This is a genomic window from Actinacidiphila yanglinensis (genome assembly GCF_900107965.1).
In the GTDB taxonomy this organism is placed as follows: domain Bacteria; phylum Actinomycetota; class Actinomycetes; order Streptomycetales; family Streptomycetaceae; genus Actinacidiphila; species Actinacidiphila yanglinensis.
This window is the reverse complement of record NZ_FNVU01000031.1, coordinates 57,356-97,820: the sequence shown is the minus strand read 5'-3', so window position 1 is coordinate 97,820 and position 40,465 is coordinate 57,356. Positions and strand designations below refer to the sequence as shown.

36 protein-coding genes and 5 pseudogenes (1 of these 41 only partly in view) are annotated in these 40,465 nt (G+C 69.0%); 27 read left to right on the top strand and 14 right to left on the bottom strand.

Features of this window, described 5'->3' with window-relative positions:
* Together C4U44_RS39295 and C4U44_RS39290 are read left to right on the top strand one after the other, a co-directional pair.
* On the top strand, nt 1–710 hold a 710-nt coding region (locus C4U44_RS39295), incomplete at its 5' end, for an Ig-like domain-containing protein (RefSeq protein WP_146088461.1).
* A 537-nt stretch (nt 711–1,247) separates the two neighbouring features.
* On the top strand, nt 1,248–2,417 hold the full coding sequence (locus C4U44_RS39290; protein WP_160145207.1) for a beta-propeller fold lactonase family protein: 1,170 nt from the start codon (nt 1,248–1,250) through the stop codon (nt 2,415–2,417).
* 817 nt (nt 2,418–3,234) lie between these two features.
* Here the strand turns inward: C4U44_RS39290 and C4U44_RS39285 are convergent.
* Nucleotides 3,235–3,684 carry a MarR family winged helix-turn-helix transcriptional regulator gene (locus C4U44_RS39285; RefSeq protein WP_103890912.1) on the bottom strand — a complete coding sequence of 150 codons (450 nt, stop codon included), beginning with the start codon at nt 3,682–3,684 and terminating at the stop codon, nt 3,235–3,237.
* Between the two features lie 140 nt (nt 3,685–3,824).
* Here C4U44_RS39285 and C4U44_RS39280 point away from each other — a divergent pair, with 140 nt between their 5' ends.
* Nucleotides 3,825–5,918, top strand: a complete 2,094-nt coding sequence (locus tag C4U44_RS39280) for an MFS transporter (protein ID WP_103890911.1) — start codon at nt 3,825–3,827, stop codon at nt 5,916–5,918.
* A gap of 413 nt (nt 5,919–6,331) precedes the next feature.
* Here the strand turns inward: C4U44_RS39280 and C4U44_RS39275 are convergent, their stop codons facing one another.
* Nucleotides 6,332–7,186, bottom strand: a complete 855-nt coding sequence (locus C4U44_RS39275; protein WP_103890910.1) for an oxidoreductase — start codon at nt 7,184–7,186, stop codon at nt 6,332–6,334.
* Between the two features lie 360 nt (nt 7,187–7,546).
* On the opposite strand from C4U44_RS39275, the gene C4U44_RS39270 reads away from it, so the two are divergent.
* The 12 genes from C4U44_RS39270 (at nt 7,547) to C4U44_RS39215 (ending at nt 23,589) form a co-directional block, all read left to right on the top strand.
* On the top strand, nt 7,547–9,034 hold the full coding sequence (locus C4U44_RS39270) for a GMC family oxidoreductase (protein ID WP_103890923.1): 1,488 nt from the start codon (nt 7,547–7,549) through the stop codon (nt 9,032–9,034).
* An 837-nt stretch (nt 9,035–9,871) separates the two neighbouring features.
* Nucleotides 9,872–11,263, top strand: coding sequence for a ricin-type beta-trefoil lectin domain protein (locus C4U44_RS39265; protein ID WP_200823559.1), 1,392 nt, complete (start codon nt 9,872–9,874; stop codon nt 11,261–11,263).
* Between the two features lie 341 nt (nt 11,264–11,604).
* Nucleotides 11,605–13,128: a UxaA family hydrolase gene (locus tag C4U44_RS39260; RefSeq protein ID WP_103890908.1), complete on the top strand. Its 1,524-nt coding sequence runs from the start codon at nt 11,605–11,607 to the stop codon at nt 13,126–13,128.
* Nucleotides 13,129–13,654: 526 nt separating this feature from the next.
* The gene (locus tag C4U44_RS39255) at nt 13,655–15,271 is read left to right on the top strand and encodes a sugar ABC transporter ATP-binding protein (protein WP_103890907.1); all 1,617 of its coding nucleotides are present in this window, start codon (nt 13,655–13,657) and stop codon (nt 15,269–15,271) included.
* Nucleotides 15,268–16,293 (top strand): ABC transporter permease, encoded by a 1,026-nt coding sequence (locus tag C4U44_RS39250; RefSeq protein WP_160145206.1) that lies wholly within the window; start codon nt 15,268–15,270, stop codon nt 16,291–16,293. Before C4U44_RS39255 ends, C4U44_RS39250 begins: the two co-directional genes overlap by 4 nt.
* A gap of 10 nt (nt 16,294–16,303) precedes the next feature.
* Nucleotides 16,304–17,308 carry a sugar ABC transporter substrate-binding protein gene (locus tag C4U44_RS39245; protein ID WP_103890905.1) on the top strand — a complete coding sequence of 335 codons (1,005 nt, stop codon included), beginning with the start codon at nt 16,304–16,306 and terminating at the stop codon, nt 17,306–17,308.
* A 124-nt stretch (nt 17,309–17,432) separates the two neighbouring features.
* Nucleotides 17,433–18,350, top strand: coding sequence for an ABC transporter permease (locus C4U44_RS39240; protein WP_103890904.1), 918 nt, complete (start codon nt 17,433–17,435; stop codon nt 18,348–18,350).
* Between the two features lie 207 nt (nt 18,351–18,557).
* Complete coding sequence (locus tag C4U44_RS39235; RefSeq protein WP_235032681.1) at nt 18,558–20,087, top strand: UxaA family hydrolase; 1,530 nt, start codon at nt 18,558–18,560, stop codon at nt 20,085–20,087.
* A complete protein-coding gene (locus C4U44_RS41800) occupies nt 20,084–20,983 on the top strand; it encodes an SMP-30/gluconolactonase/LRE family protein (RefSeq protein ID WP_160145205.1) in 900 nt (299 codons plus the stop codon). The genes C4U44_RS39235 and C4U44_RS41800 overlap by 4 nt, the downstream gene beginning before the upstream one ends.
* On the top strand, nt 20,980–21,738 hold the full coding sequence (locus tag C4U44_RS39225; protein ID WP_103890903.1) for an SDR family NAD(P)-dependent oxidoreductase: 759 nt from the start codon (nt 20,980–20,982) through the stop codon (nt 21,736–21,738). Before C4U44_RS41800 ends, C4U44_RS39225 begins: the two co-directional genes overlap by 4 nt.
* Complete coding sequence (locus tag C4U44_RS39220) at nt 21,735–22,499, top strand: SDR family NAD(P)-dependent oxidoreductase (protein ID WP_160145204.1); 765 nt, start codon at nt 21,735–21,737, stop codon at nt 22,497–22,499. The genes C4U44_RS39225 and C4U44_RS39220 overlap by 4 nt, the downstream gene beginning before the upstream one ends.
* Nucleotides 22,500–22,653: 154 nt before the next feature.
* Nucleotides 22,654–23,589, top strand: coding sequence for a LysR family transcriptional regulator (locus C4U44_RS39215; protein ID WP_146088459.1), 936 nt, complete (start codon nt 22,654–22,656; stop codon nt 23,587–23,589).
* 523 nt (nt 23,590–24,112) lie between these two features.
* Here C4U44_RS39215 and C4U44_RS39210 read toward each other — a convergent pair.
* Nucleotides 24,113–24,442, bottom strand: coding sequence for an antibiotic biosynthesis monooxygenase family protein (locus C4U44_RS39210; RefSeq protein WP_103890900.1), 330 nt, complete (start codon nt 24,440–24,442; stop codon nt 24,113–24,115).
* A 69-nt stretch (nt 24,443–24,511) separates the two neighbouring features.
* Between C4U44_RS39210 and C4U44_RS39205 the strand changes: the two genes are divergently transcribed.
* The 3 genes from C4U44_RS39205 (at nt 24,512) to C4U44_RS39195 (ending at nt 27,970) form a co-directional block, all read left to right on the top strand.
* Nucleotides 24,512–25,108, top strand: coding sequence for a TetR/AcrR family transcriptional regulator (locus tag C4U44_RS39205; RefSeq protein ID WP_103890899.1), 597 nt, complete (start codon nt 24,512–24,514; stop codon nt 25,106–25,108).
* Nucleotides 25,109–25,347: 239 nt separating this feature from the next.
* Nucleotides 25,348–26,538, top strand: coding sequence for an IS110 family RNA-guided transposase (locus C4U44_RS39200; protein ID WP_103890920.1), 1,191 nt, complete (start codon nt 25,348–25,350; stop codon nt 26,536–26,538).
* 199 nt (nt 26,539–26,737) lie between these two features.
* Complete coding sequence (locus C4U44_RS39195) at nt 26,738–27,970, top strand: IS4 family transposase (protein ID WP_103890898.1); 1,233 nt, start codon at nt 26,738–26,740, stop codon at nt 27,968–27,970.
* A 200-nt stretch (nt 27,971–28,170) separates the two neighbouring features.
* Here C4U44_RS39195 and C4U44_RS39190 read toward each other — a convergent pair whose 3' ends face one another.
* Complete coding sequence (locus C4U44_RS39190) at nt 28,171–29,094, bottom strand: NADP-dependent oxidoreductase (RefSeq protein ID WP_103890897.1); 924 nt, start codon at nt 29,092–29,094, stop codon at nt 28,171–28,173.
* A 260-nt stretch (nt 29,095–29,354) separates the two neighbouring features.
* Here C4U44_RS39190 and C4U44_RS39185 point away from each other — a divergent pair, with 260 nt between their 5' ends.
* The 6 genes from C4U44_RS39185 to C4U44_RS39155 all read left to right on the top strand — a co-directional run bounded on the left by C4U44_RS39185 (nt 29,355) and on the right by C4U44_RS39155 (nt 31,846).
* The gene (locus C4U44_RS39185; protein WP_103890896.1) at nt 29,355–29,783 is read left to right on the top strand and encodes a nitroreductase family deazaflavin-dependent oxidoreductase; all 429 of its coding nucleotides are present in this window, start codon (nt 29,355–29,357) and stop codon (nt 29,781–29,783) included.
* Nucleotides 29,784–30,055: 272 nt separating this feature from the next.
* Nucleotides 30,056–30,517 (top strand): hypothetical protein, encoded by a 462-nt coding sequence (locus C4U44_RS39175; RefSeq protein WP_103890894.1) that lies wholly within the window; start codon nt 30,056–30,058, stop codon nt 30,515–30,517.
* 95 nt (nt 30,518–30,612) lie between these two features.
* Nucleotides 30,613–30,870, top strand: coding sequence for a hypothetical protein (locus C4U44_RS39170; protein WP_103890893.1), 258 nt, complete (start codon nt 30,613–30,615; stop codon nt 30,868–30,870).
* 44 nt (nt 30,871–30,914) lie between these two features.
* Entirely contained in the window at nt 30,915–31,256 is a 342-nt protein-coding gene (locus tag C4U44_RS39165; protein ID WP_200823561.1) for a PIN domain-containing protein, read from the top strand.
* A 105-nt stretch (nt 31,257–31,361) separates the two neighbouring features.
* On the top strand, nt 31,362–31,553 hold the full coding sequence (locus tag C4U44_RS39160) for a toxin-antitoxin system HicB family antitoxin (protein ID WP_235032679.1): 192 nt from the start codon (nt 31,362–31,364) through the stop codon (nt 31,551–31,553).
* A complete protein-coding gene (locus C4U44_RS39155) occupies nt 31,550–31,846 on the top strand; it encodes a hypothetical protein (RefSeq protein ID WP_103890892.1) in 297 nt (98 codons plus the stop codon). The genes C4U44_RS39160 and C4U44_RS39155 overlap by 4 nt, the downstream gene beginning before the upstream one ends.
* 61 nt (nt 31,847–31,907) lie before the next feature.
* Here the strand turns inward: C4U44_RS39155 and C4U44_RS39150 are convergent, their stop codons facing one another.
* The 3 genes from C4U44_RS39150 to C4U44_RS39135 form a co-directional block, all read right to left on the bottom strand.
* Nucleotides 31,908–32,261 (bottom strand): hypothetical protein, encoded by a 354-nt coding sequence (locus C4U44_RS39150; RefSeq protein WP_103890891.1) that lies wholly within the window; start codon nt 32,259–32,261, stop codon nt 31,908–31,910.
* Complete coding sequence (locus tag C4U44_RS39145) at nt 32,261–32,653, bottom strand: hypothetical protein (RefSeq protein ID WP_103890890.1); 393 nt, start codon at nt 32,651–32,653, stop codon at nt 32,261–32,263. The genes C4U44_RS39150 and C4U44_RS39145 overlap by 1 nt, the downstream gene beginning before the upstream one ends.
* Before the next feature lie 400 nt (nt 32,654–33,053).
* On the bottom strand, nt 33,054–33,482 hold the full coding sequence (locus C4U44_RS39135) for a hypothetical protein (RefSeq protein WP_103890888.1): 429 nt from the start codon (nt 33,480–33,482) through the stop codon (nt 33,054–33,056).
* Between the two features lie 419 nt (nt 33,483–33,901).
* Between C4U44_RS39135 and C4U44_RS39130 the strand changes: the two genes are divergently transcribed.
* From C4U44_RS39130 to C4U44_RS39120, 3 genes and pseudogenes are all read left to right on the top strand, one after another.
* Nucleotides 33,902–34,270: a hypothetical protein gene (locus C4U44_RS39130; protein ID WP_103890887.1), complete on the top strand. Its 369-nt coding sequence runs from the start codon at nt 33,902–33,904 to the stop codon at nt 34,268–34,270.
* 834 nt (nt 34,271–35,104) lie between these two features.
* Nucleotides 35,105–36,475: pseudogene (locus tag C4U44_RS39125) on the top strand (IS1380 family transposase); the annotation flags it as partial.
* Between the two features lie 401 nt (nt 36,476–36,876).
* Nucleotides 36,877–37,506, top strand: a pseudogene (locus C4U44_RS39120) (IS110 family RNA-guided transposase); the annotation flags it as partial.
* Nucleotides 37,507–37,512: 6 nt separating this feature from the next.
* Here C4U44_RS39120 and C4U44_RS39115 read toward each other — a convergent pair.
* From C4U44_RS39115 to C4U44_RS39090, 7 genes and pseudogenes are all read right to left on the bottom strand, one after another.
* Nucleotides 37,513–37,833, bottom strand: a pseudogene (locus C4U44_RS39115) (TSUP family transporter); the annotation flags it as partial.
* A 123-nt stretch (nt 37,834–37,956) separates the two neighbouring features.
* Nucleotides 37,957–38,052 (bottom strand): annotated as a pseudogene (locus C4U44_RS43810) (TetR/AcrR family transcriptional regulator); the annotation flags it as partial.
* A gap of 43 nt (nt 38,053–38,095) precedes the next feature.
* A pseudogene (locus tag C4U44_RS43805) lies at nt 38,096–38,389 on the bottom strand (hypothetical protein); the annotation flags it as partial.
* Between the two features lie 97 nt (nt 38,390–38,486).
* Nucleotides 38,487–38,873, bottom strand: coding sequence for a hypothetical protein (locus C4U44_RS39105; protein ID WP_103890886.1), 387 nt, complete (start codon nt 38,871–38,873; stop codon nt 38,487–38,489).
* A gap of 100 nt (nt 38,874–38,973) precedes the next feature.
* Nucleotides 38,974–39,471, bottom strand: a complete 498-nt coding sequence (locus C4U44_RS39100) for a hypothetical protein (protein ID WP_146088458.1) — start codon at nt 39,469–39,471, stop codon at nt 38,974–38,976.
* Nucleotides 39,472–39,750: 279 nt separating this feature from the next.
* Nucleotides 39,751–40,149: a PPOX class F420-dependent oxidoreductase gene (locus tag C4U44_RS39095; protein WP_103890884.1), complete on the bottom strand. Its 399-nt coding sequence runs from the start codon at nt 40,147–40,149 to the stop codon at nt 39,751–39,753.
* 41 nt (nt 40,150–40,190) lie between these two features.
* Nucleotides 40,191–40,465 carry the final stretch of a nuclear transport factor 2-like protein gene (locus tag C4U44_RS39090; RefSeq protein WP_103890883.1) on the bottom strand. Its footprint extends 691 nt past the window's final position, so 275 of the gene's 966 nt are visible here — the last part of the coding sequence; its start codon lies beyond the right edge, outside the window; the stop codon is at nt 40,191–40,193.

The following is a 40,465-nucleotide window of genomic DNA, read 5'->3' as shown; positions in this document are numbered from 1 at the left end:
TGACCGTCGGCTCGCACAACCTCACCGCCGTCTACAGCGGCAGCGCCCAGTTCACCGGCTCCACCTCACCCATCGACACCCAGACCGTCACCAAGGCGAACACGGCCGCGAACCTGGCCTCGGCGCCCAACCCCTCAACCTTCGGACAACTCGTCACGTTCACCGCGATGGTGACTGCGGTGCCGCCGGGCGCCGGTACCCCGACGGGTACGGTGAGCTTCTTCGACGGGGCTACGTTGTTGGGCACCGCGACCCTTAGCGGCGGCACCGCCATCCTCACCACCAGCACCCTGGCGGTCGGCGCCCACAGCCTCACTGCCGTTTACAGCGGCAGCGCCCAATTCAACGGCTCGACCTCTGCGCCGGTCATCCAGACGGTGACGAGTGGGGCCCCTGCGGCAACGCATCTCACTGCGAGCCCGGGGACCGCCACCATCGGCGGTGACGGACTGGCCCACATCTCGCCGCTCTCGGCAACCCTTACAGTGCTGAGTTCCGGCCTGCCGGTACCCGGCCAGACGATCACCTACAAGGTCGGCACCACCACCCTGGGCACCGCCGTCACCAACGCGAGTGGAGTCGCTGTCCTCAGCAACGCAACCGTGAGCCCGCAGACGATCATCCGGTCCGGAAGTCGCTACACGGCGACCTTCGCCGGAACAGCCGCCTTCGGCTCCTCAACGGCCACGGCATCACTCGTCCTCGCGTGAGGCCCGGAGCCCATCCGATCGCTGGGCTCTGAACGCTCCTCAGCCGTTCTCGTTATCCGGAGGCGAGGGAAAGGACCATCAAGAATGGCCGGCATGAACGGACCGGTCAGAGGCGGGGCACCCAGGAAGGGGCCGCCCCGCCTCACCAGGATGGCACCCCGCTCATAGAGTGAACCCTCGGAGACCTGGGCGGCTCCGTTTGTAGGGAATGGTTGCATTCGCGGACGCATCGATGAATTCGCGCCCTCCCGATGCGCCGCTTCGGTGGGAGTGAAGCGCCACTGTTCAGGAATCCCAATTTCCTTCCCCCCAGGGATGGTTGGCCGATCGGCAGATGTCCCCACCCTGCCCGAACCCTGTTCCTCCTCGCACCGCCCGTCACTGAGTGTGTCCTTTCCTCCGGGCGAGCCTGCCTGGCGGGCAGTGAAAGCCCATAGCAGGATCCTCACTGGCGAACGGACGCACGAAACACATATGGCGACCCTCGCTCCCGGTCTTTGTTCTCGCCTCATCAGCGAGCTCATCCCGTCAGGAGAGATGATGGATTTCTTCCACGCAATGTCGGAGAAACGCGCGGTGCCGCATCACCGTAGGTTCAGCGTCATCGAAGGGCAACGCAAGCGGTGGGCTCTGGGCTCGGCGGCAGTGTTGTGTTCGCTGCTGGTTCCGGCGACCGCAGCTCAGGCTTCGGCGGGCCACGCGGAAGTTCGGGCCTCGGCCAGGACCGGCTCGACCGGGACGGGAACGGTGGGCACGAATGCGGGCTCGGCCGCCGGTGGGGCGCAGTCGCAAGTTGCGGACACCGCGGGCAGCGGATACCCCCGCCCCGCGCCGCGCGCCTACGTCGTGAACCAGAGCTCGAACGATGTGTCAGTCATCGACACCGCCACCAACCGAGTGACGGCGACCATCCCGGTTGGCACTTCTCCGTTCGGCATCGCCATCGACCCCAGGCACCGCCGTGCCTACGTGACCAACCACGGCTCCGACGACGTATCGGTCATCGACACGCTCACCAACAGGGTGACCAGCACGGTAGCGGTGGGCACCGGGCCATTCGGTGTCGCCGTCGACGAGCGCCGCGGGCGGGTCTATGTGGCGGACGACGTCGGTGGCACGGTCTCGGTGATCAACACCGCCAACCAGACCCTCGCCGAAACAGTCAACGTGGGCGGTAACCCGTTCGGGGTTGCGGTCGACGAGTCTCGCGGGCGCGCCTACGTCACCAACATCGCCACCAATGCCGTCTCCGTCATCAACACCCTTACTGACCAGGTGAGTTCGACCATCCCGGTCGGGAGTACTCCGGTCGGAGTGGCCGTGGACCCGTCCGGCCGCAAAGCCTTCGTCACCAACTTGGCCTCGAATACGGTGTCCGTGATCAACACGACGGGTAACACGGTGAGTTCGACCATCACTGTCGGCGCCAGCCCCTACGGGATCGGGCTTGACCCCTCTCGCGACCGGGCCTACGTCGCCAATCAGGGGGAGAACACGGTCTCGGTCATCAACACATCGAGGAACACAGTCATCGCGTCCGTCCCGGTCGGTGACGCTCCGCTCGGCGTGGCGACGCTTCCGGCCCGCGGGCGGGTCTACGTGACGGACCTCCTTTCCGACGACGTGTCCGTCATCGACGCAAGCCGCAACCGCAAGCTGACCACCGTCCCTGTGGGCGCCGGCCCGGCCGGAGTCGCCATCGGCTAGCAGGGCGCGCCCATGGAGACTTGTGACGCACATACTCCGGCGCTCGACCGATCCTGATCTGTGTGAGGGCCCCTTGGCCTGGTCATCAATGCGGCGTCGCAGCCGGCGGCCAGGGGGCCCTCACGCGCTCCTCAACGCGTACCTGCCTGCACAGGACGGGCTGGTGCGGTGACTGATTACTCCGTTTCCAGGCTCGGCCGCTTCATACCGTGCGGGCGTTCTTCACGCTCGGCTGTTCGACATCGGGCACCTTTCGCCGCGTGCGGAAGCCCTGGGGGCTTTCGCGGTGGGGCCCGTTGGCCCCACTTCCCACGCGGTGGTCCATCAGGTGCAGTGGTTCAGGTCGTTGAAGACGGCGATGTGATACATCCGATAGGCGCGCAATACGTCGGTACAGCGGCGTTGTGCTGGGTGTACAGGTGATGGGGGACCCAGTCCTTGGCGCCCCGCCCGTTCCGGATGAGCGATCAGCGCGTCGACGACGTCGTCCAGTTCGCGGTACCGGTCGAGCAGCGCATCAAAAGTTCGTCCAACACTGGCTGAAGCCGGCCGCCGGCGCTGGCCGCTACCTGCCTCTCCCGGTTGCGCTGCTGAGCCGGACCCGGGCTGGCGGACTCGCGTGCGAGCTCGAGAGCTGGAGCGTCAGCAGGCCGCCGTTGAAGGCCCGATAGCGCACCAGATCGATTCGGCTGCGGTTCTTGAAAACCGACACCCGCTCATGCTGGGGAAGTTGCTGGCGATACGCACTGCCCAGGTGTTCCGTCTATGTGGTTCTGGCTACGACGCCTCCGGTTGTTCGGCGGTCAGCACTCGGCACTCAGCTCTCGGCATCGGCGACCCTGATCATGATTGCGGCCGCTTGCAGTAGCACCTGCTGCTCGCCGGGCTGCAGCAGCCGCCGTAGTGCGCCGGCCAGCCACGCTTCCCGGGCCGCTGGGATCGTCGCTATCAGCGCGCGTCCCTCAGGTGTGGCGCTGATCAGCACTTTGCGTCCGTCGCTCGGGTCCTGCTCGGATGTGATCAGGTTATGGGCGCGCAACGCGGAGAGTGTCTCCGCCATCGACTGCCGGCGCACGTGCTCGGCCTGCGCGAGTGCGCTTGTCGTCGTCGGCTCCAGTTCGACGACACGGCCCAGGGTGGTGAGCTGCGACCACGTCCAGGGCATCTCGTCCGGCGCGCTCTCGCTGCGCAGCCGTGCTCGCAGCCGCATCATCGCCGTCGTCAGCTCGACCGCGGTCTCGTTCACCAGCTCTTCGTCGGCGCCCATGAATCGACGGTAGCAGATAGGCAGGCAGCCTGCTATATTAGTTGTCAGGGAGCCTGACAATCTCATCGCGGCGCCGGAGCTCTCGGGCCCGGCGACGGTCTCACCGTCCGATCCACTCGAGTACGAAAGGGGGTTTCGTCATGGGTTCGACCAGCCGTACCGGTGCCAGATCCGACGGGCGCATTCCGGATGGCGACGTCCGGGCCAGCACTGACGCGGACACGCCGGACGCGGAGTCGTGGCGTCGGCGACCTTTCGGTCCGCGGTTCGTCGCACCGCTGCTCATGGGCGCGACACTCAATCCCGTGAACAGCTCGGTGATCGCTACCGCCCTGGTCGCCATCGCCGCCTCGGTGGGCGTGAGCGTCAGCCAAACGGCGATCCTGATCTCATGTCTGTACCTGACCAGCGCAATCGCCCAGCCGACCGCGGGACGCCTGTCCGAGGAGTTCGGCCCCCGCCGGGTGTTCCTCGTCGGAATCGTCGTCGTCTTCCTGGGCGGCATGCTCGGAGGCGTCGCGACCGACTTGCGGGTGCTTGTCGTCGCGCGCGTCCTGATCGGACTGGGCACTTCCGCTGGTTACCCCTCCGCGATGCTGCTGATCCGTCGGCGCGCCACCGCGATCGGGCTCAACGTGCCTCCCAGTAAAGTGCTCGGCAGCCTGGCCATCGCGGGCGCCGTTACCGTGGCGGTCGGCCCGGCGATCGGCGGCATGCTCGTCGGCTGGTTCGGCTGGCGCGCCGCATTCCTGGTCAACGTGCCCTTCACGATCCTCACCTTCGCGATGGCACTGGCCTGGATCGCCAAGGACTCCGACGTCATCAGGGGCCGCGCGCCGCGCGAGGTCCTCGCACGCATCGACGCGCCCGGCATCGTGGGCTTCGGGGCCACCATGACATCGCTACTCGTTTTCCTGCTCTCACTGCCCGACCCGCAGTGGGGGGCGCTTGCCCTTACCGTCGTGTTCGCTGCCGCGCTTGTCCGATGGTCGCTGCGCGCGACGAACCCATTCCTCGACGTGCGGCTGCTCGCCTCGAACGGTGCGCTGACCCGCACCTATCTGCGGAGCGGGCTGAGCCTGCTGGGCGTCTACACCATGCTTTATGGCCTGACCCAGTGGCTCGAGGCCGCACACGGACTGTCTGCATACGCCGCAGGGCTCGCACTGCTCCCGATGGGCCTGCTCTCGGCGGTCGCGGCCCGGCTCGTCACGAACCGCGTCAGCGTCCGCACGCCGCTGATCGCGGCGGCGGTGCTGCTTGTGCTCGGCTCGACGGCGGCGCTGTTCCTGACCAGTTCCACACCGGTCATCGCCGTCATCGGCGTCACCGCGGTGTTCGGCATCATGTCGGGCATCAGCAACCTGTCCAACCAGACCGCCCTGTACCGCGAAGCGCCCCCCGAGAAGCTCGGCACCGCCTCCGGCCTGCTGCGCACCTTCGGCTACGTGGGCTCGATCGCCTCGGCGACGCTCACTGGCATCGCGTTCCGCTCCCACGTGAGCGATTCGGGTCTGCACCACGTGTCGCTCATTCTCATCGCCATTGGCGCCGTCGTACTGCTGATGACCGTGTTCGACCGGCGCCTGAAGCCGGCGTCGGACGAAATCCCTTCACCTCGCAAGGAGAGCATCCCCATGCCTGTGTCCAGCGCCGCCCCGACCATCGTCCCGTCTCGGACCGCATTGCTGCTGATGGACTATCAGGGCGTGGTCCTGGACGCCATTCCCGACGCCGAGCCGGTACTCGACCACGCGCGGCAGGCGCTGGGTTGGGCACGGGACAACGAGGTCCAGGTCGTATACGTACGCGTCGCCTTCACCCCGCAGGACTTTGCCCAGGTTCCCGCGCACAACAAGGCCTTCGCGGCGGTCGCCGACAACGGGTTTCTGCTCGACGGCAGTCCGGAGACCGAAGTGCACGGCTCGCTCGACGTGCACGACGACGACATCGTCGTGCGCAAGACGCGCTTCGGCGCCTTCAGCAGCACCGACCTCCACGGCGAACTGCACGCCAAGGGTGTCGACACACTCATCGTCGCCGGCATATCGACCTCAGGCGTCGTACTCTCCACCCTGCGGGATGCGGCTGATCAGGACTACCGCCTTTTCGTCCTCGCGGACGCCACCTCCGACCCGGACCCCGAGGTCCACCGCATACTGATCGACAAGGTCTTCCCGCACCAAGCCGACATCCTCAACACCGGTGACCTCAAGACCCTCTGCGCCGCCTGACGCCAGCACGGACCGGCATCGGGCTCGGCGAGTCCAGAGCCGGCGGTGAGCCAACGAGGGAGGCTTGTCTGCGGTGTCGGTGGTAGGTCCTCTCGATCCACACCACGACAGCGATCCGGGGTTCCAGACCTCCTCCTCCTGCTCGCGCAGGCAGGCGCGGCGCTGGTGACAGGTCTTCTCCACCGCGGCGGAGCCGGGCACCAACCCGGTCGACACGTGGACACCGCCTCCACCGCCAACCCGTCGAGCGTCTTGCTGCCCTGTGCAACACGCACACCGATCCCCTGAAAACAGCACATCTTCAACCGACTTGAGCGCCACGAGACGAAAGAACGCGAAGAAACGATCGTCCGTTCCACCGGCTGACACGGGGATTCGCGGAAATCCGAACGGACCGCTTTCAATGAGCACCATCAGCGGGTGATGGCGTCGAGGGCGGCGACCGCGTCCGCCGGCAGGGCCAGGTCGGCCGCGGCGATGTTCTCGCGCAGGTGGCCGACGGAGGAGGTGCCGGGGATCACCACCATCGTGGGCGAGCGCTGCAGCAGCCAGGCCAGTGCCACCTGCTGGGGGGTGGCACCGAGCCGGTCGGCGATATCGGTCAGCTCCTGGGACTGCAGCGGGCTGTATCCGCCGAGCGGGAAGAATCCGGCATACGCGATGTTCTCGGCTGCGCACCGGTCCACAAGCCTGTCGTCCTCGCGCTTCGCCAGGTTGTAGAGGTTCTGTACGGTCACGACCGGCGCGATGGCCTGGGCCTCGGTCAGCTGCGCGTCGGACACACCGCTCAGACCCAGGTGGCGGATCAGTCCCCGCTCCCGCAACTCGTTCAGCGCGCTGAACGGCTCGGCGATCGAGTCGTCATTGGGGACATCGAGCGCCCACGTGCGCAGGTTGACCACGTCCAGGGTCTCGAGGCCCAGGTGCTGGAGGTTCTCGCGGACCTGTGCCTTCAGGTCCTTCGGGTCGTGCGCGGGGACCCAGCCGCCCGTATCGTCGCGGCGGCCCCCGACCTTGGTGACGATGTGCAGGCCCTCGGGGTACGGGTGCAGAGCCTCCTTGATCAGTTCATTGACCACGGCCGGACCGTAGAAGTCGCTGGTGTCGATGTGCGTGATGCCGGCTTCCACCGCGGCGACCGCCTGATCGCGGTCCTTGGGTTGCCCGAACACGTTGGGGCCGGCCAGTTGCATGGCCCCGTATCCCATGCGGGTGATGGTCAGGTCGTCCGCGAGTGTGATGGTCCGCAGCGGGGTTGTGGCTGCCATGGGGGTTCTCCCGTTCCTGTCGTGTGCCTGTCTGCAAGAGATGCACCGCGGGCACCGCCCGGCGGGCGACCGCGCACCCGCGGGATGGGGCCGCGACGGTCATGCGGCGGGTGACTCACCCCCGCCGCGGTGTTGCGCTGTGCCAAGGGCTACAGGCAGGTACCCGCCCCGGCCACAGCGCCTCGGACAACCACCCGGACGGCGCCCCCGACGAGGCGGTCGCGCGGCCGCCGCGACGCTTACGGTGGTTTCCTGATCTTCCCCGGCGGTCCGCGAGGCTGACGCCGGATCGACCGACGCGAGAGCCTAGGAGACGAAATGTCCAGCTCGTCCAGCGAAGGGGCAGGTCCGCGGTACGACGTGCTGATCGTGGGCGGCGGATCTGCCGGCGCAGTGCTCGCCGCGCGGTTGAGTGAGGACCCTCAGCGTCGTGTGCTGCTGCTTGAGGCGGGCCCGGCCTATCCGCCCGACGGCTACCCGGACAAGGTCGCCGACAGCGACGTGGTCGGGGGCTTCACCGGGCATGACTGGGGCTACATGACCGAGCCCGGTGTCATCGGCCGTCCCGTCGCCGCCTTCCGCGGAAAGGTCCTCGGCGGGAGTTCCGCGGTCAACGGCGGCGCCGCGGTGCGGGCCCTGCCCGCGGACTTCGCCCGGTGGGCCGACCGGGGGCTCGGGGGCTGGACGTTCGAGGAGGTGCTCCCCGATTACCGCACCCTGGAGAACACCCCCAGCGGCGAGGACCGTTGGCACGGGCGCAGCGGGCCGCTGCCGGTGCGCCAGCTCGGGTATGACGAGCTGACCCCCGTTCAGCAGGCGTTCATCGACGCGGCCGCGGCCAACGGGATCGTGAAGACCAGCGACGTGAACGGCGCGTCACCGGAGGGCGCGGCCGCGTTCACGAAGAACGTCGTGGACGGCATCCGGATCAACACCGGGATGGCCTATCTCGACAGTGGGGTGCGTCGGCGGCCCAACCTGGAGATCCGCGGTGACGTCCTGGTCGACCGTGTCGCGTTCACCGGATCGCGGGCGACGGGCGTGGTACTCGCCGACGGCACGGTCGTGCAGGCGGCCGAAGTGGTACTTTCGGCTGGCACCTACGGCAGTGCGGCCCTCTTGCTGCGTTCCGGTGTCGGGCCTTCGGCGGACCTGCAAGCGCTGGGGATTCCGGTTGTGGCCGATCTGCCCGTCGGCAAGAGCCTGGTCGACCAACTGTTCTACTACGTCGCCTACGCAGCCCGCCCGGAGCTGATCGGGGCGGTCGCCCCGGCGGTCGGTTCCCTCGTGTGGACTGCCAGTTCGCATGCCGATCCGGGCGAGCTCGACCTCCACCTCATCGCGCAGCACACGTTCGATCCGTCGCAGAGCCCGACCGGCGCCGGATTCGTGATCGCGGTCGGCATGATGCACCCGAGTTCGACCGGAACGCTGACGTTGGCCGGTCGCGATCCGGACCTGGCCCCACGCATCGATCTCAACATGCTGGCCACTGCTGAGGACCGCGCGCGGCTGATCGAGGGCATCCGGCTGGCCCGGCGTATCGCCGCCACCTCTCCGCTGGCCGAGATCATCGACAACGAGCTCAGCCCCGGCGCGACGGCGACGAGCGACGCCGATCTCGAAGGCGCGGTGAAGGCCACGATCGAATCCTACGGACACCCGATCGCCAGCGCGCCGATGGGCCCCGACGACGACCCGCGTGCGGTCGTGGACCGGCTCGGCAATGTCCGCGGGCTCACCGGGCTGCGCGTAGTGGACGCCTCGATCCTCCCGGACCCGATCAGCGCGGCACCCAACCTCACGGTGATCATGGCTGCCGAACACATCGCCCGGCTCGCCTACTGACGGCGGACCGTCGCAGTCGCCGGCCGCTGTCCGGCATCTCCCACGCGCCCTTGGCGCAGCCCGGCGGGTGCCGCGGCGGCGCGGCAGGCGACGGCGGACCCGCACACGTCGCCCAGGAGGAGACCACCGGACTCGCGCCGGAGGCGATCCGCCAGTAACGCACTTTCCGCACGTCGAGCTCCGCACTTCCGCAAGTCGAGCCGCGCACTTCCGGAGGTGACGCAGCGGCGCCCGCCACACGTCACCGTCCGCCCCGCCGGTCCGCCCGGCGGGGCGATCCAGCGCCTCAGCGGGTCGAATCGGGGCGGCAGAACCCCGGGCGGTGCAGGGGCGGCGTGCGCCCGGCGCGACCCACACCCTTGCCCCCGGCATCCAACTCCCCGACGGCTGCCGCGTCCAGGGCAACGGCGCCACGGTCCCGATCGCCGACGACCACACCGGCGCGCTCACCGCCCCCGGCGTGCTCTCCCTGACGCCGCTCCGACGCCTTGCTCCACCCCTCCTTCTTCGGACGGCTCCACCAGCCCCTCCGCAATATGGCATGACTGCTATTCGTCACACGGATCCGAGTGTTCCGAAAGACGCGATCGACGCAAAGGGCAAGCGCGGATAACTTCGTTTCCACCTTGTCAACGGCGCGTTGCGGCGAATTCACGGCCACGTTGGGCCACTCTCGCGCGCCAAGCCGGAGAGGAAGTCATGCCACCCCCCACCCCCCTTGCCGTCCACCCCGCCGCCGCCTCCGCCACCGCACCCGTCTCCACGCGCACCAGCCTCCATCGCCGGGCCTTGACGTGGATGCTCTGCGCCCTGGCCATGCTGACTACGGTGCCGCTCATGACGCTGTCCACCGCATCCCCCGCCGCCGCCGACAGCGGCCTCGACCCCAGCCAGTTCCACGGCGTGCACTGGTCGCGCCTCGGCGACAACTTCACCCCCGACCGGCTCGTGCTGCAGGGGCTGTCCGCCAACGACGACTACAACTCGGCCAGGACCAAGGCGGACGCGATGTTCGCGACATTCCAGAGCACGCTGGGCGCGAACACCGTCCGACTGCCGATGAACCCGGCCACCGCCAACTGGCACACCTACGACGCCGTGATCGACGCCGCGACGGCCAAGGGCTTCAAGGTCATCCTGTGCTACTGGTCCGAGGACGGCAGCAATAAGATCGCCGACAGCTACCTGCCCACCTGGAACCAGATGTGGGACACGGAGGTCGCCAAGTACCTGTCCAACCCGCTGGTCTACTTCGACCCGATGAACGAGCCGGTCGGCTTCACCACGACCCAGTGGCTGGACTTCGCGTCGAACTGGATCACCCGCGAGAGCGCGAACGGCCTGCCCAGGAACCGGATGTTCATCGAGGGCGCAGAGGCCGACTCGGGCGGCTGGGGCAGCGACCTGCGACCGCTGTGCGGTGACTCCCGGTTCGACGGCGTCTACCTTGCGATGCACCGCTACGCCTTCCCCTACGGCGCGCGGAGCTACGACGACTGGGTCAACGACATCAAGACCTACATGGGGAACTGCCCCTCCCGCACCGTCATCGAGGAGTTCGGAGCCGACGCGGACAACGGCATCAATTACGACGCCTCCCCAAGTGCCACCACTCCCAAGGAAGTCGCGTTCCTGAGGGCCATCACCGACGTCATACGCGAGTACAACCTCGGTGCCATCTGGTGCCACGGCATCGGCGGCAGGACCACGAGCCCGGACCACGACTCGCTGAACATCCTCCGGCTCTTCAGCGGCTTCGACAGCGGCAGCGCCGAGAACCTGCCGCTGTGGGTGCCGAATCCCACCGCCGTGGGCCGGCTCGAGTACGCCTGGGGCACGCCCACTTCGGACACGAGCCGGCTGCGGAACGTCGGCTACGACGCCTGCCTCGACGTGCCCGGCGCGTCCCCGGCCAACGGCGTCCAGCTCCAGGTCACGGGCTGCGGCAGCGGCGACAACCAGCAGTGGACGAGGCAGTCCGACGGGACGATCACCGTCTACAACGGGGCGAAGTGCCTGACCGCGGCAGGTTCCGGCACAACCAACGGCACCCACGTCGTCATCAATGACTGTCAGGGCGGCGCCGGGCAGCAGTGGTACCAGTTCTCCGACGGGACGATCCGCAACGCCGGCTCCAAGCTCTGCCTGGACGCTGACCTGTACAGCGAGCAGAACGTCCAGCTCTGGTCCTGCGGGAACGGCGACAACCAGAAGTGGCAGACCCTGTAGCCGAGGATCGTCACCGTGCACGCGCGCCGCCGGTCACGGGAACGTCCACCGCGACCGGCGGCGCGTATTCCCGCGAACCGCCGACCGCGTACCGGGAACGGCCTCCCGCGTACCGGGAACGGCCTCCCGCGAGCCGCCGACTCCCGACCGTCGATGCCGTTTCCGAAGACATCCCGTTTCCCGGAGAACGTATCCGTAATCCGGATGGATGCCTGCCGGTTCTCGCACTTGGGATTTCCGGAACGGGAATTTACGGTCAGTGACATGACGACTCGCTCTCCAGGGCCCCCTCCGGGCCCCAATCCCTTCCGGAACGACCGCTTCGCAGGGGGAATGCGCGCATGAACCGGGAAGTCGTCGCGCCGGTCCGGCCGCTGGTCCTCTGCCCGGACGTCGACGACGTCGGACTGGTCCTCGGTGAGGCGCCGGGCAGGGCTCCGGTCGTGGTCGGGGACGGGGCGATGCCGGCCGCCGCGGACATCCCGGCAGGACACAAGGTGGCAGTGCGCGCGGTCGCCGCCGGACAGCCGGTCCGTAAACACGGCGAGGTCATCGGGGTGGCGCTGACCGACATCGGGCCTGGCGATCACGTCCACCTGCACAACCTCGGGCCGGCCCCGGACTACGCCGGTGAGGGCGCGTGGCCTGCCCGGTCAGCCTGGGCCCCGCCGGTCGCCCCGACCCGCGACCACTTCCTCGGCTATCGCCGCCCCGACGGTCGGGGTGCCACCCGGAACTACATCGCGATCGTGCCCACCGTGAACTGCTCGGCCACCGTGGCCCGGATGGTCGCGCAGGCCGCCCACCGCGAACACGCCGGGGTGCCCGGCCTGGACGGCGTCATCGCGCTCTCCCACGACCTGGGCTGTGGGATGGCCGAAGGGACGCCGGGCGATGGCCTGTTGCGCCGCACGCTCCACGGATACGCCATGCATCCCAACGTGATGGGGGCCGTTGTGATCAGCCTCGGCTGCGAGATCAACCAGCCGGGGAACGCGCTCGCCGACGCGGCGGACACCACCGTGACCATCCAGGACGTCGGCGGCACGGCAGCGGCGGTGCGGGCGGCCCTCGCCCAGGTCGCCGAACTCGTCGCCGACATAAGGACGTTGCGCAGGGCGCCGGTTCCTTTGACCGAACTCACCATCGGACTGCTGTGCGGCGACGGCGACGCCTGGTCCGGGACCACCGCGAACCCCGCGGTGGGGGTCGCCGCCGATCTGCTGGTGGCCGCGGGCGGGCGGGTGGTCCTCGGCGGGATCCCGCAACTCCATGGCGCGGCGCACCTCCTGCGCCGCCGAGCTGCGGACTCCCGCGTCGCCGCCCGTATCGACGAACTCCTCGCGTGGTGGCGGGAATACGCCTCCTGCGACGGCGCCGGCCCGGACGTCGAGCCCTCGTGGGAGGACCGGGCCGGCGGCATCACCACGCTTCGGGAGAAGTCACTGGCCGCCGTACTGAAGGCCGGCACCGCCCCGGTTGAGCGCGTCGTCAGGTACGCCGATCCGGTGACTCGCGCCGGACTGACCCTCATGGACACCCCCGGGCACGACCCGGTCTCCGCGACGGGCATGGTCGCCGGAGGAGCGACGCTGCTCGCCTCCGTCACCGGCACCGGCTCGCTGTTCGGCTCCCGCCCGACCCCGTGCGTGCGAGTCAGCACCACCACCGGGCTGTACCAGGCCATGAGCGGGGACATCGACTTCGACGGCGGCCGGGCGACGACCTCCCGGCAACACCTGACGGCCGGCCGACTGCTGTTCGAGGCAATCGTGGACACGGCGTCCGGACTCCCGACCAAGGCCGAGCAACTCGGGTTCGGCACAGAGGAGATCACGCCCTGGCGGATGGGCGCGGTGCTGTGATCGGCATCCGCTGACCGTACCCGGCCCGCCCCCGCACGTGCGAACTCGTCATGGCCCGGGCTACGGCCAAGCCCTACCGGTACGTGCACGAGGTCCTGGACGAGATGACCGGCTGGCAACTCCCCACGCGCGCCACCGACTGACCTCCCGTCACCGGCCCTCCGATCGCCTCACAGCGAACGCACGGGACTCGCCGACGGTCCGCGTGAATCGCCGGGACAGGGCACTTTGCACCGCACTCGCGGCGCGGTGCAGAGCCATGCCCTCTCCCACGGCACCGACCGTGGACGGAAGGTCGATCTGGTTAACGGATCGACGCCTGCTGAAACACGAACTTCACACACACGACACCGGGGGCCTAGCGTCGATGCATCTTGACGAGCGGGAATTCGGTGCCGGGAGAAGAGCGGTACCGAGGACCGACCCCTGTCATTCCATTCGGCGTGTACAAGGGCGCGACGGCCGAAGGCGGCGAGCCCGTCGACGTACGAGGACCGGAACTCCACGGAGGAAGCATGACTGAGCAATGGGGGCGGATCGCCAGATCGGCGCCGGGCACCTCTTGCCCGGCTGCCGCGACAGCACGATGCGCGTCGCCGGCGCGGGTCGGCCCGATCGCTCGGATTGCGAGCCGAGGATGACAAGCCAGGCGCCGGCGATCGCGGTGCGCAACGTGTCGAAGTCGTTCAGCGGCGTCGTGGCGGTCCAGGACGTGTCGTTCACCGTCGCTGGCGGTGAGGTCGTCGCCCTGGCAGGCGAGAACGGCGCGGGCAAGTCCACGGTGAAGAACATCATCGGCGGCATCCTGCGGCCCGACGCCGGACGGGTCGAGTTCGGCGGGACCGTGCCCGCCGCCGGCACGCGCGGCGCCAAGCACTCCGGTGTGGCCACCGTGCACCAGGAGACCAGCCTCTTCCCGGACCTGACGGTTGCCGAGAACATCCTCATCGAGCGGCTTCGCACCGGGCGGTCGCCGGTCGTACGGCCCAGGCGGCTGCGGCGGATCGTGGCCCCCCTCCTTCAGCGTGTCGGAGCCCGCTTTGGCCCCGACACGGCGGTGCGGGACCTGGCCGCCGGGCAACGCCAACTCGTCGAGATCGCCAAGGCGCTGGCCGCCGACCCGCGCGCGGTCGTCTTCGATGAGCCAACCGCCTCGCTGAACCTCGACGAGCGCGAGCTGGTCATGCAGATCGTCGAGCAGTTGCGTGACGACGGAGTAGCGGTGCTCTACATCTCCCACTACCTGGAGGAGATCGCCAGACTCGGCGGGCGCGTGGTGGTGATGCGGGACGGGCACGTCGTCGGCGACCGGCCGACGGGCGAACTGGACCGCGCGGCAATCGAATTGCTCATGGTGGGCCATGAACTGGCCCAGGGATATCCTGCCCTTCCCCAACCCCGCCCCGACGTCATGCTGTCGGTGCGCAATCTGGACGACAACGCGCGGGTTCACGGGATCTCGTTCGACATCGCCCAAGGGGAGATCTTCGGACTGGCGGGGCTCATGGGTTCCGGCCGCACCGAAGTCGCCCGGGCGGTATTCGGACTCGGCGGAAACGCAGGGCAGATCGAGGTCGACGGGAAATCGCTGCGCCGTGGCGATGTGCGTGCTGCGATAGCGGCTGGAATGGCGTTCGTCACCGAGGACCGTGCACACGAGGGGTTGTTCCTCGACCGCCCCATCCGGGAGAGCCTGTCGAATGTCGTCCTCGGCTCGGTATCCGTTTCGCGATGGGGCGGTTGGCTCAGGAGGGGCGCGGAACGCCGCCTCACCCGGGAGCTCGCCGCCAAGGTGCGGCTGGTTGCCCGCGGTGGGCTCGAGTCGGGCGGCCGTTCGCTGAGCGGAGGGAACCAGCAGAAGATTGTGATCGGCAAATGGCTGGCCGGCAGACCCAGGCTGATCATCCTGGACGAGCCGACCCGGGGCATCGACGTGGGTGCGAAGGCGGAGATCCACCGCCTGCTCATCGACCTGGCCCAGGCAGGTTCCGCGATCTTGCTGATCAGTTCGGAGATGGAGGAGGTGCTCGGCCTCAGCCATCGCGTCGGGGTCATGCACGACGGCAGGCTGGCAGGGGTCCTGGACCGCTCGCAGGCCACCCAGGAAGCGGTCATACGGCTCGCCACGGGCGGCGGGCGATGAAGCCGGCTACCCGGGTCCGCGACGCTCTCCTCGCTGGTGCGCGGCAGCCGCTGCTGCTCGTCCTCCTGGTCCTGCTGCTCGCGCTGTCCGTGTCCTACGGCGACTTCGCCAGCACCGCGAACTTCCGCAACATCGCCGTCCAGGCAAGCCCGTTGACCATTGCCGCCGTAGGTGCCACCTACGTGATCATCACGGCGGGCATCGATCTGTCCGTCGGCTCGATGCTCTTCCTGGCGGCCGCGATCGAGTCCAGCCACGCCCTGGCCGGCGTACCGGCCGGCCTGGTCTTCCTCACGGTCACGGCGGCCGGCGTCGGCATGGGGCTGGTCAACGGCATCGCGGTCACGGCGACCCGGGTGCCGGCTCTGGTCGTCACGCTCGCCACGCTCCAGGTCTTCCGCGGCGCGGGCGGGCACATCACCGGCCAGCAGAACATCACCCTGGCGGCGAACCTGCGCGGCATCGGCACGGCAGCCGCGCTCGGTGTCCCCGCGCCTGTATGGCTGGCGGCCGGCGCGGCCGTCGGCGGGGGCCTGCTCTTCAGCCGCACCGTGTTCGGCCGGTATCTGCAGGCGGTGGGCTCCCACCGGGACGCCGCCGTGCATGCGGGCCTTCCGGTGCGACGGGTGACCGCCGGGGCGTACGCGCTGGCCGGGCTACTGACGGCGCTCGCCTCCCTCACCCAGACCGGCCGGCTCGGCGCGGTGCAGCCGTCCATCGGCCAGGGCTACGAACTGACGGTCGTCACCGCCGTGGTCCTCGGCGGCACCAGCCTGTTCGGCGGCCGGGGGAGCATCACCGGCACCGTTCTGGGCGCGCTCGTCCTCACCACCGCGCAGACCGGCCTGGTGTTCTCGGGAGCCTCGCCCTACGTCTTCGACATCGTCCGGGGCGCGGTGCTGCTCGTCGCCGTTCTGGCGGCCGCGATGCGGTGGCGGGATCTGGCCCGGGCGGTCGGGCCGACTGTACTCCGTCCGGCGAGGTCCAGATCAAGCCGGCGGAAGCCGGCGAAAAAATGGTGAAGGAGTTCACATGAGACGGTACCCCGTTGCCCGATGCGTGGCCGTGGCCGCCATGGCAACCCTGGCGCTCGCGGCCTGCGGGCCGACCTCCGAGTCCGGCTCGGGAGTAGGGTCGGGGAAGGGCCACGGCACGATCGGGGTCAGCTTCGACTTGCTCAACGCGGTCCGCACGTCTGAGAAGTCGGCCATCGAGAGGGCGGCCGCCTCGGCCGGCTACAAGGTGGTCTTCGACGTCGCCGACCAGGACGCACAGAAGCAGGCGTCGCAGATCCAGGACCTGATCCAGACCCGGCGTGTCGACGCCCTGATCGTCATCGCCCAGGACGGCAAGCAGATCGCGTCCTCGATCAGCCTGGCCAAAGCCCGCCACGTCCCCTTCGTCACCATCGACCGGGCGGTCGCCGACGAGCAGGACGTCTCCTTCCAGATCACCGGCGACCCCCATGCCGATGGCGAGTTGGCGGCGGACGAGTTCATCGCGGCGGCCAGGACCAAGCCGCTGAAGGTCCTGGAACTGGTCGGCGCGCTGACCGACCAGAACGCGATCGGCCGCCGGGACGGGTTCGGCAACACCCTCAAGGGGCACGCCGACCTGACTGTGGTGAGCCAGGTGCCCACCGACTGGGACCCGTCCCAGGCGCTGGACGGCACCTCGAACGCGCTGCAGAAGAACCCCGGTATCAACGCGATCTTCGTCCCCTCGGACTTCCTCCTGCCGTCTGTGCAGTCGGCACTGAGCACGGCCAAGCGACTGGCGCCGGTCGGTGATACCAAGCACGTGTTCCTCGTGACGATCGACGGCGACCAGAATGGTTGCAAGGCCATCCGCGGCAAGACCCTGGACGCCGACATCGCCACCCGCGTCGACCAGTTCGGCACGGAAGCCGTCCAGGCGATCACCACGACGCTCGCCGCCGAGGTGGTTGTGCCCAAGACGGTCCGCAGCGCCGGTGTGACCCTGGACCAGGCCAACTTCGCGACCGTCAAGGCCCGAGTCTGGGGTTGCGGTGACTAGTTCCAGCCACGGTACGGACCAGACACATGAGCCCGCCCACGCACCCCCGGAACCGGGCACCGGCGCTGCCCTGGCCTGGCTGCGTGATCCGGGTCGCCGGCCCGCATGGTTCGCGGACCTCTCGATGCTGCCGGCCCTCGTCGTGCTCATCGTCGTGCTCAGCGTGACCACCGACGGGCTGCTGACGTCGTCGAACATCGTCAATGTGTTGAGCCAGTCGACCGTGGTCGCGATCGCGGCCATCGGGGCGACGTTCGTCATCCTCACCGGGGGCATCGACCTGTCCATCGGGAGCGTGATCGGGGCCAGCGGTGTCGCGGGCGCCTGGCTCATCACCAGCGTCCACAGTGTCGCGGCGGGGATCGTGTTCGCTCTCCTGGTCGGGGCCGGCATCGGCGTGGCGGTGGGCCTGCTCGTCGCCAAGCTGCCCGTCGTCCCCTTCGCGGTAACCCTCGCGGGGCTGTACGTCGTCAGTGGCGGCAGCACGCTGCTCAGCCACGGGAGGACGATCGCACCCGTGCCGGCCGGATTCATCAATTTCAGCATCGACGGTCCCGGCGGCGTGCCGTATGCGGTCTGGATGACGCTTGGGCTGTACGTGATCGCACAGATCGCATTGACCCGTACGGCCTGGGGGCGCCGGGTCCTGCTGCTTGGCGCCAAAGAGGAAGTGGCGCGGATCAACGGCGTCAGTATCGGCCGGGTGAAAACCAGCGTCTACGCGGTGGCGGGCCTGTTCTCGGGGCTGGCGGGTGTGGTCCTGACCTCCGAACTGGCCGGGGCCGGCGCGAGCATGGGCAGCCCCCTGCTGCTCAACGTCGTGGGCGGCGTCGTGCTGGGCGGGACCAGCCTGTTCGGCGGCCGGGGGAGCCTGCTGCGCACTGCGATAGGCGTGCTCTTCCTCGGGTTCCTCTCCAACGGGATGAGCCTGCTGGGGCTGGCCTCCTACGACCAGCAGATGGTGACCGGCGCGCTCATCCTCCTCGCCGCGAGCGCCGACGGCCTTGTCCGGTGGGTGCGGCCGCGAACCGCCACTGCCTGATCCGAGGGACGGTGGCCGGACTCTCCCGCGGCTGCCTTCGGCCGGCCGATTCGCCTACCGGGCGGTTTCCCGCTGGACGCGATCTCGGGCGAAGAGCCGCTGCCTAAGATCGGTCGCACGGCCGCGGCCGTATTCCGGTCCTTCTTTGTTCCTTATCCGCATCCGGTCGGTTAGAAGCCGACCCGGAGGTGTGCGATTGGATTCCGGGTGATTGACGATTCACGCCAGCAGTTGGTCACTCCGCTGGTCGCCCGTCCTGGTCCCGACAACGTGGGACTGGTCCTGGCGGACATCGCCGCGGGCACGAAAGTCGCCGTCGAGGGCTGCGCCGTGCCGGCGCGCGGCGACGTCCCGGCCGGCCACAAGATCGCGCTGAGGGCGATCCCGCGTGGCGCCCTGGTGCGCAAGTACGCCGAGACGATCGGATACGCGACGGCGGACATCGCGCCTGGGGATCATGTGCACCTGCACAACATGGGTGTGGGCCAGGAGCCGGCCGCCTCTTTCACGCGCGGTACGGGGACGGCCCGGTGGCAGCCGCCCGCGGCTCCCACCCGCGAGCACTTCCTCGGCTTCCGGCGCGAGGACGGGCGGGCCGCCACCCGCAACTACGTCGCCGTCCTCCCGGCCACCGGGTCGTCGGCGACGGTGGCCCGGCTGATCGCCGAGGCGGCGGGCACCGCGCACGCGGGCCGCGCCGGCCTCGACGGAGTCGTGGCGCTCACCCACGACCTGGGCCGCGGCACGCCGGACGGCGGCCCAGGGCAAGACATCCTGCGCCGGACGCTGCACGGCTACGCCGCCCACGCCAACATCGCTGGCGTCCTGGTGGTCAGGATGGGCGGAGAGGCATGCCCGGTGGAGAGCATGCTCGGCGCCACCGCCGTCGAGGAGCTGACGATCCAGGACCTCGGCGGCACTGCCGCCGCGTTGGCCGAGGGGCTGCGCCGGATCGCCCGCCTGGCGGACCGGTCGGCACAGCAGCGCCGGGAGCCGATCCCGGTCTCCGAGCTGGTGCTCGGCCTGCAGTGCGGCGGCAGCGACGCCTACTCGGGCCTGACCGCCAACCCAACCCTGGGTGTCGCCGCCGACCTGCTGGTGGTCGCCGGCGGCCGGGTCGTGCTCGGCGAGACACCCGAGATCCACGGCGCCGAACACCTGCTGAAAGGCCGCGCGGCCGCGCCGGAGCTGGCCGAGCGGATAGACGAACTGCTGTGCTGGTGGCAGGAGTACACCCGCCGCAACGGCGCCGCGCTGGACGACAACCCGTCCGCCGGCAACCGCGTCGGCGGCATCACCACCATCTGGGAGAAGTCGCTCGGCGCGGTGCTGAAGGCCGGCACCAGCCCGCTCAACGCGGTGGTGGAGTACGCCGAGCCGGTCACGGCACCCGGCCTCACCTTCATGGACACCCCCGGATACGACCCGGTGTCGGCGACCGGCATGGTCGCCGGCGGTGCCAACATGCTGGCGTTCACCACCGGTCGGGGCTCGCTGTTCGGGTCCCGCCCGGTGCCCTGCGTGAAGATCAGCACCACTACCCGGCTGTTCCGGCACATGACGGGCGACGTCGACTTCGACGCCGGCGCCGCCATGTCGCACACGGAGCAGGTCCGCCACGGCACCCGCCTTTTCGAGCTGCTGGTGGACACCGCGTCGGGACGGTCGAGCAAGTCCGAGGAACTCGGTTTCGGCGCGGAGGAGATCGCGCCCTGGCGGATCGGAGCCGTACTGTGACAGATATTTTCTCACCCGGTCGACACCGGTTGGGGGAGGGGCCGCTGTGGGACGGCCGGACTCGTACGCTGCACTGGGTGGACATCGTGGCCGGGGAGATCTTCACCCAGGCGGAGGGCGGCGACGCCCCGCACGTCGTGCGGCTGGGCGTGCAGGTCGGTTGCCTCGGGCTCACCGAGGACCCAGGCGTCCTGGTGGCGGGCCTGCGCGACGGCTGGCACCTCGTCGACGTGCGCACCGGACGGCGGCGATTGCTGGCGGACCCGGAGGCGGACCGAGCGTCGTGCCGCTTCAACGACGGCGCCGTGGACCCGGCCGGCGGCTTCTGGACCGGGTCGCTGGAGGACAGCGAGTCCCGCCCGGACGGCCGGCTCTACCGGCTCGACGGCGACGGCACCTACCGCACGGCCGATCAGGGCTTCTACTGCTCCAACGGCCTCGACTGGTCGCCCGACGGCCGGCGCATGTATTTCGTCGACTCCCGGCAGAACCGCATCCACACCTACCGCTTCGACCCCGCTGACGGCTCGCTCGGCGAGCGCGAGGTCTTCGCGGACACGACCGGACTGGACGGCGTCCCCGACGGGTTGCGGGTCGACGCGGCCGGTGACGTGTGGTGCGCGTTCTGGGACGGCGCCCACCTCACCCGCTTCACCCCCGACGGATCTGTCCGCGAGCAGGTTGCGGTGCCGGTGCTGCGGCCCACCAGCGTGGCCTTCGGCGGCCCCGGCCTGCGGACGATGTACATCACCTCCGCGTCGCACGGCCTCACCGGTGACCAGCTCCGGCAGTGGCCGCTGTCCGGTGCCGTGCTGCAACGCGAGGCTGCCGAACCCGGGCTGCCCGGACACGTCTTCACCACCGCCATCACGATCGAAGAAGCAGGCGATCAATGAGATTCACCGACAAAGTCGCAGTCGTCACCGGCGCCAACTCCGGCATAGGCCGGGCAACCGCCGTCCGGCTGCTGGCCGAAGGAGCCCGTGTGCTCGCCGTGGACCTGCGCCATGACGAGCCGTGGCCCGACCCCGACACCGACCGGTTGCGCACCCTCGACCTGGACATCGCCGACGTGGACGCCGCCGACGCGCTGACCGCCACCTTGCGGGAGGGCTATGAACGGGTCGACGTGCTCGCCAACGTGGCCGGTGTCCTGCACATCGCACCGTTCCTCGACGTACGCCGCTCCGACTGGGACCGCGTCGTGGCGGTTAATCTGACCGGTACGTTCTTCCTCGCCCAGGCCGTCGCCCGGCGGATGGTCGAGGGGAACGTGCGCGGCCGCATCGTCAACGTCTCGTCGGTGCACGCGGTGGTCTCCGAACCGAGCGCCGCGCCGTACACCGCGACCAAGGGAGGCGTCGAAGCGATGACGCGCACGATGGCCTCCGAGCTCGCGCCGCACGGCGTCACCGTCAACTGCGTGCGGCCCGGGCCGGTGCGCACCGGCATGAGTGCCCCGATCTACACGCCCGACGTGGAGCGGGCACTCAACTCCAGGGTGCCCCTAGGCATCGCACCGCCCGAGTGGATCGCGGCGGCCATCTGCTTCCTGGCGTCCGGCGAGGCCTGCTTCACCACGGGCGCGTGCCTCGACGTCGACGGCGGCTACGCCATGGACGGCGCGCTGCCTGGATTGGCGTACACGTGAGCGCCCCCCAGCTGCGGGTCGCAGTGGTCACCGGCGCGGCCTCGGGCATCGGCCGGGTTACCGCGCTCCGACTAGCGGACGCTGGATACGACCTGGCACTGATGGACGTAGACCGGGACGGCCTTACCCGGACCTGCGCGCAGATCGAGGACGCGGGCGGCGTGGCGCGGGCGTTCCCCGCTGACCTGCGCAACCCGGACGAGATCGGCTCGGTCACCCGTGAAGTCGCCGTCACCCGCGGGGCGCCCGCACTGCTGGTCAACGTGGCGGGCACCGGCCTGGTCGCCACGGTGCTGGAGACCAGCGACGAGGACTGGGACCGCGTGCTGTCGGTCAATCTCACCGGGTCGTTCCTGACCGCCCGCGCGATGCTCCCGCTCATGCTCGACAACGGCGGCGGCGTAATCATCAACGTGGCCTCGGTCGCCGGTCAGGTGGGCCTGCCGCGGCGGGCCGCGTACTGCGCCTCCAAGGCGGGCCTGGTCGGCCTCACCCGGGCCATCGCGGTCGACCACGCCAAAGACGGCATCCGGTGCGTGGCGATCTGCCCGGGCACGGTGGCGACGGAGTGGGTCGACAAGATGGTGGCGGACGCACCCGACCCGGCCGTGGCCCGGCAGGCGATGGCCGCCCGGCAGTTGGACGGGCGGCTCGGCTCCCCGGAGGAGGTCGCGGCCACCATCGCGTTCGTTGCGGGACCCGAAGGCCGCTTCATCAACGGGACGGCACTGATCATCGACGGCGGCCTCACCGCGGCCTGACGGCTCCACCGTGGGCCATCCACGGGCACGTCCCTAGAGGCATCGGCGCTGGCGGGGGTATTTTCAGCCGCACACGAAAGGAGCTCCAGTGACCCTCTTCACCGGCGACGATGACCTCCCGTCAGAACAGGAAACCACGGTGACGCGGGATGCGATGTCGCTTCAGACCGCGTGGCTGCGCAGCTTCCTCGCGGTCGCCGACCGGGGGGGATTCGGTACCGCGACGCACACCCTGCACCTGTCGCAGTCACGGGTGAGCGCGCACATAGCGGCGCTGGAACACGCTCTCGGTGTATCACTCTTCGACCGCAAGGCCCGCCCGATCCGCACCACCCCGGCCGGCGAGCTCTTCTACGGGCACGCCCAGGCGGCGCTGCAGGAGTTGCAGCGTGCTGTGGACGCCGCCCGCAGCACGCAGGACCAGTTCGTCGCGCACCTTACCGTCGCCAGTTACCCGTCGGTCAGCTCCACCTACCTGCCGGCGCTCCTGCAGGTACTGAAGTCCGACTACCCCGGGCTCACCGTCGAACTCTGGGAGGGAACGGCGGCCACCTTGGAGGAAGCTGTCGCCACCGGTGTCGTGGACATCGCGTTCCGGCCCACGCTGCCGAAGATGCGCGAACCCACGCTGTGCCACCGGACGATCTGGCGGGAGGACATCGTCGCGGTCATGCGCGACAGCGATCCGCTCGCGACCGAACCGATGATCGGCATCGATGACATCCTGTCCCGGCCGCTGATCGGCAACCCGGCCGGCTCGGAGGAGGAGGGCGGCGGCTTCGACCTGCGGCACATGCTCGGGGAGTGCGAATCGAAGGCGGACATCGCCTACCTCACCGACCACCCCGCCACTCTGATCGCCCTGGTCCGCTCCGCGTTCGGGATCGGCGTCATCAACCAGCTGGCCGTGCAGACCACCCCGATCGACGGGCTCGCGGTCCGCCGGATCAAGTCGCCCACCGCGCACCGCGACGTCGCCCTGTTCTGGACCCGGCGACGTTCCAGCAACGCGGCCGTCTGCGCTTTCCTGCACGCCCAGGAGCACGCACCGCTGCCCGCGGGTGTACGGCCGCTCCACGCCGAGGCGTGAGTCCTCCGCACGATCCCCGATGACCCGCGTCCGCCTGCCCGAATCCGCTCACACAGCCGGCACAGCGGTACCGTCCGGCCGTGGTCCCCGCAGGACCGCGTGGACGAACGCCCGGGTGGCGGCGCCCATCGGAGCTTCGGAACCCACCGCACGGTGAGGTCGGTGACGTCCGTACGCGCGGCCGGCCCGCTGTTGGTCTACCACGGGCGTGTTGACAGTAGGGAGACACAATCGTGCGCGCGCATCAACACGTGTTCGGGGCCGGTAAACAAGGGCCTTCGGTCGGCAACCCACGCCTTCTGAGCGGCGGCCGGTGGGCTGAGCACATCCGCCGTACCAGTGTGCGGGTGCGCTCCAAGCGAGGAAGCAGCGGCTGACGCGCCACGACCCTCAGGTCGCGACCGGCGTGCGTCCTGCCCTCGGGCAGGACGCACGCCGCGGACTTGCCGGGCGCCGTAGGCAGACATTGCCGACCGGCCGGCGCCCGGCGCGACAGTTGCCCGGGGATGCCCCGAGCGGGCGGTCAGATGGTCCAGTCGATCGGGTAGTTGACGATGGGGATGAAGACGACGCCGACCTTGTCGGTTATCGCCCGGGCATCCACGATCATCTCCTTGAGCCGGCTCATCTGCTCTGCGTGCTCCTCGGACTCCCAGACGCTGACGTTGACCATGGAACCTTCGGGTGAGGTGGCCCAGTAGTAGCTGATCAAGCCGGGTAGTTTCTTGACGACCGGAATCAGGAAGCTGCTGATCGCTGCGGTCGCCTCCTGGACTTCCGGGAACCGGGCGGGATCAAAGTTGCCGCGTGAGACGCGGACGACCGCGGCCGCAGGGATCGGGTCGGTGGTCACAGTAAGCCCCCTGGTGGAATTATGTTCTGATACGGTATCAGAATATAATGTTCGCCGAGAGGATGTCTAGTGAGCCCTGTCACAGCGCGGCCTGCGGGGCGGCCGCGAGACCCGGAGTTGGACCGGGCGATCCTGGCAGCAGCCGAGCAGCTGTTGCGCGAGGCCGGCTACGCCGGGATGTCCCTGGAGTCGGTGGCAGCCGCCGCCGGCACGACGGTCCCTGCCGTGCGCCGCAGGTTCCACGGCAAGGCCGGTGTGGCCGTCGCTGTCATCGACTCGCTGCGGATCGAGACCATGCCCGCCGAGTCGGGCCCGCCCCGAAGCCGCGCCCTCGCGCTCCTGCGCAACTTCCGCGCCAACCTGCTGCGCGGCAACTCCATGGCGGTGGTCGGCACGCTGCTGGCCGAAGAGCACCGCCACCCGGAACTGCTCGCCGCCTTCCGCCACCGCCTGGTCGAGCCACGCCGGGCAGCGCTGCGCCAGGTCCTGGCCGAGGGCCTCAGCTCCGGAGAACCGCCGGACTCGGCAGATCCCGACCTCCTCGCCACCATGCTGATCGGTTCGCTCTACGCACGGTATGTCGCCACCTCCGACCTACCCGATGACTGGGCGGAGCGGGCCCTGCAGCAAGTGTGGCCAGACGCCCCGCAGAGCGCAGCCCACTGATCTTGTCCTACCTTCCAAGCGTGGGTCTGAGACGGTCATTCGTAAGATCGTCGGACTCGGGGGTTCCGGGTATGGCTGTGAGCTTGTCGCCGCTTGATGGCTCAAAGAACTTGGCCACCCGGAGCCCCGCGACGACTCGACCGCTAATTGGGATACGCGACTCGATCGCTGTGTAGGACAACGTCGGCGAGGTCGTCTGCTGGGCTTCTGTGTGTGACGACGAGCTGGCGGAGGTGACCGTGCCCGAGATCTGGGGCGGGGTGGACATCGGCAAGGAACATCACCACTGCGTGGTGATCGACGCGCAAGGCGAGCGCCTTCTGTCGCGGCGGATCCTGAACGACGAGTCCGCTCTGCTGGAGCTGATCGGCGACGTCCTCGCGGTCTCCGAGGACGCGTTGCGGGCAGTGGACATCAACCACGGCGGGGCTGCCCTGCTCATCGGCCTGCTGATCAGCCACGGTCAGCCGATGGTCTACCTCACCGGACTTGCCGTTCACCAGGCGTCAGCCGCCTACCGAGGCCAGGGCAAGACGGACGCGAAGGACGCCTTCGTCATCGCCGACCAGGCCCGCATGCGCAAAGACCTCGGCGTGCTGCGGCCCTGCGACGAAATAGCCGTCGACCTCAAGATCCTGGTCAGACGCCGCACTGACCTGGTCAACGACCGCACCCGGCAGGTCAACCGGCTGCGAGGACAGCTTCTGGAGATCTTCCCAGCGCTGGAGCGTTCGTTGAGCCTGACGAACAAGGGACCCCTCCTCTTGCTGACCGGCTACCAGACGCCGGCCGCGATCCGGCGCAGCGGCGCCAGGCGCATCGAGACCTGGCTGAAGAACCGCAAGGTCAAGGGCGCTACCGCCCTGGCTCAGGTGGCCGTGGAGGCGGCTCAGGCTCAGCACACCGCGCTGCCCGGCGAGAAGCTGGCCGCCTCAATGGTGGCCCGTCTCGCCAAGGGGGTGATGGCCCTCGAAGAGGAGATCGCCGAGCTCGACACCTTCATCGAGGCCCGGTTTCACGAACACCCCCATGCCGAGGTGATTCGCAGCCTGCCCGGCGTGGGTGCCCTGCTCGGCGCGGAGTTCGTCGCCGCCACAGGAGGCGATCTGGAAGTCTTCGGGACTGCCGACCGGCTGGCCGCGTTTGCCGGTCTCTCCCCGGTCCCGCGTGACTCCGGCCGCGTCAGCGGCAACATGCGCCGGCCCCGCCGTTACCACCGCGGCCTCCTGCGGGCCTTCTACCTCTCCTCCATGGCCAGCCTGCGCTCGTGTCCAGCGTCACGGGCGTACTACGACCGCAAGCGCGCTGAGGGAAAGGGACACAAGCAGGCACTGCTGTCCCTGGCACGGCGGGGAGCCAACGTTCAGTGGGCCATGATCCGCGACGGAGCGTGGTACCAAGCCGCACCCCCAGTCACCCTTGCCGCTTGACATCCTCATTGGGAAGTTCTTTATCAACGATGGTAGAAGTTCCCGTTGCTGTGTGGTGGTGTTCAGCGACGTGCATCCAGGTATGCGTCGTGCTCGGCGTAGTGGATGACTGCCTGGCATTTCTCCGGTGGCTGGGCCGGCTCCGTGCCGCTAGCCGCAATACCGGTAACTTAGGTGCAATCTGGTCGTTGTTGGTGATGTGCCAAGAGCGGGTCAGCTGAAGTCATCTGGTGAGCGTCTGTCGGACCGGGTTGCGGTCGGGGTGCTGACGCAGGCGTTTCCTGCAGGGCTTGTGGACGAGGTGTTGGCGGAGACGGGCCGGGTCCAGCAGCGGAACCGGCTGCTGCCGGCCCGGCTGGTGGTCTACTTCGTCTTGGCGATGTGCCTGTTCTCGGGGCAGAGCTACGAAGAGGTCGCCCGCCTGCTGACCGCCGGTTTGCAGGGTGCGCGGCGATGGCGTGGGGCGTGGGCGGTGCCAAGTACGGCGGCGATTTGGAAAGCCAGGTCACGGTTGGGGGTGGCGCCGTTGCGGCAGTTGTTCGCGCGGGTGTGTCGGCCGGTTGCCGCATCGGATACTGAGGGTGCTTTCTACCGCGGCTGGCGGCTGACTGCGATCGACGGCACTACATTCGACCTGCCTGACACGAAGGCGAACGTGGAGGCGTTCGGTCGTCCGCCGCGTTCCGGGCGGGGCGAACAGAACGTCGGTTACCCGCAGATCCGCATGGTCGGCCTGGTGGAGTGCGGTACCCACGCTGTCTTCGACGCTGCGATCGGCCCTCTGCGGACCGGAGAGCAGGCCCTGGCCCGGACGGTCCTGCTGTCCTTGCAGCCGGGGATGATGCTGATGGCCGACCGCGGCTTCTACGGCGTGGACCTGTGGTGCAAGGCCGCGGCGACCGGGGCCGACCTGCTGTGGAGAGTCCGAAAAGACCTCGTACTGCCCGTCGTTGAAGAGTTGCCGGATGGCTCCTACCTCACGGAGATCTTCGACCGTGGCGATATCCACCACACCCGTCGCGGGGTCCCAGCACGCGCGGTGGAATACGCCATCGCCGGCCACGAGGGCGTCTACCGGCTTCTCACCACAATCCTCGACCCGGACGTGGCCCCAGCCGCCGAACTGGCCGAACTCTACGCACAGCGATGGGAGTTCGAGTCGACCCTCGACGAGATCAAGACCCACCTCGGCGGTTCCCACTTGGTGCTGCGTTCACAGCACCCCGACGGAGCCGAGCAGGAACTCTACGGGTTCCTGCTCGTCCACCACGCCATCCGGCATCTGATGCACCAGGCCGCACGGCAAGCCGATCAAGATCCCGACCGGATCTCCTTCATCCGATCACTGCGCGTCGTGCGCCGCCAGGTCACCGACCAGGCGGCGTTTTCCCCCCGGCAAACTCGCCCGCGCGGTCAAATCCACCCACGCTGAACTTCTCGAACGCCTCCTGCCGCCACGACGCAGCCGGGCCAACCCCCGTGTCATCAAACGCAAAGTTGCCGGTTGGCCCCTCAAACGCGCAGCCCACCATGGTGCAGAACACCCGCCCGCCCCGGCCATCACCATCGTCAAAGCCACCAAACCAAAACGGGTCAAGCGGATAAAAACGCCCTAAGTTACCGGTATTGAGGCTAGGGGGTGAGGACGATTTTGCCGTGGGTGTGGCGGCGCTCGAGTTCGGTGTATGCCTCGCGGACTTGTGCCAGCGGGTAGACGTTCGCGATCGGCACCTCGAGGTGGCCGTCGGTAATCAGGCCGGCCAGCGCGGCGAGGATCTCGGCCCCGGGCCCCGCCTCCGCTCCCCCGTCCGTCCTCACCCCGTGCTTCGCAGCGGCCGCGTAGTCGACGATCGTGTCGATCCGCTTGGGTACGACGCCGAGCTCGAGGGCCAGCTCGACGTACCCGTTGCCGTGGGTGTCGATGAAGGCATCCACGCCGCCCGGCGCGGCCGCCCTGATCCGGTCCGCGACGCCGTCGCCGTATGCGATCGGGATCACGCCGTGACTCTTCAGCCACTCCTGATTGCTCTGACTGGCCAGGCCGACGACCGTGGCGCCGGTTCTCCGCGCGAGCTGGACGGCGAGCGAGCCGACACCCCCGGCCGCTCCGGAGACGACGACGGTCTCACCCTCCTTGGGCTGGACGGCGCGCACCATCCCCCACGCAGTCACGCCGACGACGTACAGGCCGCCGGCCACCTCCCACGAGACGGCAGCCGGTTTGTGCGTCAGGTCGCCGGCCTCGACCAGGACCAGCTCGGCCTGCGAAGCCCTCCTGTTCGAGAACCCGATCACCTCGTCGCCCGGTGAGAACCCGCGGACCCCCGCGCCGACCTCCTCGACGACTCCGGCGAGGTCGCTGCCCTGCCCGGACGGAAACGTCGACGGGAACATCTGCGCCACCGCCCCCGTGCGGATGGCCGCCTCGCTGGGGTTGATGCCGGCCGCTCTCACCCGCACGAGAACCTGGCCGTCCCCGGGCTCAGGGCGCTTCACCTCATCAACCCGCAGAACGTCGATCCCGCCGAACCCGTCGTACCTGACAGCCTTTGGCATGATCGACCGATCTCCCTTCGGTTGGAACGCCAATAACCGCGCCGCGCGGGCTCGGTGGCCGCTGGTTCCTGATGGGTTCCCGCTGAGTGCCACTGCTATCAAGATTGCCGCCGAACAGGTGAGGAGGTATCACCTGCTCCCGGTGATTCGCGTGCCCGAAAGCTGCGGAACCGGGACCTGCGGACAGTCGTGCATACGCTGGCTGTGGCGGAAGCCGGACAAGTACCCACTGGGGCATGCCAACGACGGCGGGAGCAAAAATGAGCGACGAACAGGACTGGAACATGAAGAACATCGCGGAATTCCGAGCGAATGAGGGCAAGGTCGGCGGCGCCTTCGAAGGCGCCCCGATCGTCCTGTTGCATCACGTCGGCCGCATGAGCGGGCGAGAGCACGTCACCCCAGTGATGTACCTCCCGCATGAGACCGAGCCCGGCATCGTCTATGTCTTCGCCACCAGGGGTGGAGAACCCACCAACCCTGACTGGTACTACAACCTGGTCACCGCTGGTGACGGAAGTATCGAACGTGGAACCGCGTCATACCGAGTGACCGTCCGCGAGCTGCCGGGCGCCGAGCGCGACCGGATTTACGCCGAGCAGGCACGGCGTTACCCAGGCTTCGCTGAGTACGAACGCAAGACCGCGGGAATCCGCACCATCCCGGTTCTCGAACTCAGCCGCGCGTAGTTCATCGGCCGCCATCCACGGCCACAAGAAGGAAATTGCAATTCGCGACCATTCCTGACGGCCGAACGATCAGTGGCACCGACCTTTCCGTAGTGTGAGTGAACTGATGGATATGCCCCCGGTTGTGTCCCTGGAAGTGGTGTGCCTGGAGGACTGCAGGCGCGGGGAAGCAGCCCAGGCCGCCTACCACGAGTTCCGCAAAGTGCTGCAGCGTGTGGCTGTCCGTCCCGCGGACACCCTGGAACTCGACGACGATCTCGCCGAGGAGCAGCATGGTGACTCACGACACCGAGGACGCCGCCGCCAGCGTGCCGGCACCAGACGACCATGAGGAGAAGTCGTTCGCGGTCGTGAGTCCGCAGGTCACCTGGAGGTCCTCACCGCCCGCACCCTGGCGGAAGTACGCGCGGTGGCCGGTGAACCTGGCGGCTTGGCCGAGCACATGCGAATCGACGCCATCGATCGGTGTCGTCGTCCCCGTGTTCATCGATCACGGCACGCACCCGGTCAACGCCGTGGCTGCCGCGATGCTCGCCCTCCTGGGCGCTGGGCCGGACGGCGCCAACGGCCATGTGGCCTTCTACCAAACCGACGGGCGCAACAGATCCGTGGCCATGAGCGATGACGTCCGCGACCTCATCCAAACAGCATTCGACGCCGCGTACGCGCAGGTGACCGTCGACGCCGACTGGCCGCCCGCGAGAATCACATGCAGCGCGCCGGCGGGAGTGTAGGCCAGCAGCGCTGCCGTCCGTCGAAGTTTCGACCCGGCCCGTACCACCACGGGTACGTACCCGTATGCTTCCTCGAACGTGGAGGGAGCACGATCATGGCTGATGCGAACGTCCGTATCCCAGAAGAGGCGCGGGACCGCCTGGCGGCGGTGGCCGCGGCAGAGGGGATGTCGCTGCGGGCCTATCTGGCCCGGCTGGCCGAGGCCGTCCTCACCCCGGAAGAGCGCGCTGCGCAAGCTGAGCAGGCCCGCGCGGTGCTGCAGGAGTGGACGGGATACGCACCCGGCGAGGCGGAGCAAAAGGGCCTGGACGCGGAGTTGGACGCGCGTCTGCGGCAGGCGGCCGCTCGGTGACCGATCCGCACGAGCCCGTGCACGTCATCCTGGACGACACGGCGATGGCAGCAGCGGGCCGGGGCAACCTCCTGGCCTCCCGGCTGATCCACCGGGCGCACGCCGAACCGGGCTGGTACCTGTATGTCACGGCGTGCGCGCTGGTCGAAGCCGACCGCGCCCGCCCGGGGACCGGCGAGCACATCGCGGCCCTGCCCGGTGTCACGGTGCTGGACCTGGATCTGACCGCGGCGCTGTCGGTGGCCCGCCAGGACTCCTGGGCACTGGCCCACACCCTGTACGCCGCGCAGCCCACACCCGAGCGCCCCAGCGGAGCGGTGGTCGCGACCGCCACCCCCGATGCGTGGGCCGGTCATCCCGTGCGGGTGCTGGACCTGACTCCCTGAACCGCCCTCAAGGATGGGTCCTCGCCGGCTCGGCCTCTCCGGCCGGCCGAGGGCAGACGGCGACAGGAGATGGTGCAACCGCTTCATGGTGGCTAATGTGGTGGCATGTCTGTGATGACGCTTCGTATCCCCGATGACCTGGACCCCTCGATCCGTGCCAGCGCGAAGGCGGCCGGCATCAGCCTGAACGCCTACATCGTGCGCGCTGCGCGCCGCCAGGCCGTGCTGGATGCCGCGCAGAAGCTTGCCGCGCTGGGTCTGGGCGATGACCTGGCGGGCGAGGGCGACGCTCTGTGAGGCGTGGAGAGATCTGGGCTCTCGCCGACGGCCGCAACGTCTTGGTGGTCTCCCTCGACGGCCTGGAGACCACGTACGGAGCGGTGGTCACGATCGTGCTGCACCCCTCGGGCCGGTATCCCGACACGGCAATGTCCGTGGTGATCGTCGATCCGCTGCCGTGCACAGCGGTCGCGGTCAACCTTCAGCAACTGCGCGTCGGCCGCTTCGAGGACGCCACATGCCTCGGCCCGGTCGATTCCGCCGTCATGGACCGCGTCGACCAGGCGCTGCGCGCGGTCCTCGATCTTTGAACAGCGCGGCCGCAGACCAGGCACCGCGCGGCCATCGTGGCCGGCGCGGAAGCAAGTTGCGCTACAGCGGGCGTGCGGTGCGTGCGCGCCGCGTGGTGACCAGGGTTCGCCAGCGGGTCCGTGCGGTCTGTTCGCCGTCCAGCCACCGGGCCTGAGAGGCGGGCTGGTCGGGCAGCGGCAGGTCGGCCATGAAGTGGGCGATGTCGGTGTAGTAGGCGTAGTCGCCGTCGGCGGTCAGCTGGTGCAGCCGGCTGGTGGTGGCCTGCAGGCCGGGGGAGTTGCCGGTGGCGGCGTGGTGGGAGCACACGGCGAGTTCCAGGGTGGCCTCGATGGTGGCCAGGCCGGCGTCGGTGAGGTCGGCGCGCAGGGTGTCGGCGCGCTGTGGGAGGTCGCTGGTGGTGCCGGCGTCGCGCATCAGGGCGGCGATGCGGGTGGTGAAGGTGGTCGCGCGCGGTGGAGGCCGGCCAGGAGCTGGTGGGCGGGTTCGAGTTCGTCGTCGGCCTGGCCGGGGTCGGTGAAGGCGGTCACGAAGGCCAGTTGCGCCTGCGCGGTGGCCGCTTCGCCGGCGACGCCGTGGTCTTCGGCGTCGGTGCGCGCGTTCCGGTAGGCGGCCGCGGCGCGGGTCATGTCGCCGTGGACCCACCACAGGTCTCCCGTGACGCGGTGGTGCCGGCCTTCCCAGCCCAGGGTGGCGGCGGCCTGCAGCGCGGTGGGGAAGTCGCCGGCCAGGCGGGCCAGGCGGGCCAGGCGGGTAAGGCCGCGGCGTGCGGCAGGTGCGCGGCCGCCGCCGGCGACGACGCGGGCCATGTTGGTGCGGGAGCCGGCGGTGCGTCCGAGGTCGCGCTGGGCTTTCGCAAGGTGGTACAGGGCCAGGTCGTTCAGCTCAGGTGGGAGCAGGCCGGTGGCGATGACGGCGGTGAGCCGGGCGACGGTCTGCTCGCGGTGCTCGTGCTGGCGGCGGGCGAGCGCGCTGAGGAGTTCGACCAGGGCGTCGGCCGTGGTCGCCGGCGCCGACGGATCACCGCCGGCCGCAGGGTCGGGGGCTGGCGCGAGGGGCTCCCAGATCGAGTCGTCGACTTGCTCACCTGGAGAGTGCTTCTTTCCGTGCAGCCAACAGGACCCTAGACAAGTCCCATCGTTGCAGGTCAGGAGTACTCTCCGCCTATTTGATCAAGGCATGGACGAGCACGCTCATAAAAGCGCGAGGTTAGTGACCGTGGGCGGGTGGGGCGGTACCGCCTATGCCGGCGGCCGGCGGCTCGGGGGCGATCGGGCGGGCGGAGACGACGGAGGTGTTCGTCGGCGTGGGCCAGGCGCGTGGCGATGCCGGTGACCGTGCCGGGGGCTTCTTCGAAGTCTGAGGCGGGACGGGGGGAGGTTCGGTGCTGGCGGTAAGCGCCTGCTGGCCAGCGGCCTGGAGGAACTGGGTCAGGGCTGGCGGGAGGCCGTGGACGTCATCGACGACCTGATCGGTGAGGTTGGCTGCGGAGTCGTAGGTCTCGGCGCCCATCGCCTCGGTTGGTGCGCGCAGTTGGTCGCTGAGCCGGTACCCGCTGTGGGGGTCGTCGACCGGGACGGCATGCCTGGTATTGAGCTGCGGGTCGAGGTCGACGCGATACCCTGCGAGGGTGAGCATCTGTGCCGCGTGCGTGGCCTGCTCGTTCTCTCGGCCGCGGCGCTGATCCCATTGCAGGTGGTGGTTGCGGGAGTGGGCCTCGCCCGTTGCGGCTCACAGCCATCACCCGATCGGTGGTCACATCGAAGAAGCTCAGTCACGTCGTCTTTGAGCTCGGGTCGCAACGCGACAGGTTGGCTGCCACAGGCAACCCGCCGATTGCGATTCGCTCGTCAAACGCGGCCTGCCGACTTCGGCGGCACGTCTTCGCACTGCTCACTTGGCAGGCGCGAAAGCCCCAGGCAGGCGGCCAGCGGGTACCGCGTGCTGTAGTCAGCGTCTCGGTCTCCGCTGTTCGCGCCAGCGAGCGCACCAACCAGGTGGACGCCTCCACGCTGTGGACAATCCGATGAGGCTGGACGGCCCGTATCGTCGGCGGCATGACGTCCGACATCTCAGGAGACAACAACGCAATCGACGGCCTCGGTGAGCCACTCATCCCCTTGCGGGAACCGAACCCGGAAGCCCTCCGGGCGGCTGTCGAGGTGATCGCACCGCACCTGCTCCCAGCCCTCACCGCCCATCTCTTCCAAGCAGCCACCAGCGCCCAGCAGATCCAGAGCCTCGACCCGCTGCGGGCCTTCGTACACTCCTGGGCTGTCTTCGTCGCGATCAACCGGCGTCCGGAGCGTGCCGCACGATTCCGCGAGCTCGAGCAGATCGTGGACACATCCGCGAACGGCACCCTGGCCGCGATCGAGGAGATCAACGCCATCCGAGAGTCCGCAGAATCAGAAGCCGGTCTGTGAGGAGGGCCGTTGGGGAGTTACCCCCACCTGTGATCGTGCCCGCGGCAGGTCCCGCGAGTTTGATGGTGGTACCCGGTCTGGCCAGTAAGGGCGGCCGGCCCCCCGTGCCGGTGAATGGTGGGCGTCCTGGCGTAACGCCTGGTGGGCATCGGGTAGTCGGCTCAGGTGCAATCGCTGTTGAAGTCCTGCTGGAGTTCGAGTCGACACCGATGGTGTTGCCGGCTTGGCGCAGGGCCTGGTCGCGGCACCGGCGTAGTGGGCTTCCTCGCAGTCGGTGCGCACCAGTACCAGGGTGTCCACGTCCTGGCGGGGCACCTGCTGGAAGGCGTGGACGAGCAGGGCGGGCGGCGCTCGCCCGCGGTCCGTCGATCTGGTCGAGGACCACGCTGTTGTCCTCGGGGCGCGGGTCGAGTCGGACATCGGTGGGTGCGTAGGTCATGGGCCTCCGGGTATCCAAGGGGGTCAGTGGTGACGGGCCGGCCCGATGGGGCGGCTGTGTCGGCGGTGGCCTTCTGGTCAGTGGGCTGCGGGGCTGGCTGGGGCGGTGCCGGGTGTGCTGGCTGTTCATCGGTGAAGGCGGGCCGGACAGTGTCGAGGCCGTCGGCGAGGATACGCATATGGGTCGTGGCGTCGCGCAGCCGTTCCCATGCGGGGTTGTGGCTTTGGACGCGAGAACGGACAGTACTTCGACATCAGTTTGGGAGGCATTAGCCTCGGGCTTTCCTGACACGGGGGTGTCCGACGGTTGGTCAGGTAAGCGAAAAGTGCCTCTGACCAGCAAGAATGAGGATTTTCGAGGTCCTTGTTCCTGCCACCGTCGGAGGCACTTCTCAGGTGAAGAAGCGTATCGGGTCGTACCCGCGTGTCCGCGTCGAGGGCGGCGGACGGGCGGTGGTGTCCCAGGCCGGGGCCGTACTGCTGGTCGAGACGGTTTGCAAGGCCGGGCTCGACCGGGCGATATCGACGGCGCTTGCGCCGTGGCGGCGTCCGAGGGCGGTGCACGATCCGGGGAAAGTCCTGTTGGATGTGGCTCTCGCGGTCGCGTTGGGCGGGGACTGCCTGGCGGATGTCGGGATGTTGCGGGCCGAGCCGGCCGTGTTCGGGCCGGTGGCCTCCGACCCGACGGTCTCCCGCCTCATCGACACCCTTGCCGCAGCAGGGCCGAAGACACTTCACGCGATACGGGCCGCGCGGGCCGAAGCCCGCGAGTGTGTCTGGAGCATGGCCAAGACCGCGGCTCCGGATGCCGGCGGGCAGGTGATCGTGGACCTGGACGGGGTGCTCGTGCTGGCCCACTCCGAGAAGCAGGACGCCACCGCGACCTGGAAGAAGACCTTCGGACACCATCCCCTGATGGCCTTCGTCGACCACGGCAGCGGCGGAAGCGGTGAACCGGTGGCCGGCCTGGTGCGGCCCGGCAACGCGGGCAGCAACACCGCCGCTGACCACATCACCACAGGCCGGCTCGCCCTGGCCCAGTTGCCGAAGAAGTACCGGCGGGGACGCCGCACGCTGATGCGCACCGACTCCGCAGGCGGCACCCACGAGTTCACCGCCTGGCTCGCCCGGCAGGGAAGGTGGCTGTCGTACTCGGTCGGCATGACCATCACCGACGCCGTCCACGAGGCCGCCCTCAAAGTCCCGCCCGCCGCGTGGACACCCGCGATCAAGTCGGGCGGTGAGATTCGCGCCGGCGCCTGGGTCGCCGAACTCGACGGCGACGTCCTCAAGGGCTGGCCGAAGGGGATGCGACTGATCGTCCGCAAGGAACGCACGCACCCTGGAACCCAGTTGCGGTTCACCGATGCCGACGGCCTCCGGCTCACCGCGTTCGCCACGAACACGTCCGGCGTCCCGATCGCCGCGCTTGAACTGCGGCATCGCCAGCGAGCCCGCGCCGAAGACCGCATCCAAAACGCCCGCGCCACCGGCCTGCGCAACCTGCCCGTGCACGACACCGCGCAGAACCAGATCTGGCTGGAGATCGTCCAACTCGCTCTCGACCTGCTGGCCTGGATGCCGATGCTCGCCCTGACCGGCAAAACCCGCAGGTGGGAGCCCCGCAAACTCCGGCTCCGCCTCTTCTCCGCCGCCGCCCAACTCGTCACGACCGCCCGCAGGCGGCACCTGAGATTCGCATCCCACTGGCCCTGGACCGGCGTGATCACCGACGCCCTGGCACGACTCGAAGCCCTCCCGAACCCCGCTGACCAATACCTTCCCGTCCCTACGAGCGGCACCACCCCGACCGGAACCACGTGGAACCCGGCGCCCACCCGACGCGACAGCCGGGCCCTCGACCTGCCGACTATCAGGCACAAAACGCGAAATAGCCCACCGACTTCGTCGGCAGACCGTCACGAAAGTCATCCGGACCTCTGGCAACGACACCCTGGAGCCGGGAAAATCGGGGTGGGCGGCCGCCCGGCTGACGTCGTTCGATCTTGGTGCCGATTCGAGCCTGTACGAAAGTCTGGCGCTGAGGACCTGGCGCAGCACCCCGAAGTGTTGCCACGAGCACGCAGAGCAGATTCTTCCCTCCTGCCGGTTCCCCGCCGGGCGGTCGTCCGCTGCGGAGCGAGGCACAACGCGGGAAGGAGACGGGCATGGATATGGTCCGCGAACGCTGCGCAGGGATCGATATCGGCAAGGCCGACTGCAAAGTGTGTATCCGCGTTCCGGGGCGGAACGGGCGCCGGCACACCGAGATCCGAACGTTCACTACGATGACCGAGGGATTGCTGGCCCTGCGCGCGTGGCTGGTGTCCGAAGGGATCACTCTGGTCGGGATGGAGGCGACCGGCTCCTACTGGAAGCCCGTGTACTACATCCTTGAAGAGCACATAGAGACCTGGCTGCTCAACGCCCAGCACATGCGCAACGTCCCGGGTCGCAAGACGGACGTGAGGGACTGCCAGTGGATCTGCCAGCTCATCGAACACGGCTTGGTCCGCCCCTCGTTCGTGCCGCCCAAGCCGATCCGGCAGCTGCGTGACCTCACTCGCTATCGCACCGAGGTCACCCGGGAACGCACCCGGGAAATCCAGCGTCTGGAGAAGCTGCTAGAGGACCCCGGAATCAAGCTATCCAGCGTCGTCTCCGACCTCGGCGGCAAGTCGGCCCGCACGGTGGTCGAGGCGCTGATCGCCGGCGAACGAGGCCCACACACGCTGGCCCAACTCGGCGTCGGCGCCCTCAAGGACAAGGAGTCCCAGCTGGCCCAGGCGCTGACCGGATTGCGGTCAGCGAAGGATCTGAACTGCGTAGAGCGCGCCGATTCCGGTGGCGAGGGTGCCGAGCAGGAGCCGGAGGGCTGTCTCGGGCAGATGCGGCTGGAGGCGTGCGCCGAGGTATCCGCCCAGGAGGCCACCGGCCCCGCAGGACACGCCCAGCAGCCAGTCAGGGGCGACGTCGCCGGTGGCCGTGAGGGAGAGCAGCGCGTAGGTGGCCGCGCCGACGCTAGAGGTCACGAAGGTGGAGGCGAGGGCCGCGGGTGCGACGGTGCCGACCGGTACGCCGCGGCCGACGAGGATCGGGCCGAGCAGGGAGCCGCCGCCGATTCTCGTGAACGTCGACCCCGCCCCGATCCAACCGCCTCCCGAAACGGTGAACAACTGCCGTCCAAAATCGCAAACAAAGCCAGGGTTGGGTAGTTGACGCTACTGAACTTGAATGTGTGATGTCGGTCAGTGACCCGTGATCAGACCGGTGGCGGTCAGGCAGCCGTCTACCAGGTCTGGGCGGTACTGGATCCGTTTGAGCCCGCGCTTGACGGCGCGGGTGCATGTAGTCGGGGTCGCGCAGCAGTTCGGCACTGAGCACGGTGGTCATCGCGGCAAGGAACTCCACCGGCAGGTCACCGCCGAGGGTCGCCTTCCACCGTGCGGGCCGGTCGGGGTGGGTTCGGGCGCTGAGGAACAGGTGCGGCGCATCAGGGTTGCCGGGGCGGTCGGCGTGCACGGTCACCAGTCCACAGGGACTGGGCGCAGTCGTGGTCAGGGCCGTGGCCTGCCGCGTCCATGCCGCGGTCCGGGCCAGGTGGACCAGGTGGGCATGGTGGTCCTCGACGGAACTGGCGGCCAGGTAACGCGGAGTGATGCTCAAAGCGGCGTCGTTCACCGGCGGGCTCCGCCAGCGGTCGGTGTGGTCGCGGGCCTGGGCACACCGGCAAAGAGGGAGACCGGGGTGAGGTATTCCGGCGCGGGGTGCTGGCCCACTAGGGCGTTCCACGCGGCGTAGTAGGCGGCAGAAGCCGGGAGCTGACCCGGTGCGCGGTCTTGGCAGGGTGGGAGGTGACGGCGATGCCGTGCGGGGTCTGCGGCACCTCGCGGTTGCTGATGTCGATGCCCAGTGGGGTCAGGGCGCCGACGAAGAACTGGCTGGGTCGGGCTGGGCGGTTGATGACCAGGAGTTGGGTGAAGTCACCTGCGGTCAGTAGCGCTCCGCGGGTGAGGTGGTAGGTGAAGACCACGTGGTCCATGGCGGCGTGGTCCCACAGGAAGTCCGTCACCTGCCGGCGTTCGGCCTGGTCGGACCAGTCGAGGTCTGAGCTGATCCATTCGCCGGGAAGCCGGGTGGCGAGCGCGGTCGCGAAACGGGACAAGCGGTCGGCAGGCGGGGCTGGCGATCCTTCGGGCGATGTGGTGGGTGGGGTGTTGGGGGTGGCCGAGGTGGTTCTCCTGTCGTACGGCGCGAGGTGTGGGTCAGCGTCGGGGGCCTGCGTGCGGGCCGGATACCGGTTCTGCGGGCGTCGGCGGGATTCGGGGCGCCGGTCGTGGACTGCGGCGAAGTGTCGCGGTGGCCTTGCCGAGGTGGTCGCGGGCCTGGGTGTAGAAGTCGGCGGCGATGATCCGGGAGGTGGCCTCCTCGGCGCGCAGGTGGCTGTGCTCGACGCCGGAGGCCGCCGCCGTGCGGTAGCCGTGCGCTACATGTGCCAGTGCTCGGGTCAGGGCGTGCAGGGTGTCGGCCATCGGAAGCATCGCGTCGGTGAGTTGTTCGATGGCCTCCCGTTCCGCAACAGGAACGGGTTCCCCGGTGGAGGGGGTGGTGGCGATGCAGGCCGTTGCGCGCTCGGAGCGCTGGTTCAGCCACGCTTCGGTCTGCGCGAGTTCGGAAAGGCCATGCACGCCGCTGGCGAACCGGTGCGCGTGTCCGATCCGCCCACTGCCTTGTTTGCCGCCAGCAACCGCGACACCCGACATGCTCGGCCTGCTACTCGCCCTGGTCTCCTCTGCCTCCGGCGAGATCGGTACCAGGTCCGCCGGCTTCTTCTTAAGCATCGCGTAACCCGACAACGCCGGGCTCCCGGAGCGTGTAGTCGTCGCCATGACGCTCGCGCACTACGGGTAGTTGTTGGACCGCGCGCGGCTCGGGAGGTCGTGACAGTCGTGACGGGCTGCGAGAAAGGGTGTCGGCCGGGGGCGGGTCGTGTCCGTTCCGGGCCGGGGGCGAGGGTGGTGACCGGGGGATCGGTGTGGGGGTCAGGTGAGGGTGATCCGGATTCCGATGCTTCCGTCGTTCCCGTGCCGCAGTCGGCTGCCGAGGACGGTGAGTCTGCCGGTCAGGCTGTATTTGCGGCGCACCAGGTCGCGATAGCGCTGGGTCTGCGTGGCGTCGAGGAGTTCGGCCTGGCCCGGGACCTGTTCACCTGAGAGGTTGCCGCGGATGTCGCACTCACCGACCAGGACGTCTGCCCGGTTGCGGATCCGCTTGACCTTGCCTGAGCCAGTGGCCGTCCAGATGCCGAGTGCGTCCCCGTCGCGGACCACCCACACCGGTGTTGCCACTTCCCTTCCGTCCCGCCGGAAGGTGGTGACCAGGAGGTATTTTCCCGATGCCAGTCGCTGGAGGGCCGCTGGATGGGTGTGTTCGGAAGTCATGTCGTTCACCGTGGTCCTATAGCCGTTTTCTGTTGGGGGGATCATCTCTCGATCGTCTCCGCCATGCGCTGGGTGAGCCAGCCGGCGTCGACGAGCGACCCGTCCCAGATCGAGCTGAGCCGGGTGATCTTTCCGTCGGCGTTGAGCTGGAGTGCGCTGGCGCCGCGCGGGATGGGGCTGGAGCTGTTCGTCCACTCGTATGCGCCGCCCGCGCTGCCCCCGACGACGTGGCGCACGCGTGCTCGCTGTCCGTAGGGGAGGTTGCTCACCGCTTGTTTGAGGTAGGCCGCGATGGATTTTGGGCCGGCCACGGCGG

What these genes read in the sequence shown, in the direction of transcription:
- C4U44_RS39290 (WP_160145207.1), top strand. Translation starts at nt 1,248, where the DNA reads ATGATGGATTTCTTCCACGCAATGTCGGAGAAACGCGCGGTGCCGCAT.
- C4U44_RS39285 (WP_103890912.1), bottom strand. Translation starts at nt 3,684, where the DNA reads ATGGGCGCCGACGAAGAGCTGGTGAACGAGACCGCGGTCGAGCTGACG.
- C4U44_RS39280 (WP_103890911.1), top strand. Translation starts at nt 3,825, where the DNA reads ATGGGTTCGACCAGCCGTACCGGTGCCAGATCCGACGGGCGCATTCCG.
- C4U44_RS39275 (WP_103890910.1), bottom strand. Translation starts at nt 7,186, where the DNA reads ATGGCAGCCACAACCCCGCTGCGGACCATCACACTCGCGGACGACCTG.
- C4U44_RS39265 (WP_200823559.1), top strand. Translation starts at nt 9,872, where the DNA reads ATGACGCTGTCCACCGCATCCCCCGCCGCCGCCGACAGCGGCCTCGAC.
- C4U44_RS39260 (WP_103890908.1), top strand. Translation starts at nt 11,605, where the DNA reads ATGAACCGGGAAGTCGTCGCGCCGGTCCGGCCGCTGGTCCTCTGCCCG.
- C4U44_RS39255 (WP_103890907.1), top strand. Translation starts at nt 13,655, where the DNA reads ATGGGGGCGGATCGCCAGATCGGCGCCGGGCACCTCTTGCCCGGCTGC.
- C4U44_RS39250 (WP_160145206.1), top strand. Translation starts at nt 15,268, where the DNA reads ATGAAGCCGGCTACCCGGGTCCGCGACGCTCTCCTCGCTGGTGCGCGG.
- C4U44_RS39245 (WP_103890905.1), top strand. Translation starts at nt 16,304, where the DNA reads ATGAGACGGTACCCCGTTGCCCGATGCGTGGCCGTGGCCGCCATGGCA.
- C4U44_RS39240 (WP_103890904.1), top strand. Translation starts at nt 17,433, where the DNA reads ATGCTGCCGGCCCTCGTCGTGCTCATCGTCGTGCTCAGCGTGACCACC.
- C4U44_RS39225 (WP_103890903.1), top strand. Translation starts at nt 20,980, where the DNA reads ATGAGATTCACCGACAAAGTCGCAGTCGTCACCGGCGCCAACTCCGGC.
- C4U44_RS39215 (WP_146088459.1), top strand. Translation starts at nt 22,654, where the DNA reads ATGTCGCTTCAGACCGCGTGGCTGCGCAGCTTCCTCGCGGTCGCCGAC.
- C4U44_RS39190 (WP_103890897.1), bottom strand. Translation starts at nt 29,094, where the DNA reads ATGCCAAAGGCTGTCAGGTACGACGGGTTCGGCGGGATCGACGTTCTG.
- C4U44_RS39185 (WP_103890896.1), top strand. Translation starts at nt 29,355, where the DNA reads ATGAGCGACGAACAGGACTGGAACATGAAGAACATCGCGGAATTCCGA.
- C4U44_RS39175 (WP_103890894.1), top strand. Translation starts at nt 30,056, where the DNA reads ATGGTGACTCACGACACCGAGGACGCCGCCGCCAGCGTGCCGGCACCA.
- C4U44_RS39170 (WP_103890893.1), top strand. Translation starts at nt 30,613, where the DNA reads ATGGCTGATGCGAACGTCCGTATCCCAGAAGAGGCGCGGGACCGCCTG.
- C4U44_RS39165 (WP_200823561.1), top strand. Translation starts at nt 30,915, where the DNA reads ATGGCAGCAGCGGGCCGGGGCAACCTCCTGGCCTCCCGGCTGATCCAC.
- C4U44_RS39160 (WP_235032679.1), top strand. Translation starts at nt 31,362, where the DNA reads ATGTCTGTGATGACGCTTCGTATCCCCGATGACCTGGACCCCTCGATC.
- C4U44_RS39150 (WP_103890891.1), bottom strand. Translation starts at nt 32,261, where the DNA reads ATGCGCGACGCCGGCACCACCAGCGACCTCCCACAGCGCGCCGACACC.
- C4U44_RS39145 (WP_103890890.1), bottom strand. Translation starts at nt 32,653, where the DNA reads ATGGCCCGCGTCGTCGCCGGCGGCGGCCGCGCACCTGCCGCACGCCGC.
- C4U44_RS39135 (WP_103890888.1), bottom strand. Translation starts at nt 33,482, where the DNA reads ATGCTCACCCTCGCAGGGTATCGCGTCGACCTCGACCCGCAGCTCAAT.
- C4U44_RS39130 (WP_103890887.1), top strand. Translation starts at nt 33,902, where the DNA reads ATGACGTCCGACATCTCAGGAGACAACAACGCAATCGACGGCCTCGGT.
- C4U44_RS39100 (WP_146088458.1), bottom strand. Translation starts at nt 39,471, where the DNA reads ATGTCGGGTGTCGCGGTTGCTGGCGGCAAACAAGGCAGTGGGCGGATC.
- C4U44_RS39095 (WP_103890884.1), bottom strand. Translation starts at nt 40,149, where the DNA reads ATGACTTCCGAACACACCCATCCAGCGGCCCTCCAGCGACTGGCATCG.